We start from the raw sequence: 57,052 nt of genomic DNA, 5'->3' as shown, positions 1-57,052 counted from the left end.
AGCACATTCAACTATGGGCGGTCAACCTTGTTCCTTCAGGAAAAGACTTCCCTGTCGGTGTTCTCGGCTCCGGGCTTCTTGCTCTCCGGCGCCTCACTGGCTGACTTGAAGAAAGTTACGGGAACAAGTCCGTCGGCGTCAAATCGCCTGGTGCGCAGTGGCTTCGAGAAGCATCCGTGCAGGTCAGTCGCCTCTCGACAACCTCGTGACCGTAACCGGACGGCAACTTTCGCCCGAAGTTGCCCTTGTGATGACCACCACCGAGGACCTTCAGGCGCGTTGCGTTGACAACCTACCGGTCAGTACCTGGCGTCGAATCCGGCGTCACACGCACGATCTCGCCGCCAAGGCTGCGCATGATCTCGACGAAATTGGGATAGCCCCGGTCGATATGCGAGACGTCGTGTACTTCGGTCACACCGTCGGCGACCAGACCGGCAAGAACCAATCCGGCGCCGGCGCGGATGTCCGAACTCCACACAGGTGCGCTCGACAGCTGTTCGATGCCACGGATCACCGCGTGATGGCCGTCGGTCCGGGCGTCTGCACCCAACCGCACCATCTCCTCGACAAATCGGAAGCGGGCCTCGAAGACGTTTTCAGTGATCACGGACATGCCGTCGCTGATCGCGGCCAGTCCGATGGCCATCGGCTGTAGGTCGGTGGGGAAACCGGGGAATGGCAGCGTCGAGTAGTTCACGGCCGCGGGCCTGCCCACCTGGACGACACGGAAGCCGTTCTCGAACTGGGATACCGACGCCCCGGCGCCGACGAGCTTGGACAGCACCAACTGCAGATGGCGCGGGTCGACCCCGCGAACCGTGATATCGCCTCGCGTCATGACGGCGGCGATAGCCCAGGTCGAGGCGACAATCCGATCACCGATCACCCGATGGGTCACCGGCTGCAGCCGCTCGACACCCTCGACCGTCAAGGTCGAGGTACCTTCACCGCTGATCTTCGCGCCCATCTGCTGCAACATCACGCAAAGGTCGACGATCTCGGGCTCGCGAGCGGCATTGTCGATGGTTGTCACACCCTCGGCCAGCACCGACGCCATCAGGATGTTCTCGGTGGCACCCACGGACGGGAATTCCAGGCTGATAGGTGCGCCGATCAGTTTGTCCGCCTCGGCGACCACACACCCGTGTTCGATCACGCTATGCGCGCCGAGCAGCCGCAGACCGGCCTGATGCATGTCCAGCGGGCGCGACCCGATCGCATCGCCACCCGGCAGAGCAACCACGGCCCGCCTGCAACGCGCCACCAACGGACCGAGCACACAGACCGACGCCCGGAACTGCTTCACCGCGTCAAAATCCGCGTGAAACTTCAGTTCGGCAGGCGTATCGATCACCACGGTGTCACCGTCATGGCTGACAACAGCACCCAGGCCCCGCAGGACATCGGCCATCAACGGCACATCCAAGATCTGCGGACAATTGGTGATGGTCGTCCTGCCCTCGGCGAGCAACGCCGCAGCCATCAACTTGAGAACACTGTTCTTGGCGCCCACGACTTCGACCTCGCCAGTCAGTCGTGCGCCCCCGGTCACCAAAAAACGATCATCAACCACGGACGTAGCCTAGGCGACCGGAACACAGCGGCGACCGACGGCCCGCAATAGTGTTCACCGGTTCTCGACTACGAGCTTCAGCGAGGCGAGTCCCTTCTCGAAATCGCCGCCAATCAGCTTGTCGGTGGGCACGATCTTCGCGAATAGCTTTGCCACCCCGGCATTTTCACCAGTCATCGTCCACTTCACGACGGTGCCTGCGGCCGCGGGATCCTCACTGAGAGTGAACACCGCCAGATTGGACGCCTTGAACGGCTTGAGAAAGTCCAATTGCACCGACACAGACTCCGGGGCAACACGATTGGTCACGGTCATCGATCCCCGACCCGCTTTGCGATTGCCCTTCCAGGCGTAGCTCGCGCCTACCGCGCCTGCCGGTCCGTCATAGGTCCGCTCCAGCGATGGATCCAAATCCTCCCAAGGTGACCAGAGCCTCCACTGATGGAAATCCACGACCAATGGGTAGATCGCCTCGGCCGGCGCCGCGATCGTGATGGATCGTTCGATGGTGTAGGGCTGTGGCGCCAACGGTGTCTCCCGATTGAAGTGGTCGCGGCCCTGACCGGCCATTACCACTGCGAGGATACCGGGTAGCTTTGCTCTCATGGCTGTTCATCTGACCCGTATCTACACCCGTACCGGCGATGCGGGAACCACTGGACTCAGCGACTTTTCGCGCGTATCCAAAAACGATCCCCGCGTGCTCGCCTATGCCGACTGCGACGAGGCCAACGCTGCGATCGGTGTTGCACTGGCAATGGGTAACCCGACGCCCGACGTCGCCGAGATCCTGCTGCGGGTACAGAACGACCTGTTCGATGCAGGCGCCGACCTCTCGACTCCGGTGGTCGAGGATCCGAAGTACCCGCCGCTGCGCATCCTGCAGAGCTACATCGACGACCTCGAGGTCTGGTGCGATCACTACACCGACAAGCTCGATCCGCTCAATTCGTTCATCCTGCCCGGCGGTAGCCCGCTCAGTGCGTACCTGCACGTCGCACGGACGGTCACCCGACGCGCCGAGCGGACGGCGTGGGCGGCCATCGAGGCCTTCCCGGACAACACCAGTCCCCTGCCCGCGCAGTATCTCAACCGGCTGTCCGATCTCCTGTTCATCCTCTCCAGAATCGCGAACCCGGGCGGCGACATCCTGTGGCAGCCAGGAGAGCAGCGTAAGCGCGCCCAACGCGACACGAGCAAGCCCGACAAGACCTGACCTGCCGACACCCTTGCGGGTCGAAGGAAGACTGATCAGAGACACGAGAAAGGCCCAGACCGAATTCGGTCTGGGCCTTTTTTGTCGATTGTGAGGACACTCGTCGACGCTGTTGAGCGGTTGGCGCTAGTGGTCGCGGCGTCTGCGTTCTGCGCGTTGGGACGGCCGGGACTCGAGCCACGACTGGAATGCGGTGACACCACCGCTGTCCAGGGCGAGCTCGAACTCCCCATCGCGATCTTCGAGTTCGAGGATCACCATGTTGTCGTCGATGACATCGGCCTCCGAGGCGGTGGGTGACCGTCGACCGCTCACGGTCACGGCTTGCCGCAACACCAGCCGTTGTGGACCGGGCAGCACCCTGCGAAGGCGGAAGTACTCGAGCGCATTATCGTCATAGCGGACCACTCCGTGCCGCCAGGCCCGGCCGTCGTCTGCGGGTAGTTCACGCAGCAAAGCCGAAGTGCCCGAACCGCGCAGCTCGTTGATCCGATAAAGCATGTAGAGCACAAACACAAGAACAAGCACGATCACCGCAAGGGCAGCCAGATTCCAGTTCACAGACGACACCTCCTTCAGCCCCCGCCACAAATACAACGATCCCCGCAAACTTGTCTGAAGTTTGCGGGGACCGTAGAACAATTAGCCATTCGAACGGCCCCTGCTCTACAGGATGCCATTCGCGCAGCACTTTATTTGACTTGCTGCAGTACTTCCACCGCGCGGAGACGAGATTCGGCACGCAGGTACTCGGTACTGCCCTTCTCGGCAGAGGAGAGAACCGAACGTTCGGCAGCTTCGTCTACGTCGCGGGCCCACTCGGCGGACTCGGCGAGAATCGTGACGACCTCACCGGTCACCGAGATGAAACCACCCTGAACAGCTGCCACACGGCGCTTGCCATCGACCTCGTCGATCGCGACATACCCGCCCGGTGCCAACTGACCCAGCATCGGCTCGTGTTTGGCCAACAGACCAACAGCGCCCTCGGTGGTCTGAGCCACTACAAACGTTGCTTCGCCGGAGTACATACGCGATTCAACCGCGACCAACTCGACGTGAAATGGCGTGTCAGGCATCGGGTGATATCACTTTCCGGTGATCTTCTTGGCAGCGGCCTCGACGTCGTCGAGTCCACCACAGCTGTTGAACGCCTGCTCGGGAAGATGATCGTATTCGCCCTTGGCGACCTTGTCGAAAGCCTCGATCGTGTCGGCAAGCGGCACAACGGAGCCCGTCTGGCCGGTGAACTTCTCGGCAACGATGAAGTTCTGTCCGAGGAACTTCTGGATGCGCCGCGCACGCTGCACGGTGATCTTGTCTTCCTCGGAGAGCTCGTCCATACCAAGAATCGCGATGATGTCCTGGAGTTCCTTGTACTTCTGCAGGATGCGCTTGACCTCGTTGGCGACGCGGAAGTGCTCGTCACCGACGATCGAGGCCTCGAGGATCCGCGAAGTCGACGTCAGCGGGTCCACAGCCGGGTAGATACCGAGCTGCGAAATCGGACGCGAGAGCTCCGTGGTGGCATCCAGGTGGGCGAACGTGGTCGCCGGCGCCGGGTCGGTGTAGTCGTCGGCGGGCACATAGATGGCCTGCAGCGAGGTGATCGAGTTACCACGCGTCGAGGTGATGCGCTCCTGCAGTTCGCCCATCTCGTCGGCCAGCGTCGGCTGGTAACCGACGGCAGACGGCATACGGCCGAGAAGCGTGGAGACCTCGGAACCGGCCTGCGTGAAACGGAAGATGTTGTCGATGAACAGCAGCACGTCCTGACGCTTGACGTCACGGAAGTACTCCGCCATCGTCAGCGCGGACAGAGCGACGCGCATACGCGTGCCCGGCGGCTCATCCATCTGGCCGAACACCAACGCGGTGTCCTGCAGAACGCCCATCTCCTCCATCTCGAGGTGGAGGTCGGTGCCCTCACGGGTACGCTCACCGACGCCTGCGAACACCGAGGTGCCGGAGAACTCGCGAGCGATACGGGTGATCATCTCCTGGATCAGAACGGTCTTGCCGACACCGGCACCACCGAACAGACCGATCTTGCCGCCCTTGACGTACGGGGTCAGCAGGTCGATGACCTTGATGCCGGTCTCGAGGATCTCGGTCTTGCCCTCGAGCTGATCGAAGGCGGGGGGCTTCCGGTGGATGCCCCACTGCTCGCCGTCGCGACCGGTGCCCGGAGCATCGAGGCAATCGCCGAGTGCGTTGAACACGTGGCCCTTGACGACGTCACCGACGGGAACCGAAATCGGCTTGTCGGTGTCGGTCACCTCCGTGCCGCGGGTCAGACCGTCGGTCGGCTGCATCGAGATGGTGCGGACCAAGTTGTCGCCGAGGTGCTGGGCAACCTCGAGCGTCAGCTTCTTGGCAACCGACTTCAGGGTGATCTCGGCGTGAAGTGCGTTGAACAGTGGCGGAATGGCGCCGCGCGGGAACTCCACGTCGACGACCGGACCGATGACACGCACGACGCGGCCGGTCAGCCCAGCGGAACCCTTCCGGGAAGTTTGGGTTTCAGTTGTGGTCATGATGTCTCTTCCTCTGTGACGATGGCATTGGCATGTTTCGCGAACGGCGACCCCACCGGCCGGTTGCCTGAAAAGTGTCGAGTCCGGTTACGAAAGGGCATCCACACCGCCGACGATCTCGCTGATCTCTTGTGTGATCTGGGCCTGTCGCAGCTGGTTCGCCTCGCGGGACAAGTTCGTGACCAACTCTTCGGCGTTGTCCGTGGCCGCCTTCATGGCGGTACGGCGGGCCGCCGACTCCGAAGCAGCCGAGTCGAGCAGCGCCGAGTACACCCGAGTCGCCACGTACTTCGGCAGCAACGCCGACAACAACGCTTCTGCACCAGGCTCGAACTCGTAGTTCCGAGAAGCTCCGGTGCTCTCCCCGCTCTCGTCCACGGTCACCACCAGGGGTGCGACGCGACGAACAACCGGTGTCTGCGTCAGCATGCTGACGAAGCGCGTGTACACGATGTGGAACTCGTCGACGCCCTCGGTCTGACTGCCGTCGGGCGACTCGACCGAGGTGCCCGATCCCGCCATGAACAGGTCGATCAGATGCTCGGAGGCGTTCCAGGCATCGGTGTAGGCCGGCTGCTGGGAGAACCCGGTCCAACTCCCCTGGATCGGCAGCTTCCGGAAGTTGAAGTACGTCGTGCCTTTCTGTCCTGTGACAAAAAGAACGACGTCCTTGCCCTCCTCGGTCAGCAACTCGATGAGCCGGCGAGCCTCGCGCAGGACATTCGAGTTGTAACCGCCGGCCATGCCACGGTCGCTCGTAACGATCAGCACCGCAGCACGTTTCGGCTCGGGACGCTCCGTCAGCAACGGATGGGTCAGCGAGGTGGCGCTCGAAGCCAACTCGGAGAGGACCGCAGTGATCTCCTCCGAGTAAGGCTTCGAGGCCGCCACACGAGCCTGAGCCTTGGTGATGCGCGAAGTCGCGATCAGCTCCTGTGCCTTCGTGATCTTCTTGGTCGATTGCACAGACCGGATGCGCGAACGTAGCTCGCGAATGCTAGCCATCTACTGTCACAGCCCTTCCCGGCCCGTCAAACCTTTACCAGTCATCAAACGATTCCCTATTACTTGCGAACTTTGACGGTTTCGTCCTCGACCTTGTCTGCGGCGAGAGCCGAAGCAGCTGCTTCGTTCACGGTGTCAGACTTCTCGCTGGCCCAGAAGCTTTCTTTGTACTTGTCAGCAGCGGCCACCAGAGCATGAGCGGCTTCGTCTGTCAGTGCCTTGCCGCCGGCGATGGTCTCGTAGACACCGGATGCCGAGCGATGTAGGTCACTGATCAGCTCCGCTTCGTAGCGGCGGACATCTTCGATGTTCACCGTGTCGAAGTGGCCCTCACCGGCGAGGTAGATCGAGACGATCTGATCCTCCACCGACACGGGCGAATACTGATCCTGCTTGAGCAACTCCACCCAGCGGGCGCCACGATCGAGCTGAGCCTTCGAGGCATCGTCGAGGTCCGAGGCGAAGGCCGAGAAGGCTTCCAGCTCACGGAACTGAGCGAGCTCCAGACGCAACGAACCCGAAACCTTCTTCAGGCCCTTGGTCTGAGCGGCGCCACCAACACGGGAGACGGACGTACCGACGTTGATCGCCGGACGCACACCCTTGTTGAAGAGGTCGGACTCGAGGAAGACCTGACCGTCGGTGATCGAGATGACGTTGGTCGGGATGAACGCCGAGACGTCGTTGGCCTTGGTCTCGATGATCGGCAGACCGGTCATCGAACCGCCACCCATTGCCTCGGACAGCTTTGCGCAACGCTCCAGCAGACGCGAGTGCAAGTAGAAGACGTCACCGGGGTATGCCTCGCGGCCCGGCGGACGACGCAGCAGCAGCGAGATCGCGCGGTAGGCCTCAGCCTGCTTCGACAGATCGTCGAACACGATGAGGACATGCTTGCCCTCGTACATCCAGTGCTGACCGATGGCCGAACCGGTGTACGGCGCGAGCCACTTGAAGCCGGCGGAATCCGAAGCCGGAGCAGCAACGATGGTGGTGTACTCCATCGCGCCCGACTCTTCGAGGGCAGTCTTGACGCCCGCGATGGTCGAACCCTTCTGGCCGATTGCCACATAGATGCAGCGAACCTGCTTGTTGGGGTCGCCGGTCGCCCAGTTGGCCTTCTGGTTCATGATCGCGTCGATGCAGACCGCGGTCTTGCCGGTCTTACGGTCGCCGATGATCAGCTGACGCTGTCCACGACCGATTGCGGTCATCGCATCGATGGCCTTGATACCGGTGGCCAGCGACTCCTCGACGGGCTGGCGCTCGAGCACCGAGGCCGCCTGGAGTTCGAGGACGCGGTTCTCCGACGACACGATGTCGCCGCGGCCGTCGATCGGCTTGCCGAGCGGGTCCACGACGCGGCCGAGGAAGTTGTCGCCGACAGGAACCGACAACACGTCGCCGGTCCGGCGGACTTCCTGACCTTCTGCGAGAGTCTCGTAGTCACCGAGGATGACTGCTCCGATCTCGGATTCGTCGAGGTTCAGCGCCACGCCGAGGACGCCGCCGGGGAACTCGAGGAGTTCGTTCGACATTGCGGACGGCAGTCCGCTGATGTGTGCGATTCCGTCGCTGGTATCAGTGACATACCCGACCTCGTCACGTGCAACTTCCGTTGAGAAATTCGAGGTGTAGGTTTCAATCGCACTTCGGATCTCATCGGAGGTGATCGTCAACTCCGCCATATTCTTGCCCTGCTCTTCCTGCGTGGTCGTGAGTTTTGTGGAATCGGTGTCGTGCGTCGTCTGCGGCGAAGCTCAGCCCAGCGACTTGCGGATCGTGGCCAATCGGCCGGCGCCTGAACCGTCGATCACTTCGTCACCGATCTTGACGACCAAGCCTGAGAGCAGGTCCTGATCGACGACAACATGGGTGATGATCGGCTGGTTATAGATACGCGTCAGTGTGGACGTCAAGGCTTCCACCTGCGAGCTCGTCAACTCGACGGATGCCCGCACCTTCGCAACCAGACGATCCCGCTGTCCGGCGGCCAGGTTCGACAATGCGTCCAGTGCGTCAGCCGGTTTTTGATCGAACAACCGGGCGATCGACTGCACCGCGAGTGCTTCGGTGACCGCTGACACCTTGCCGGTGGTCAGCGACGCCAGCAGTTCCTGGCGCGCCTTGGCCGAACGGGACTTGTCTTTGAGGATGATCTCGAGCTCGGGATGAGCGGCGACCGTCCGGCCGAGCAAGAACAGTTCTTCCTCGACCGCGTCAAGTGTTCCGGCTTCGGCCGCCGACTTGAGATACGCCTCGCGACCGAGGAGTTCAAGCCCGTCCAGCAGGTCGGAGATGTTCGACCAGTCACGGCCGACTGCCTCGACCACCACCGCCAGAGAGCCGGTACCGATCTGGCTGCCGAACAACTGGCGTGCCAGATCCTGCCGGACATCCACAGGTGCGGAGATGTCGCCGAACGCGGTACGCAACGATCGCTCGCTGTCGAGGAACCCGACAACTGCGAACAGATCGGATCCGATCTGCTGCGCGGCCGTGGCGGCGTCGCCGCCTGCCGCTGAAATCGTCTCGGCCAGGATTGCCCGGGTACCGCTCAAAGCGTCGCGGCTGGCTGCGTACATCGCCTTCACTTCCTCTGCGCAGAAGTTGCGTCGAGCTCAGCCAGGAACCGATCAACGGTCTGTCCGCGCTTGGCGCTTTCTTCCAGGTGCTCGCCGACGATCTTCTCCGCCAGGTCAACAGCGGTCCGACCGAGGTCCGACCGGAGTTCGGTGACGATCTGATCGCGTTCGGCCTTCAGCTGCGAGCGTCCGGCGGCAACGATGCGCGCACTCTCCGCTTCGCCTTGAGCGCGGAGTTCGGCGACGATCTCTTGTCCGCGCAGTCGTGCGTCCTCGCGAATCTGAGCGGCGACTGCACGGGTTTCGAGCAGCTGCTCTTCACGCTGCTTGAGCAGGGCGTCGGCTTCGAGTTGTGCATCAGAGGCCCGCTTGAGTCCACCGACGATGCCGTCGGTGCGCTCTTCGAGAACCTTTTGTGCACGTGGAAGCACTAGCTTCCAGAAGACGAGTCCCACAACCACGAGGGCCACGATGGACCAGGTGATGTCGTAGGTCGCAGGCAGAAGAGGATTATGAGATTCCTCTTCGGCGGCGAGAATCAAGGAGTTGGCACTCATCGGATCAGAAGATGAAGCCGGCAACCAAGCCGATCAAGGCCAGCGCTTCGGTGAATGCGATACCAAGGAACATGGTGGTACGCAGCTGTCCGGCGAGCTCCGGCTGACGCGCGGTGCCCTCGATGGTCTTACCGACGACGATACCGATACCGATACCGGGGCCGATGGCAGCCAGACCGTATCCGATGGCGCCAAAGTTCAGTTCGCTGATCTCACCGGATACTTGCGCGAGGTTGCTCATGGTGTTGGATCCCTTTCTTCTTGATCCGCTGGGCGAGGTTAGCCGCAGCGGCCAGTTTGTTGGTCTAGATGAATCTGGGGGTGGTGCTTCGGTCAGTGGTCGGCGGCGTGTTCAGCCAGGTCGATATAGACGGCTGTCAGCAGGGCGAAGATGTACGCCTGCAACACGATCACCAAGAGTTCGAAGAAAGTGAATGCGATGCCGCCGAGCAATGCCGGCAAGCCGAAGATCCAGGTCCAGGCCTCCGTGGTGAAGAAGAAGTACTGGGTGGCGCTGAAGAACAGTACCAACAGGATATGACCGGCAAGCATGTTGGCCATTAGACGGACCGTCAGCGTGAACGGCCGCAGAATGAAGGTCGAAAGGAACTCGATCGGGATCAGGAGGATGTGCAGCGCGGGCGGCACATCCGGCACCACGATGCTCGACTTCACATAACCGAAGAACCCGTACTTCTTGATGCCGACGTAGTTGAAGACGATGTACGCCAGCGCAGCCAACACGATCGGCATACCGATCAAACCGTTGGACGAGATGTTCAAGAGCGGGATTACACCGGAGAAGTTCAGGAACAACACCGTGAAGAATATCGTCACCAAGATCGGGAGAAAACGCTTCCCGTTCTCTTTCCCGAGGACACTCTCTGCGATCTGGATACGGACGAAGTCCAACGCCATCTCGCCTGCGTTCTGCAGGCCGCGAGGAACCAGCTTCGGGCTCCGGAACGCCAGCAAGAAGAAGACGACACAGACACCGGCCATCAACAGCCGGATCAGCATCAGACGATCGAGTTCGAAGATCGTTCCTTCAAAAAGGACTGCATCAGGGTAAAAGTCGGACAGCGAAGGCGGGTGGTAACCCCCATCGCCTGCCGCGAGGTTCAAGACGCTCAGCACTCTCTCCCGTGCTCTGGCCGCAGGCAGCCTGCCTGCAGTTCGACCGGACATAAGTTCAGATCAAGCAAAAAGTTCTTTCAGATTTCGTGCCGTACACGGCCCGGGTCTCACCCGGGCTGAAGTCGCATTACTGCGCCTTCTCGCGTGGCACGACAGTCTGAGCACCGGGCTGGTCAAGTCCGGTTCTCTTCTGCGGGGCAACTTTAGCAACACCGTAGGTGACCCTCATAGTGCGGGTATCTACCGGACGTTATTACTACCCTGTGTAGTATGTCCGGATTCAATCTTCGTCATCAACGTTGCCTTCCGGCCCGACGTCGACGTACGGCACTTTGGTGGTCATGATCGCGTACGTTTCGCAGGCCAGCACGATGACCATCGCGATGATGGCGGTCACACCGAGGGCGACATGGTTGAGCGAATCGACGTTGCTGAGTGCTGCCAGGGCGAGCATGGCCAGCAACAGTTTGAGCAGCCAGGTGCCCATCAGGATGGCACCGCCGGTATTCGGCGACACATTGGCGGTCAGCACCACCACGATCACCGTGAAGAGGATGAATCCGCCGCCGAACGCCGCACCCACCAGCGCACCCCACAAGCCCTCGGTGCCATCGATCAACGCCCACGCACCCGCGCTGATCACGGTGAGTGCGACAAGTCCGAGCGCGCCGTAGCGGATCGCCTTCTGCAATGGGGTGATCTGTTTTGCGTCGTTCGGGGTGGTCAGTGCTGGTTCAGAAGCTTCGTTCACGCTTCCAGGGTAAGGGTCGTTCACGAGCCGCTGATACTCACACCCGTTCGGTGACGGTTCCGCAGTCGGGGAACGATTGTCGCGAGCATCGCGATGATCAGTCCCCCACCGAGGACCGGAAGCACCACTGAGGCCGAGAACAGCGTGCTCGCAGCGGCACTGAATGCCAGGACACCCACCCAGAGGTAGATCACCAGAACCACACGACGATGGGAGTGGCCGAGTTCGAGCAGCCGGTGATGCAGGTGCATCTTGTCCGGTGTGTAGAAACCGACGCCGGCACGGGTACGCCGGATGACCGCGAGCAACATGTCGAGCATCGGGATGAACATGACCGCTGCCACCAGGATGATCGGCGAAAGCAGCGTGAAGACATCGGCCGGACCGTATGCGTTGATGGCGATACGGCCGGAGGCGCTGGTCGACGCCGCGGCGAGCATCAGGCCGATGAGCATGGAACCGGAGTCGCCCATGAAGATGCGGGCCGGCTGGAAGTTGTGTGGGAGGAAGCCGAGACAGGCGCCTGCGAGAATCGCCGCGATGAGGGCAGGCGGGTAATAGCTGACGTCGCCACCCTGATCGTGCAGAAGGCCCAGCGAAAACACGCAGATTGCCAGCGCCGCGATCAATGCCAGGCCGGCAGCGAGCCCGTCGAGCCCGTCGACGAAGTTCATCGCATTCACCGTCGCGACAGTGACCGCGACCGTGAGAAGCCCCGATTGCAGCGGATCGAGGACGACGGTCCCGATGCCCCCGAACGGCACCGCCACGACCGTCCAGCTCAGACCCATGATCACCAGCACCCCGGCGGCCGTGAGCTGACCGACGAACTTGGTCAGCGCGTCGATCCCCCACCGGTCATCGATGATGCCCACCAGGACGATCACCCCGCCCGCCACCACGACGGCGTTCATGTCGTCGGTGTAGTCGAAGCCTCGGGTCAACGCAGGTAGCTCACCGGCCAGGACCATTCCGGCAAGCACACCCACGTACATGCCGACGCCGCCGAGACGGGGCGTCGGAACCGCATGGACGTCCCTACTACGCGGCACCGCGACCGCACCGGTTCGGGTCGCGACAACTCGCACCAGGCCGGTGATCAGGTACGTGATCAGCGCTGCACACAGTCCGACCAGCATCAATTCGCGCAGCGGCACACCCGCACCACTGCTGGTGAGGCCGGACTGGGCGGCAATCAACACACCACTGCCCTCATTCAACGTTGTCGAATAGGCCACGAGTACGGACGCTACAGAGGTCGGGCATGCGGGTCAGACCCGAAGACTCTCGACGTCGGCGCCGATGACCTCGGCGATTTCTTCCGCGCTGATCGCACCTTCCCGCAAGATCTTGGGTGTGACGTCGGTGAGGTCGACAATCGTCGACGGCACCGCCTTCGCCGCAGGTCCGCCGTCGAGATAGACCGCCACGGACTCCCCCAATTGCTCCCGCGCCTGCTCGACGGTGGTTGCCGGCGGGCGACCGGAGATGTTCGCGCTCGACACCGCCATCGGGCCCACCTCACGCAGCACCTCGATCGCCACCGGATGCAATGGCATCCGCAGCATCACGGTGCCGCGGGTGTCACCCAGATCCCAGGCGAGCGACGGAGCCTGATGCACAACCAGACTCAGGCCACCGGGCCAGAACGCGCGGGTCAGCTCACGGGCTGTCGGTGACACCGACAGCACCAGGCCGTCGATCGTCGTCCACGAACCGACCAGGACCGGCACGGGCATGTCACGGCCGCGGCCCTTGGCGGCCAGCAGGCTATTCACAGACTCGGAATCGAAAGCGTCACAACCGATTCCGTAGAGGGTGTCGGTGGGCATGACGATCAGGCGCCCACCTTTGACGGCGCCGACCGCGGCGCGCAGGCCTGCGGACCGAGATCCGGGATTGCTGCAATCGAACGTAGTGCTCACGGCGTCCATCCTTGCACGTTGCCTGCGTGCGATCAGCGACGCGTGGCGGTGACAAACCGCGCGCGTCCGGCGAGATCGGGTTTCTGGGTGATCGAGTCGAAGTTGCCGTCCGTATCGAGCGCATCCATCACCAGGTCACCGGTGCTGTCGTCGTGCTCGATCCCGACTGCGCAACCTGGCCGCAGGATCCGCGCGATCACCGAGATCATCGGCGTGATCACCGACATCCCGTCGGCACCACCGAACAACGCCAGTGCCGGATCGTAATCGGCCACCTCGACCGGCAGGTCCGCGCCCACCGGGATGTAGGGCGGATTCGACACCACCAGGTCAGCCCTGATGTCCGACAAGATGTTCGGGTCGGCCGCATCGCCCAGGTGGACGGTGACCCGTTCCCGGACGTCGGCGGGCATACGAGACAAGTTGTGGCACAACCATTTATGCGCGCTGCCATCGATTTCGACCGCATGGACCCGTGCGCCGGGGTGGGACGCGGCCAAAGCCAGGGCCAGCGCGCCGCTACCGCTGCACAGATCGACGACCAAGGGATGTGTCATCGTCTCGATCCGAGCCGCCGCCCACGCGTAGAGCAGTTCGGTTTCCATTCGCGGGATGAAGACCCCCCTGCCGACCTCGATGTCGATCGGCCCGAATGCGACACGTCCGATGATGTGTTGCAGTGGTTCGCGCTGCGCGCGGCGGTCGACGAGTTCGCGATAACGGGCGGCGTCGGCATCTGAGAGTTCATCGACGGCGATCAGTTCACCGACCGACCGATCGAGCACGAATGCCAGCAGCAACCCGGCATCTACCTGCGCATTCGGAACACCGGCCGCGATCAGCTGTGCGACGGCGGCGCGGCGGATATCTCTGGCGTTCACTCCGCCTCGAGGCGGGCCTGACGATCCGCAGCACGCAGCGCGTCGAGGAGCGCATCCATGTCACCGGCGAGCACCGCGTCGAGATTCTGGGCTTTGTAGCCGATGCGATGGTCGGTGACGCGGTTTTCCGGGTAGTTATAGGTGCGGATTCGCTCCGAGCGGTCGACGGTGCGAATCTGTGCGGCCCGCCCCTGCGACGCTTCGGCATTGGCGGCCTCTTCTGCGGCGGCCTGCAACCGGGCAGCCAAGACCTGCATCGCCCGCGCCTTGTTCTGCAGCTGGGAACGCTCGTTCTGGCAGGTCACCACGATCCCGGTGGGCAGATGGGTGAGCCGGACCGCGGAGTCGGTGGTGTTGACGCCCTGTCCCCCCTTGCCAGAGCTGCGATAGACGTCGACCCGGAGATCGGATTCGTCGATCTGGACCCGTTCGACCTCATCGGGTTCCGGATATATCAGGACACCGGCCGCCGAGGTGTGGATTCGGCCCTGCGACTCGGTGACCGGAACGCGTTGAACGCGGTGCACGCCGCCTTCGAACTTCAACCGGGACCACACGCCGTCCGGACCGTCGCCCTTCGACTTGATCGAGATGGTGGCGTCCTTGTACCCGCCCAGGTCGGATTCGGTCACACCCAGGATCTGCGCCTTCCAGCCCTGACGCTCACAGTATTTGAGATACATCCGCGCCAGATCGGCGGCGAACAGCGCCGATTCCTCACCGCCGGCCCCGGACTTGACCTCCAGCACCACATCATCGCCGTCGTGCGGATCGCGTGGGGAGAGCAGGTCGGTGAGCGTTTGATCGAGGGCAGCGACCGTCTGCTCGAGCTCCGGGATCTCTGCGGCAAAAGCACTGTCGTCGGCCGCGAGTTCGCGCGCAGCTTCCAGATCGCCCTGTGCTGCCTGAAGTTTCGTGTACGTCGCCATGATCGGAGCGAGTTCGGCGAATCGTTTGCCAACTCGCCGGGCGGCCGTCGGATCGTCGTGCAAGGACGGATCGGACATCTGGTTCTGCAAGCCGGCATGCTCGGCAAGGATGTCGTCGATCGCGGACGGATCGGAAATGCTCATGACCTGATTCCTTGACGGTGTGGCTGTGACACCCGAGTGAAGGTGGACACCCGAGTGCAGGGCGGACGGCGCGGATTGGGGCTGCGAAAGAAAAAAGAAACCGGCGCCTGACCTGCCGCAGGGCAGAGTCAGACGCCGGTCATACAAGCTAGTTGTCTGCTGCGTCTTTCTTTGCAGCGGCCCGCTTGCCGTAGCGCTTCTCGAAGCGCGCAACACGGCCACCGGTGTCGAGAATCTTCTGCTTGCCCGTGTAGAACGGGTGGCACTGCGAGCAGACCTCGACGTTGATCCGACCCGACACCTGGGTGGAGTGGGTCTGGAAAGTGTTCCCGCAGCCGCAGACCACAGTGGTCTCGACGTATTCGGGGTGGATTCCCTGCTTCATTCTGGTGTCCCTTTCATGGTCGCCGGGTCACCTGCGCGGATCGAAGGTGTGAACCGGAACCGGACTCGACCGCTCAGTATGCCAGAACAGCCTCCCGACCTGCCAATCGCTGGTACCAGTTGAGGAGCTGCCCTGTTCTTGCGGCACGATAATCCCAACAACAACGCGCCCAGATTCATTCCGGCCAGGCAGGTTTGACGTTGACACACGCAGCACGTTTCGGAACGACCGTATTTGCACTGCTCATCGGGTTGACCGCATGCAGTTCAACACAGTCTGACGATGCCTCGGGACGCCAGGAGGTCTCGCAACCGTCGGCAACGGATAGCCTCACTCTCCTGGATTTCGTACCGAGCGGACTCAATCCTGATCCCACTGATCAGATCGAGGGTGTGCTGAAGGTCTATTACCCGTCCCCGGCTCACGTCGAACGTGACGAAAAGGTGCGCTACACGTATTCGCCACCGTTCGGCGGAACCCACGACTGGGCCTGGGCCGGATGTACCGGCGTGGTGTACTCCGTCGCGATCCGCAACGAAACAGCCGTCCATTCGCTCGAACACGGGGCGGTCTGGATCACGTACAGCCCCGATCTCGACGTCGACGCGGTCGACGCGCTGGCCGAGCGGGTCGCAAATGTGGATTACACCCTCATGTCGCCGTATCCGGGTCTGGACCAACCGATCTCACTGCAATCCTGGGGACACCAACTCAAGGTCGCGAGCGCCGACGACCCGCGGATCGACCAGTTCATCACCGCCACCAAACAGAACGCACAGTCCAACGTGTATCCCGAGGATCCGGCCGCCACCGCCCACCCGACCCCGGGGACCAGCTGCACCGCGGTGCCGGATGCCTTCGATCCCGCAGATCCCCCACCGTTCGAGCCCGGACCGGGCACGGTGCCCGAGACCTGACATCTGATCGGATGCCGGCCCTGACACGTCGCCACCTCCGACGGGTTGCCGCCCCTCACAGGATGGCGGCTCTGACAGGATGGCGGCTCTGACAGGATGATGGCCCAGCAGGAACCAACGCCCCGATCAAGCCGACCAGACAGGTACGAACGTGAAACCAGTGGTAAAGCTTGCCGCAACCGGATTCCTACTGGTCATCGGCCTGAGCGCGTGCAGTTCGTCGCAGACGGGCGAACCACAAGCCGCGACCACCAGTGGTGGAAACGGTGGCAGTTCAACCCGGGCCTTCGTCCCCAGCAGCTCCAATCCCGATCCGACGGATCAGATCGACGGCGTGCGCAAGGTCTACTACCCGGCGGCCGAGCACGTCCTGGACAACCAGAAGGTGAAATACACGTACTCGCCGCCCATGGGCGGACGACACGACTCGGTCTGGGCCACCTGCACCGGAATGGTGTACCCCACCGCCATCCGGACCGAGAACGCCGTCCACTCCCTCGAACACGGCGCCGTGTGGATCACCTACAACCCCGACGATCTCGACGCAGGTGAGATCGCCGAACTCGAGCAGCGGGTCGACGGCCTCAACTACATGCTGATGTCGCCGTATCCCGGTCTGGACAAGCCGATCTCGTTGCAGTCCTGGGGACACCAACTCAGGGTCGACGACGTCGACGATCTGCGGATCGACCAGTTCATCACCGCCACCCGGCAGAACACGCAACCCGGCGTGTACGACGAAAGCCCCTCGGCAACCGGCTATCCCGAACCCGGCGCCACGTGCGCGATGGTGCCGGGACGATTCGACCCATCCGATCCCCCGCCCTTTGATCCGGGACCGGGCACCGTCCCCGAGAGCTGACGAACAAACCCACCTCTTCCCGGGTGGGAAGAAGTGGGTTGTTGTTGGTGCCGGGGACGATTCAGTCGTCCTTCATGTTCCCCGGTGCGGTCTTCTGCACCTGCATCAGGAACTCCATGTTGTTCTTGGTCTTCTTCAACTGGCTGACCAGCAGGTCGATGGCCTGTTGCGAATCCAATCCGGAAAGCACGCGGCGCAGCTTGTGCACGATGGAGAACTCCTCCGGCGACAGCAGCAACTCGTCCTTACGGGTACTGGACAGGTTGACGTCCACGGCCGGGAACACGCGACGCTCCGAGATCTTGCGGTCCAGTTTGAGCTCGGCGTTGCCGGTGCCCTTGAACTCCTCGAAGATCACGGTGTCACCGGTGGATCCGGTCTCGACCAGCGCCGAGGCGATGATCGTCAACGAGCCGCCGTTCTCGATGTTTCGAGCCGCACCCAGGAAACGCTTCGGCGGGTACAGCGCCGTGGAATCGACACCACCGGACAGGATTCGACCCGATGCCGGAGACGCGTTGTTGTAGGCGCGACCCAGGCGGGTGATCGAATCCAGCAGGACGACAACATCTTTACCGTCTTCGACGAGACGCTTGGCCCGCTCGATGGCAAGCTCGGCGACCGACGTGTGATCTGACGGCGGCCGGTCGAAGGTCGAGGCGATGACCTCACCCTTGACCGAACGCTGCATGTCGGTGACCTCTTCAGGCCGCTCGTCGACAAGTACGACCATCAGGTAGCACTCGGGGTTGTTGATCGAGATCGCGTTGGCGATGTTCTGCAGGATCGTGGTCTTACCCGCCTTGGGAGGCGAGACGATCAGCGCACGCTGGCCCTTGCCGATGGGCATGACCAGGTCGATGACGCGGGTCGAGATCCGATCGCTGGTGGTCTCCAACCGCAGTCGCTGGTTCGGGTACAGCGGGGTCAACTTGTTGAATTCCGGTCGCCGCTTGGCGGTTTCGACGTCGGCACCGTTCACCGAATCGATCCGAACCAACGGGTTGAACTTCTGACGCTGATTCGACTGGTCGCCTTCACGGGCAACCTTGACCGCACCGGTGATCGCGTCACCGCGACGCAGACCGTTCTTGCGGATCAGGTTCATCGACACGTAGACGTCGTTCGAACCGGCCAGGTACCCGGAGGTCCGTACGAACGCGTAGTTGTCGAGGACGTCGAGGATGCCCGCCACCGGCTGCAACACATCGTCGTCCGATACCTGCGGCTCGCCGCCGCCACCGGGACCGTCGGTGCGATCGCGTCCACGGCGACGCTCGCGGAAGCGACGTCCACGACGGCCGCGGCCGTCACCATCGTCGTCGTCGGGACCGTTGTCACGATTGTTGTTGCGCGGACCGCTGTTCTGGTTGCCTGCGTTCCGGTTGTCGCCACCGCGGTTGTCTCGGTCTGCGTTCCGGGTTTCGCCACCGCGGTTGTCGCCACCGCGGTTGTCGCCACCGCGGTTGTCGCCACCGCGGTTGTCGCCACCCCGGTTGTCGCCACCCCGGTTGTCGCGGTCCGCGGTTCGGGTGTCGCCACCCCGGTCGCGGTTCTGTCCGCCGTCGCGGCTCTGTCCACCGGACTGGTTGTCGCGTCCGCCCTGGTTGTCACGAGCAGCGCCCTGGCCGTCACGGCCGGCTCCGGCGCGGTCTTGTCCATCGCGTCCGCGACGACGCTGCCGACGCGCATCAGCACCGTCGGCAGACTCGTTGTCGTCGCCTGATTCAGCGTTGACCTGCGCTGAGGTGTCGGAACCGGTGTCTTTGGCTACCGACTCCGCGTTGTCGGTGGACGCGCCACGGCGCCGATCACGACGAACCGTCTCCGCCGGGGCCGACTCACCCTTGGCCTCGGCAACCGGTGCCTTCTTGGCATCCTGCACGGCTCCGGTCTTCGCGGGCGGCTCGGTCTTCGCTTCGGTCGACTGACCATCCGCCGCGTTCGTCGGCGCGGCCACATCGGCCTTGGCCGAGGTCTTCTCGGCCGGCGCCTTGGTGGCCGTCTTGGTCTTTGCAGGCGCAGCAGCGGCGGTCGAACCGCTCTGGCGCTCCTTGATGGCCGCGATCAGGTCGCTCTTACGCATACCTGACGTGCCTTTGATGCCGAGCTCGCCGGCGAGGCCGCGCAACTCGGTGAGAACCATCCCCGACAGTCCGGTGCCACGACGACGTTCGGCTTTGGGAGTGTCGACTCCGCCGAGGTCAAGCGTGTTTTGCGCACCCTGTGCAGTGATGAGGTCCGTATCCGTCAACGGATATCCTTTCCTTCCCCCGCCGGTAGATTCGCGGGGGCAGTGTTTCTCGCACCCGGAGACCAGGTGAGAGGTGCCGCTATTTGGAGCGGTCTTTTAGGCTTTGTGTCGTATGCCGCGCTTCGATTTCACGGAATTACGCCCGCGGGCTCTGACCGTAGAATTTCACATTTCTTGTGAGAAGCACGCGTGGTGAAACTTTCGCGGCTGGACGGGTACATGCTAACCACGTTCAACAGTATGAGCAACACCCAGCGACGACGGCGTGTTCCCTAACAGTGGATGAGCCAGCTGACCCGGCCGCTTTTCAGTGTACGACTACTCCCGGCGCGATCTCTACCTCGTCGAGCACAAATCCCAGTTCAGCTGCCTTCTCATGCGACCCGTCGGGCAATGGTGACGCCGTGAGTGCAAGGACGGTCGGGCCGGCCCCGGAGACGGTGGCGGGAACCTGCCGGTCCCGTAGCCAACGAACCATTTGCGCGGTGGCAGGCATGACGGGGGCGCGGTAGTCCTGGTGCAGCCGATCCTCGGTCGCGGCGAGCAGAAGACCCGGATCGGTGGTCAGTGCCACCACGGCGAGCGCGGCACGGCTGACGTTGAAGACCGCGTCCACCCGTGCGACCGCGTCCGGCAAGAGCCCGCGGGTGACGGCGGTCGACGACTCGACCTGCGGAATCATCACAAACGCCCGGATGGACGGATTGACGTCGAGTTTCCTGGCGAAATAGCTCACCTCGTGCGACGTATCTGTCTCCAGCGCCGCCGGAACCTCACCGCAGGCGGCCTCCGACCACGACACCACCGCCGAACCGAGAACGCTGGCCGACGCGTTGTCGGGGTGCCCTTCGAATTCCGAGGCCAACTGCACGAGCGCATCGGTCGACAACGGGGTGCCCACGCCCGCCGCGCGAACCAGTCCGGCGGCTGCGGCCAGTCCCCCGACCACCGCAGAAGCCGATGAACCCAAGCCACGGGAGTGCGGAATGCTGTTGCGGCACTCGACATCCAGACCCGGGGCCGTGACACCGGCCGCCTCGAGCCCACGGTTGATCGCACGAACCACCAGATGGCGTTCGTCGAGGGGAACCCCTTGCGCACCTTCCCCGCTCACGCTGATCCGCAGACCGGGACCGGGACCGGAGACGGTCACCGAGATGTCGTCGTAGATCCCCAGCGCGATGCCCAGCGAGTCGAAGCCGGGCCCCAGATTGGCACTGGACGCAGGCACGCGAGCGCGCACCTGCAGGCCCACAGGCAGAACGGGGTTCATACCGCGCCCATCAACTCGCGAAGACGTTCGGCACGGCATGCGCCGGGGTGGTCATCAGCTCAGTCCCAGCGCGGCTGCGACCGCCACGGGGTCGACCGGGATGGCCTCGACCGGCGGGATGCCCGCCAGCGCGGTATCGGGATCCTTCAGACCGTTGCCGGTGACGGTGCAGACCACCAGTTCACCGGCGGAGATCCAGCCGTCGGCGCGGGCGGCCAGCAGGCCGGCCACACTCGCGGCCGACGCCGGCTCCACGAAGACTCCCTCGCGGCCTGCGATCAACCGGTATGCCTCGAGGAGCTTTTCGTCGGTTGCTGCCAGGAACTTCCCGCCCGATTCGTCCTTGGCCGCCACAGCCTGGTTCCAGCTGGCGGGAGAGCCGATGCGGATTGCGGTGGCGATGGTTTCGGGATCCTTCACCGGAACGCCGGTCACCAGCGGCGCGGCGCCGGCAGCCTGGACACCCAACATCCGTGGCGTCGAATCGACAAGACCGTCGCGATGGTATTCGGTGTAGCCCTTCCAGTACGCGGTGATGTTTCCGGCGTTACCGACAGGCAGCGCGTGCACATCCGGAGCCCGGCCGAGCACATCCATGATCTCGAACGCTGCGGTCTTCTGACCCTCGATACGCGCCGGGTTGACCGAGTTGACCAACTCGATCTGCGGGAACTCTGCGGTCGCCTTACGGGCGAGCTCGAGGCAATCGTCGAAGTTGCCTTGCACCTGAATGATTTTCGCGCCGTGCATGACTGCCTGGGCCAGCTTGCCCATGGCGATCTTGCCCTCGGGGATCAACACCGCACAGGTGATCCCGGCGCGGGTCGCATACGCCGCGGCGGAGGCCGAGGTGTTACCGGTCGATGCGCACAGGACCGCGGTCTTGCCGTTGTTGACGGCGTTGCTGACAGCCATGGTCATCCCGCGGTCCTTGAACGAACCGGTCGGGTTGAGGCCCTCGATCTTGAGATAGACGTCGCAACCGGTGATCTCGGACAGGTGCGGGGCACTGATCAGCGGGGTGCCGCCTTCGAAAAGGGTGACAACCTTCCAGTCGTCGCCGACCGGGAGTCGATCCCGGTAGGCCTCGATCAGGCCCGGCCATGCACGATGCACAGCTGCTGACTCACTCATTGGTACCCTCCAGTCGCAGAACACTCGAAACACTCAAGACCGCATCCAACTTCTCCAGCGCCGCAACGGTTTCCGACAGCGCGGCATCCGGCGCACGATGCGTGACCACAACCAGTCGGGCATCCTCACCGGCGCCTTCCTGACGAACCGTGGAGATGCTGATGTTACGGGCGGAGAACTCACCGGCAACCGTTGCCAGAACCCCGGGTTTGTCGGCGACCCGCATCGATACGTAGTAGCGGGTACGCACGTCGCCCATCGGGGCGATCGGCAATGACGCGTAGGTCGATTCCAGCGGACCGCGTCCGCCGTGGACCTTGTTCCGTGCCGCCATCACCAGATCTCCCAACACTGCGGATGCGGTCGGTGCGCCGCCGGCACCCTGGCCGTAGAACATCAGACGACCGGCGTTCTCGGCCTCGACCACCACGGCGTTGAAAGCGCCGTTCACCCCGGCGAGCGGGTGTTCCAACGGGACCAGCGCGGGGTAAACGCGCGCCGAGATCCGTTGGCTGCCATCTTCATCGACGATGCGCTCGCAGATCGACAACAACTTGATCGTGCAATCGAGTGCGTGCGCCGAGGCGAGATCGTCAGCGGTGATGCTCGAAATGCCCTCGCGATAAACGTTCAGCGCGGTCACCCGCGAATGGAACGCGATCGACGCCAGGATCGCTGCCTTCGCTGCGGCGTCATACCCTTCGACGTCGGCTGTGGGGTCGGCTTCGGCATATCCCAGTCGGCCGGCCTCGGCGAGGGTCTCGTTGTAGTCGCTGCCGTCGGCGTCCATCGACGAGAGGATGAAGTTGGTGGTGCCGTTGACGATTCCGGCCACCTTGGTCACCGTGTCACCGGCCAGCGACTGCATCAGTGGGCGGATCACCGGGATCGCCCCGGCCACGGCCGCCTCGAAATAGAGGTCGACCTTTGCCGTTGCCGCGGCCGTCGCCAGCTCGCCGGTGTAGTCGGCCAACAGCGCCTTGTTGGCGGTCACCACCGATTTGCCGCTCTGCAGTGCCTCACGAATGAGCATGCGCGGCGGGTCGATACCGCCCATCAGCTCGACCACGATGTCGACATCGTCGCGAGCCACGAGCTCTTCGGGCTTGTCGGTGAGCAGCGCCGGGTCGATACCGCGCGGCTTGGTCAGGTCGCGAACCGCCACACCACGAATCTCCAGCGGTGCACCGACGCGGGCCGTCAGATCTGCCGCGTTGTCGGTGAGGATCCGCACCACCTCGGTACCGACGTTGCCCATTCCGAGTACCGCAACACCAATGGCGCGCGTGCCGTTCTCCGTCATTCGTTCACCTCCAGGCTCAACAAATCTTCAACGGTCTCGCGCCGCAGCATCACTCGCGATACGCCGCCCTCAACTACGACCACAGCTGGTCGGGTCACCATGTTGTACCGGCTCGACATCGTGTAGCAGTACGCGCCCGTTGCACCAACCATCAGAACATCTCCGGGTCCGACGTCGCCGGGCAGCCAACAGTCCTTGACGACGATGTCGCCGCTCTCGCAGTGCTTTCCGACCACGCGGCTGACCACCGCGTCGGCGGTCGAGATCCGGGAGGCCAGGCGCACATCGTATTCCGCCTGGTACAGCGCGGCCCGGATGTTGTCGCTCATCCCGCCGTCGACCGACACGTAGCGGCGATGCGCCCCACCCGGTGAGATCTGCACGTCTTTGACGGTGCCGACGGTGTAAAGCGTGACACCGGCCGGTCCGGCGATCGCGCGGCCCGGTTCGACCACGATGGTAGGCGTGGGTAGCCCCAGAGCCGCCGACTCGGTTTCGACGATGTGGGCGAGCTTGTCGGCAACTTCCTCGACAGGCGGCGGGTCATCCGACGGCAGGTACGAAATACCCAGTCCGCCACCAAGATCCAGAATCGACAGCTGCGCGGCCTTGTCGAGGCCGAACTCGGCGACGACGTCACGCACCAGCGACAGCACGCGGCGTGCCGCCAGCTCGAATCCGTCGACGTCGAAGATCTGTGAGCCGATGTGACTGTGTAGTCCGACCAGGCGGAGGTGCTCGGTCGCGAAGACCCGGCGGACCGCGTCCATGGCCAGGCCCCCGGCCAACGAAAATCCGAACTTCTGATCCTCGTGCGCGGTGGAGATGAACTCGTGGGTGTGCGCCTCGACGCCGACCGTGAGCCGGATGAGTACGTCCTGCACGACACCGAGGCGGCCGGCGATCTCATCGAGGCGCTCGATCTCGATCATCGAGTCCAGCACCACGTGTTCCACACCGGACGACGCAGCCAGTTCGAGTTCCGGAACCGACTTGTTGTTGCCGTGCAATGCAATTCGATCAGCCGGGAAACCCGCGCGCAGGGCGACGGTCAGCTCCCCCACCGAACAGACGTCCAGTGAGAGCCCCTCGGACTTCACCCACCGCGCAACCTCCGACGACAAAAACGCCTTGGATGCGTAGTGCACGTGCTTGGCGGAACCGAATGCCTTGGCCATCGCGGCGCAGCGGGCCCGGAAGTCGTCCTCATTGATGACAAACAGTGGCGTGCCGTACGTCTGCGCCAACTCGGTGACGGGAATGCCGCCGATCCGGGCGACATCGTTGCTGTCGCGGTCGGTGCCCTGCGGATAGACGTTGGCAGGCAACTGCGCCAGATCGGCTGCGCTGTTGGGACGTTCGGCAAGCCGCGGTTCGGCGAGAACCTCGGCAAGTATCTCCGCGTGAAGCGGGCCGACGGGGTTGGCGCTCACATTCGCTCCGGTGCGCTGACGCCGACCATCGCCAAACCGTTGGCGATGACCTGCTGGGTGGCACCGCACAGTGCCAGCCGTGCGGCATGGATGTCGACCGGCTCTTCGTCGCCCTGCGGCAACACGCGGCAACGATCGTAGAACTTGTGGTAGGTGCTGGCCAGCGCCTCGAGGTAACGGCAAACACGGTGCGGCTCACGCAATTGCGCGGCCGTGTCGACCACTGCCGGGAAGTCGCCGAGTGTGCGGATCAGGTCGCCTTCGGCCGGATCGACCAGCAACTCGAGGTGATCGGAGGAGCCGACCAGACCCAGTGCCGCCGCGTTACGAGCGATCGCGCAGAGCCGGGCGTGTGCGTATTGCACGTAGTAGACCGGGTTCTCGTTCGACTGACTGACGAGCAGGTTCAGGTCGATGTCGATGTTGACGTCCACCGAGGACCGGATCAGAGAATAGCGGGCGGCGTCGACACCAACGGCCTCGACCAGATCGTCGAGGGTGATCACGGTTCCGGCGCGCTTGCTCATCCGTACCGGTTGCCCGTCCTTGACCAGGTTGACCATCTGGCCGATCAGAACCTCCAACCGGTCCGGGTCGTCACCGAGGGCGGCCGCGGCGGCCTTCAGGCGCACCACGTAACCGTGGTGGTCGGCGCCCAGCATGTAGATGCAGAGGTCGAAGCCGCGATCACGCTTGTCCTTGAAGTAGGCGATGTCACCTGCGATGTACGCCGCTTCGCCGTCACTCTTGATGACCACGCGGTCTTTGTCATCGCCGAAGGCGGTGGACCGCAGCCACCACGCACCGTCGTTCTCGTACAGGTTGCCGTTGGCCTTGAGTTCGGCGATCGCCTTGTCGACCTGACCGGACTCGAACATCTTGTTCTCGTGGGTGTAGACGTCGAAGTCGGTGCCGAACTCGTGAAGATTCTTCTTGATCTGCCCGAACATCAGGTCCACACCGTGTGAGCGGAACGTTTCGAGACGCTCCGCTTCCGGCCGACTGAGCACATCGGGCACCTCGGCGACGATCTGTGCCGCGATGTCGTTGATGTACGCGCCGGAGTAGCCGTCTTCGGGGGTCGGTTCACCCAGCGCAGCGGCCTGCAGTGATCGCGCGAACCGATCGATCTGGGCGCCGTGATCGTTGAAGTAGTACTCGCGGGTCACCGCGGCACCGGCGGCCGACAAAACCCGGCCGAGGGCGTCGCCGACGGCGGCCCAGCGGGTACCACCGAGATGGATGGGTCCGGTGGGGTTGGCCGAGACGAACTCGAGGTTCACCTTCAGACCGTCATAGATCTCACTGGTGCCGTATGCACCGCCGCCGGTCAGTACATCGGCGACAACCGCGTTCTGCGCATCGGCGGCCAGTGTGATGTTCACGAATCCGGGTCCGGCGATATCCGCGGTGGCGATACCGTCGCGCGAGATGAGCTCGGTCGCGAGCCATCCGGCCAGCTCACGGGGATTCGCACCGACCTTCTTGCCGAGTTGGAGCGCAATGTTGGTGGCGTAATCGCCATGCTCAGGGTTTCGTGGGCGTTCCACGACAACAGACTCCGGCAACGCGGACACATCGAGTCCGTGGTCGGTGAGCACTGTGGAGGTGGCGGCATGCAGGAGTACCGCGAGGTCGGCGGGGGTCACGATGCACCATCCTATTGGCCGACCGATCATCAAAGACAATCGCATTGACTTGACGCCTGTCACTGCCCGAGCGGTCGGCTCGATCTTGTCAACTCTCGGCGGTGTGGAGGTGCCCACGTAGACTCTCGTATCGCCGGTGAACAAGTCGGCAGTGCGACGTCCGCTCTCCATAGAATTGCACCGAAAGAGATCCATGGCTGACGCCAAGAACCAAGGCAACATCCCGAAGAGGCCTGCGGGCTCCGGGAAGAAGAAAAAGGCTGGTCAGATACCGGTGGTCAAGGCCGGCGGTGGACGCCAGTTCCCGTGGGGCACCATCGGTGGAGTGGCGGTGGTCCTGCTCATCGTCGCCGGACTCGCCGTCTATCTGATCCCGAAGTACGAGGACAAACAGGAGGTCGCGCAGTACACGCCGTCCGCCTCGAATCCCGATCCTTCGGACAAGATCGAGGGCGTCACCAAGATCTATTACCCGGCCGGTCAGCATGTCGAGCCGACCCAGCGGGTCGCCTACGACCAGTCGCCGCCCTTCGGCGGGCCGCATGACGCCGTGTGGGCCACGTGTACCGGCGTCGCCTACCCCAACGAGTTGCGCACCGAGAACGCGGTGCACTCGCTCGAGCACGGTGCAATCTGGATCGCGTACAACCCGGAGACCATCGCCCCCGGCGACCTCGACATCCTGAAGTCGAAGGTCGACAGCGAGCAGTACATGCTGCTCTCGCCGTACCCGACGCTGGACCGGCCCATCTCGCTGCAGTCCTGGGGCCACCAGCTCAAGCTGGACTCCGCAGGCGACCCGCGTATCGACCAGTTCATCGAGGCGCTGCGCCAGAACAGCAACACCGGCGTCTACCCGGACTATCCGGACGCGACCGCCTATCCCGAGGTCGGCGCTCAGTGTGCGGCAATCCCGGGATCCTTCGATCCGAGCAACCCGCCTGCCGCCGACGTGGGACCGCTCCCGGCTGACGCGATCCAGATGGATGGCACCGGTACGACGCAGGCCACCGACGAAAGCGGCATGGTTCCGACCACGCCGAACCCGGCGGGCTGATGACGGCACCGGGCGAGGACCCCCGCGACGAGTCCGATCGGAATACCACCGATCGGCACCCGTCGCGCGGTCACCGGAGCCAGCAGACCGCGGTGCTCGTCCTCGGTGCCATCGCAGTACTTCTCGTCGGCGTTGTGGTCGGACTGTTGCTCCGCACCACGTTCGACGGTGATGACGGCAGCAACCGGCCCGCGGAGGATTCGGCTGCGGTCGGGTTCGCGCAGGATATGAGCGCACATCACCAGCAGGGCGTCGAGATGGCGACCTTGGAGCTGTACGGCGGCAGCGATCCGCAGGTCCGTAGCCTGGCCTACGACATCCTGACGACGCAGGTCAACCAGATCGGTCAGATGCAGTCCTGGCTGACCCGCTGGGACTACCCGCTGGGCAATCCTGGCCAACCCATGGCCTGGATGACCGACGGCGGCTCCGGACACGGGCATTCGACGGACAAGGGATCCACCGATTCCGGTATGGAGATGTCGACGTCCGGCGTGCCGATGCCCGGTATGGCCACCACCGAGGAGATGAACAAGCTGCGATCCCTGCAGGGCAGCGAGCTCGACATCTACTTCCTGCAACTGATGTTGCGCCACCACCAGGGCGGCATCGGAATGATGGAGTACGCGGTGGAGCCCGACCATGTCAGCGAGGAGTTTGTCCGCGAACTGGCCCAGCAGATGATCAACGTTCAGAGTTCCGAGTCGGAGACCATGACGAAGATGCTCGAGAGCCGCGGCGCTGCACCACTTCCGATGAACTGATCAGACCAACAACTGATCAACACACGAAAAGCCCCTGTCCGATGTCGGACAGGGGCTTTTCGTTGTTCGGTGCAGAGGTGATCAGCTCAGGTGGCGCCGTTGTTGCACCGGGACGCTGCGGCCGTGGATCTTCTCGTAGGCGACCCGGTTCGCATCATGCTTGCGCGCCTGTGCGGGGCTCTCGAGGTCGGCGGGCAGCCCATGGAGTTCGAGCCGGTGTTCACGGTTCATCTGCATGTAGGCACTGCAGTAGAACAGCGCCAGGATGAGTCCGAGCAGGATCATCGCCAGCCGCAAGTAGATCGGCCCCGGGAAGAGCAGGAACAGCGCGAACACGGGGAGGAACGGGATCATGCCACGCACGAGGTGCCGCGCAACCCGCCAGCGGCCCGTCAGGTCGTGCCGAACCCAATCCTGCAACTCGTCGGGCAGCTTGCGCCCCCAGCTGTAGGCGATCCACTGCCAGGGGTTCGGCCGTTTGCGCTGCGTCATCTTGTTACTCCTGAAATGCATTGGAACCCTACGGTTCCAGGGTGATCGAGCCGGTGGCGATGGCCGCTTCCGCCGCCTGGTTTACGGTGCCGAGAACCCGGTGCAGTTCTTCGAGAACATCAAGATCCACGCCGAGCGTCCGGACGACCGCGTACGGGATCTTCTCGGCCTGGGTCCGGAGGTCACGTCCGGCCTCGGTGAGTTCGACGACCAATTGCCGCTCGTCGATGACACTGCGTGTGCGAGTGATCAATCCGGCCGCCTCGAGGCGTTTGAGCAGCGGCGAGAGTGTCGGCGAATCGAGCCGAAGGGCTTCGGCGATCTCACGCACCGACATCGGCGCCCGCTCCCACAACGCGAGCATCACCAGGTACTGCGGATGCGTCAGTCCCAACGGCTCCAACAGCGGCCGGTACACACCGAGTACCGTCCGGTTGGCCACGGCCAGCGCAAAGCAGACCTGCCGTTCGAGCGCCAACGGATCGCCCTGGATCAACAGCCCATCAGACATCGCACCTCTTTGATCGTGCCAACATAGTTATCGCACTAACTATATGTCCACGAAGGAGTTGATGCAATGTCCGTGAACGTGGACTGAACCACAGTTCGGTACCGGAGGCCTACTGGCCGGGAACGCCGAATCCTACCGGTTCGCCAACGGGTCGACGACTTCCACTGAACCACAACGCTATTGACGCGGTACCTGGAAGAAGAACGGCAACTCGGCTTGAAAAGCGGAGCGTTGCCAGAAAGAAAATAAGTGCCCCCGGCAGGATTCGAACCTGCGGCCTTCCGCTCCGGAGGCGGACGCTCTATCCCCTGAGCTACGGGGGCTCATCGGGCGAGGATCAGCGTAGCGCATCAGACTCAGCCAACCCAAAACGCCAGGACGCGCGAGTCTTTAGACCATCACCAGCTGCGCACCACCGACACCGGAATAGCGGGCAGGCGTGCAGGTCAAAACGATGACCTGGGTCTGCCGCCCGGCACGCCCGAGTACCGCGGCCATGCCCGCCAAGCGGCCCGGGTCGGTGTATCCGAGCGCGTCGTCGATGATCACCGGTACGCCGTCGACCGGGTCGACCAGCATCGCGCAGGCAAGGCGACTGATGATGCCGAGTTGCTCCTTCGCTCCCCCGGACAACGACTCATGGTCGACGGTCACGCCGTCGAGGGTTCGCGTGGTGATGCGCAGATCCTCGTCGACCCCGATCTGCAACGTCGGGCCGAACACCACTTTTCCGAGCCGCAGGATCTGGTCGGCAAATGGAGCAACGTACCGACGCCGCGTGTTGTCCCGATGCCGTTCCAAAGTCTGCATCAGCAGGGCGACAGCACTTGCCCGCAGCCGAACCCGTTCGTGTTCGGCCTTCGCGCTCTCCAATTCGGTTGCTGCCCGGTGTAACTGGTCGAGCTTGCCGTCGTCACGCCGGATGTCGATGCGGGCCCGCAGCTCGTTGATCTCGTCGCCCTGCGCCTTGAGCTTGGGTTGGCCCTGCTCGACCACCGCAGCCTTGTTCGAGTACTGCATCTCGAGGGTCTCCAGATCTGCTTCCGCGATCTGCGCGTCGATCTGCCCGAGCGCCTGTTTTGCATCGACCAACCGATCGAGGAGGTCGACGCGACGGCGTGACAGGTCTGCATCATCTGCGGCCTCACTCAGCTCGGCGCGCTGCGTCTGCAGTTCGTCACATTGCCTGCGCAGTTCTGATGCGTTGTCCCCCAGCCTGCGCAGTTCGGCGTCGAGACCGCCTCGGCGGCTGCGCAACTCGGAGGCCGTCTCGGACAACCGGGCCACAGCGGCAGCCGCCAGATTCGATGCCTGCTCGGCCTCTGCCACGTCGAGAACATCATCGGATCCACTCGACGCACCCACGCGCTCACCGAGTTCGGCGCATTCGGCGCGCAGGACCACTTCGTCACGTTCGCCGAGAATCCCGGCGAGCTGCGCCTGCTGAGCCTCGACGGCACTCTCTGCCCGCTCACGTCGCCGCACAAGCGCCCGTAGCTCCGCCACGTCTTCGACACCACGCTCGGACAAAAACCCGGCCAGCGCTCGCTCAGCCTGGGTCACGCGATGCGAGAGCGTCGCGGACCCGGCGGCGGGTGTGACCACTACCCGCACCACACCCGCCACTTCGACCACGGTCTCGCCGGTGACCGCGAACTCTGTGTCGACGGCGCCATGGCCGTTGGCATCTGCATGCCCGACGACCTCGACGACGGTCTCGCCCAGCCGGGTCACCGACATCGTCGCGGCAGCGAGCTCTGCGTTCGCTCGAGCAACGGCGACGTCGCTCGAGAGCGCCTCGGCAACCGGTATCTCGTTGCTGCCGTACGCCACCGCGGCCATGTCACGGCGACAGCGCGCCAATTCGGCGTGCACCTGGTCCACGCGTTCCAGGATTCCGATGAGTTCACAGTGGCGCGCCCGGGTGCTGTCGAGGCGGGCGCTCACACGCGCAGCGGCCACGCGCTCGGTCGCCTCCACATCACGCCGGCGGGCGGCATCCAGGCGCTCATCTGTCACCTCGACCTCGCGGACGCAGTCATCAAGTTTCTCGCGTAGATCTCCGAGCGCCCGGTCGGACTCCTCGATGCCGCTGTTGCGGTTGGCGATCTGCCGATCGATCTCGGCGCGGGCCGCCAGGTCACGGTCGAGCAGCGCAAGTTCTTGGCCGACCAGACGCACCGTCTGTTGCGCGTCATGTTGACGGCCTTGTAGTCCGGCAGCCTGTTCGCGTTCGGCACTGAGCGCCGCCAAGTCGACCGTTGCCAATTCGACGGCGTTGGCGACCTCCCGACGAGAGTCGGTGAGCGAGTCGAGCCGGGCCGAATCCTTGGCGATCTCGGCCATGACCGCGACCATTTCGGTGTGCCGAAGCTCTGCGGCCTCCAGATCCGCAGTCGCTGCGGCCAATTCGCGGGACGGACGCCCTTGCGCGGCGGTGAAGTATCGTTCGTATTCGGTTCGCACCCGCTCGATCAAAATCGAGTTGTCGTCACTGCCGTCCACGGCGGAACCGGGCGAACCACCGGCGGCATCGAGTGCGCGCGACAATGCCGAGCTTCCGCTGAGATCGCCGACACTCGGATCGGCGGCCTGCATCAGCCGCAGCGCCTTGAACAATCCCATATCGACAGCGCCGTCAAGGATTTCGGACACCTTGTCGTGTGCGGTCCGTCCGCTGAGTTGCTCCGGTGCCGGTTCGTGGATGACCAGCTCGGTACGGGCCGCCCGGTTGTACTGTTTGGTGTAAGTGAACCGGTAAGGGCCACAACTGATATCGGCCTCCACGAGGCTACCGGCATCGACACCGGCCGGAGCGACCGCACGCACCCGGGTGCTCTTGCTGTCCGAACGAATCTCCAACAGCAGGTCCAACGCCTCGATCATCGACGACTTGCCGGCTTCGTTGGCACCCTCGACCACCGTCACACCCACTGCGGCAAAGTGAATTTCGCGCTCGGTGATGCCGCGAAAATTGCTGAGCCGCAGCCGATGCAGCTTCACCGACGGTCCCCTGCCAACCGGAACAGCAAAGCCAGGGCCTCCTGCGCCGTGACCGCTTCCGGATCAGTGCCGCCTGCAGCGCCCGACAATTCGGCCACGGCGTCGCCGATGAAACCGCTCAGCGCCAGCTGGTCGAAGTCGTCCGGCCCGGGCCGGATCACGAGATCGTGTTTCAACGCCCAGAATGTCTGGGCGGCAAACCGGTCGGCGAACTGCTCGAGCATCTCGTCGAGTTCTGCGCGCTGCGTGATGGTGACCGCACCACGCAGTGCCAGCTGGACCACGGTGCGAGTCTTGTTGTCGATCTCGTCCAGCCGGCGACGCAGGTCGGCGATGTCGTCGGCACCGTTCACGTCGTGCTCGATGGTGCGAAAAGACCATTGCCCCACCGGGTGTGGCGTCACCGTCACCGATTGGGGGCCGGCATCAGGGTCGTGGCCGGGCAGACCGGCTCCACGGGTGAGCGTCACCACGAGCGCCTGCCCGGGGTCGGTCTCCCGGTGGTCGTAGTTGGTGACCTCTTGGGCACCGGAGTACCAGATGCGCCCGGTCCGGCCGACATCGGTGGCCGAGTGCCGATCTCCCAGTGCCACATAGTCGATCAGTCCGTCGTCGATCGCCCTCTCGAGGTCACCGACACCGATCAGGGTGGGGTCGTCCGAGTCGGGTGCGAGGTAGTCGACGCGGCCGTGCCCGGCGACAATTCGGATGTCGTCGCCCGGCGCCAATCCGTCGACCTGCCTGGCCAGCAGATCCGACAACGGAACCTTGGTGGTCCAGGGCGCCGCGATGATCCGGATCCCGGGCCGGACCTGCACCGGGCCGGGCGTGCCCAGGACGTGCACATTGGGCGGCAGGTGTTCGGTGAAGACCCTGGAGCCGTAGATACTCGACGCATCCATCGGATCGTGGTTGCCGGGCAGCAGATACACCGGGACAGGCACCTGCGACAGTTCGTCGAGACTCTGCCGGATCACGCGGGACGAGACCTGCCGATCCTCGAACACATCGCCACACACCAGGACGAACTCGGCATTGTGTTGCGATGCCAACTGACCGATACGGCCGATCGCCTCTTGGCGCGCAGCGGTGTACCGCGCCTGTGCATCGCCCTTCAGGAAATGCCGGGTCATGCCCAACTGCCAGTCGGCGGTATGGATGAACGTCACCTCGGTGGCGGGCTCGAACAGTGGAAGCGCGACACTCACAGGTGACTCCTCTCGGTTTCGTCGGTACTGCGACGATCCTACGAGGGCACTACGACAGAGCGTTGGACCTGCCGCGGTGGGTCACCGACCGATCACGAGCACTCGCTCTCCACCGTCACCTGCCCTGCCACCGACAACACGGGTGCCGCCGGTCACCTCGTACCCGTACTGTGACCCGCTCTGAACCGCGTTCGAACCCGTCAGACGCTTTCCCACGTATTCGCATGCATATTCGCCGATGTCTTCGCCGACGTTGCCCCCGGGGCCGCCATCGCAGGCGCGAGCGCTTCTCGCCAGACGATGAATACCGGTACCACAAGTGCGTTGAGCCACAACGCCATCGGCGCGGGCTGGTTCCAGTCGACCCGAAGGCTCATCAGCAGCAGAACCGCCAGCCCACACCCGAACAGGGTGGCCGCCAGCGCCAGCAGCGTGTTGCGCCGATCGGCGTCGTTGCTCGCCAGTCGATCTCGGGTGAGAACCGCCCCGGCGAGTGCAATCGTGAAGAACAACAGTGCGCCGAGCGTCGCGGCCGACGCGGAATACAGTGTCAGCCGAACCACCGACAGAGCGATCCACAACGCCGAGATCGCGGCCACCAACCCCAGCGGCGGCAAATAGTACTGGGCCTGGGTCAGCGCCGGGCGGGTGGGCAGAGCCGGCGACAGGGCTGCGGCCCCGATCCCGCCGAGTAGGCCCACCCCGAGATAGCTCAACTGCACGGTGTCCACCGACAGATATGGCATACCCGGCAGTGAGACCATCACCGCCCATCCGGCAACCGCCCAGGCCGGTAGCGAAAGTGCCAGTCCGGCAGCCGGTTTACCGACCGCAGCCGACCAGACCAACCGGCCGATGATGACCAGCCAGACAAGGGCCGCAATCGCATCGACGAGCGGGTTGAGCGCGCCGACGCGGAGTCCGGCGACCGCATCGATACCGTCGACGAAACGGAAGACCGACGTCGCCGCTCCGGCGACGGATGAGATGGCGAACAGAACTCCGAGACAGATCAGCACCAGCCGGGCGTGCAGATCCACCCGCGAGGGCATACCCGGAGTCAGATCGAACAGATCCGACTCTCGCGGTTGAGCCGCCAGTACGGCTCCGGCCAAACCGACCCACACCGCAGGCCCCAATCCGGTACTGCCGTAGGACACTTCGATCCACCGACTGGAGATGTCCCAGAACAGGTACACCGCAACCAGCGCCAGATACGGCACACCGGCGATCATTTTCGCCGCCCGCAACCGCGCCGGCGACCAGGTGGGACCGAACAGACCCCGCCGGCTCGCCGCCGGCAACAGCAACGACAACAGCGAGATCCCGGTGATGAGCGTCGCATCCACCCGAAGCAACGCGATCGAGTCCGCGTTCCAGTCCAGGCCCATCGACACCAGGAGCGCAACCACCGCGATGACGTCACGCATTCGATCGGCCCGCGTGGGAACCACCCCTGGCAACATATGCGTTCCTCCCCTTACAACCCCCCGAAGCAAGGGTCATATCGTACGACAGTCGCCGGCCATTCCATGTCTTCGTCGACGCTGTTCGAACCCAAAGGTTCAATTCGTCGGCGACGAACGGGGATCGGCGCGAGGATACTGGTCTGCATGCCCTTCTCACCGCCTGAACGGACGCTCGCAGCGATGGTCGGCGGAGTCCTGTGTGCCGCCCTCGGTGTCGGCATCGGTTACCTGTGCGCACTCGCGGTCGACCGCGGCGCCGCGCCGCTTCACGCGGTCGGTTCCGCTGTCATCGACGGCGCGCCCGCGTCGATGCGCGAATGGGCCATCGACGCATTCGGTACCAACGACAAACCTGTGCTCCTCGCGTCGATCGGCGCGATCATGGCGCTCATCGCGGCCGTCGCCGGGTTCGCAGAGTCGAGGCGGCCTCCTGTCGGACTGGTGATTTTCGGTGTGGTCGGCGCGATCGGGATCGCCGCCGCGCTGGACCGGCCGACCGCGGTGTGGACCTGGGCGCTGCCCACGCTGCTCGGCGTTGCTGTCGGTATGGTCGCGCTGCATATCCTCATAGGCCGCATTCAACCCGGCATCAACAGCGCTGCAACAGCGCCGGCGCCCCAGTTCGATCAGTCGACCGACGCCCGCTCACATCTGGACCCGGAAGCGGTGCGGACGCGGGAAGTCGAACCACGGGACGTCGAACCACGGGAAGTCGAACGCCGCCAGTTCCTCGTCGGTGCTTCCGTGGTGGGTGGCGCCGTCGCGGTCACCGGCCTCGGCGCCACGGCGTTGTGGCGCAACACGGGCTCGGTCGGCGCCGATCGTGCTGCATTCGATGTGCCGTCGGCCACCAATACCGTGACCACCGTCGCCCCGGAACTCAAAGATGTCACCCCGTTCATCACCCCCAACAAGGACTTTTATCGCATCGACACGGCGCTCACGGTGCCGCAGGTGAAGAGCGATTCGTGGTCGCTGCGGATCCACGGGATGGTCGACCGCGAGGTCCGCATCGATCTCGATCAACTGCGCCGCGACCACACCCCGTTCGACGCCGTGGTGACGCTGACGTGTGTGTCGAACAGCGTCGGCGGAGATCTGGTCGGCAATGCCACCTGGACCGGCTACCGCATCCGCGATCTGCTGGCCCTGGCCGGCCCGGCGGACGACGCCGACATGGTCCTGTCCACCAGTGCGGACGGATGGACGGCCGGAACACCGCTGACCGCACTGACCGACAACCGAGACGCGATGCTCGCGGTCGGAATGAACGGACAACCCCTGCCGGTGGAGCACGGTTACCCGGTGCGCATGGTCGTCCCGGGACTCTATGGATACGTCTCGGCGACCAAATGGGTGGTCTCGCTCGAGGTGACACGATTCGACCGGGCCCGGGCCTACTGGACAACCCTCGGCTGGGCCGAAAAGGGTCCGATCAAAAGCAGTTCGCGCATCGACGTTCCTCGACCGAATTCCTCGGTGGCGGCAGGACCGGTGACGGTTGGCGGCGTCGCCTGGGCCCAGGGCCGGGGAATCAACGCCATCCAGGTCCGGGTAGACGACGGCCCATGGAACGATGCCGAGGTCCTGCCACCGGACCTGATCGATGCCTGGCGGTTGTGGAAGTGGGACTGGAACGCCGAACCCGGCAAACATCAACTGACCGTCCGCGCCGTCGACGGCGACGGGCAACAGCAGATCGAAGCCGAAGCGCCCTCGGTTCCGGACGGCGCAACCGGACTCCACACCATCGCGGTGTCGGTGGTCGGCTGACCGCCGATGTCGTACGTCTTGTTGCCGTATGTCCTAGTTGGGTGATGCGGAATCGGCTATCAGGCCCGCCACGAGCGAGAGTGACCTGCGCGCAGCGGCATCGTCGCGATCGACGAGCCACCATTGGACTGTTCCGAAGAGCATCTGCAACGCAGACCGCACCAGTGTTCGCTCATCAATGTCCCACTTCATCTGACAGCGTTCGCCGATCTCCGATAGATAAGCGCGGCCGTACTTCTCGGCGGTCTGATGTTGTACCAACGCCTGACCCGCGGATGCCGAACCGCTCGGCTGACGCAGCGAGAACAGCATCGATTCGATCATCAGCAGCCACCGACCGGGAAATTCCGCGGCGCGGCGCCACACCCCGGTGAGCGCCTCCTCTACCCAGGTGCGCAACGCATCTCGGCCGGTCTCGAGGGTGCCGGTCGGAATCGAACCGATCAGCGCTTGGAGTTGTTCGGTGATCACCTTCTCGATCATCGCCGCGACCAGTTGCTCTTTGTCGTCGAAGCAGTAATGCACAACGCCCAGTGAGACTTTGGCCTCTTCGGCGACTCCGCGCACGGTCACCGCGCTCATCCCACCGCGATCGGCCAGTGCCAGTGCGCTCTCCACCAACTGTGCGCGGCGATCCTCGACGGACAGGCGGCGCGGACCCGGGACGTCACTGTGCATGTCGCCCAGTACATCCCGCCCGCGCAGCTCCGTCAAACACCGCCGCTCGCGCGGATGTCGGCCACCTTCGCCTCATCCTGCGTCGGCGGCGTCGGATCCGGAACGCCCGATGCGCTCATATGCCGAGGTCGGGCAAAGAACAGTGCCGCGACCACACCCAGAAGCAATGCGGCCGCAGGCAGCAACAAGGTCTGCCCCATGGCGGTCGCGAAACCGTCGCGCACCTGTTCGGGCAGACGCCCGGTCACATCATCCATCGAGTTGTCACCGAATTGCGGCAACTCTGCTGCCAGACGCGTCTGGATCAGGGCTCCCACAGCCGCACTGCCGAGCACCGAACCGATCAGGCGCGTGGTGTTGTAGACGCCAGAACCTGCTCCGGCACTGCTCATCGGCAGATTCCGCGTGGCGGTGGCCGCCAGCGGCGCCCAGATACCGGAGCTCGCGATACCCATGAGGCTCACCGGCAGCAGCAACTGCCAGATCGGTGTGGTCGGGGTCGCGAGCACGGCGATCCAGCCGATCGCGATCGCGTTGAGAAGGAAGGCCGTGGTGATGATGTACCGCGGGTGGATCCGGTCGACCTGCTGCCCGACGATCGGGGCCAGAACACCGGTCAGGACCGCCATCGGAATCGTCAACACCGCTGATTCGGTCGGGGACAGACCACCGACGAGCTGTAAGTAGTACATCAGCGGGACCATCATGCCTGCGGTCGCGAAACCCATCGTCGCGATGCCCAGACTCGCCAGCGAGAAATTGCGATCACGGAAGAGATTCAACGGGACCAGCGGTTGGGATCCGGGTCGCAGCGTCACCATCTTGTGCTGCCAGTAGACAAACAAGGCGATCAACACCAGACCGACGCCGATCAGGGCACAGATCCACCCGGCCCAGTCATACTTCTCGCCGTCCTGGATCGCGAACACCAGAGCGGCCAGACCCACACCACTGAGTCCGACACCGATGAGATCGAAGTTGCGTTTGCTGGTCGGCACCGTGGGCACCAGCTTCCAGGCCAGCACCAAACCGATCACGCCGACCGGCACATTGACGAAGAAGATCCACTCCCAGCCCAGGCCATCGACCAGGATTCCGCCGGCGAGTGGGCCGACCAGCGTCGCCACGCCGGCCACGGTGCCCCACACGCCCATCGCCGCACCGCGTTTGTCGGCCGGGAACATCCGGGTGATCAGCGCCATGGTCTGCGGGGTGATCAGGGCCGCTCCCACGCCTTGGAGCCCGCGGGCGATGATCAGGATCTCGATCGACTGCGCCAGACCACACAGCACGCTCGCCACGGTGAAGACAATCAGCCCGAGCTGGTAGATGTTCTTCGGCCCGAAGCGATCGCCGAGTCGGCCGGCGAGGAGCATGGGCACCGCGTAGGTGAGCAGATAGGCGCTCGAGACCCAGATGACGCCGTTGACGTCGGTGTCCAGGGCCCGCTGAATGGCCGGCTGGGCAACGGCAACGATGGTCATGTCGACCAAGATCATGAAGAACCCGATGCACAACGCGCCCAACGCCAGCCATGGTCTGGTGGTGATCGGCGCGTTGGTCTCCGCGGTGGGACTACTCACGTGCGTACCTCGTTCCCTGAGCGGGCGATCGGCCCGGTGATATCGGTGTGACCCTGCTGCGGGTCGGCGTCACGCAATTCCTTGTACTCCGGCAGCCACATCATTTCGCCGGTCGCGAGCCGCGTGCGTAGCTGCTCCAGCCAGCTGATCTGGGCATCGAGTACAGCTTGGCGGCACCCGACGTCGAGCAGGAACATCTCTGGATGTCCCTGTCCGAGGGCTTCGGACATCGCTGACCGCACATCCGACAACTCGGTACGCATGGTTGCCAGACGTTCATCGAGCAACGCCACAACCTCGTCCCGGCCCAGGGTGTGGGCTTCTGCCAACGCGAGATAGAGCACGGGATACTCCACGACCGGTGTGCGCAGCGTGGATACGAGCGCACTCTCCAACGCCTCTCGCCCCTCCCCGGTTATCGCATAGACCGTTCGTTCCGGCCGGTTCCCGTCGCGATGTACATCCCTGATCTGCAACAGGTTTCGGCAGCAGAGCCGATCAACGGTGTGGTAGAGCGAACCCGGCCGCAGTTTTGCGAACCGGTCTTCCTTGCGCGCCCGAAGCGTCTGCAACATCTCATAGGGGTGCATCGGCTGTTCGACGAGGAGCCCGAGGACCATCACACCCATCGGCGTCAACGCGGCTGCTGCCACCCCGGGTCGCGCGTCCATCAGATACCCCAGACGATTATTCGGCGTCGAATACTCCTTGCGGAATATACCGCGAGAAAGAGCTGGTGCCCAGACTTTTTCGGACGGCTAGTCTGGAAAACGATGAGCACTCAGGCGAGGACTTCCGATCAGAGTTCGGCGGATGGAAATGTGCCCGAAGGAAATGTGCCCGATGGCTACGTGACCGTCGGCCAGGAGTTCGTGCGCGACACCAACTACATCGACGACCGGATCACCCGTGATGGGATCGGCCCGGCGGGCAAGACGTTCCCGGTCGAGGCAGGCCGCTATCGCCTGGTCGTCGCCCGCGCCTGCCCATGGGCGAATCGCGCGATCATCGTGCGCCGCCTACTCGGGCTGGAGCAGGCGTTGTCGATGGGCATGTGCGGGCCCACCCATGACTCGGACAGTTGGACGTTCGATCTCGACCCCGGCGGCATCGATCCGGTCCTGAAGATCCATCGCCTCAAGCAGGCTTATCTCACCCGCTATCCCGATTACCCGCGCGGCATCACCGTGCCCGCAATCGTGGACATCCCGACCGGGGCCGTGGTCACCAACGAGTTCCGGCAGATGACCCTCGACTTCTCCACCGAATGGGTCGATTTCCATCGCGAAGGTGCACCCGACCTCTACCCGGTGAACCTGCGCACCGAGATCGACGAGGTGATCGACGTGATCTTCACCGATGTCAACAACGGGGTGTACAAGGCCGGATTCGCAGGCAGCCAGGACAGCTACGACGCGGCCTACGACCGGTTGTTCGCACGCCTCGACGACTTGTCGGAGCGACTGCGCGGGCAGCGCTATCTGGTGGGCGAGACCATCACCGAGGCCGACATCCGGCTGTTCACCACACTCGTCCGTTTCGACTCCGTCTACCACGGCCATTTCAAGTGCAACCGCTCCAAACTCAGCGAGATGCCGGTGCTCTGGGCCTACGCCCGCGACCTGTTCCAGACGCCCGGTTTCGGAGACACCGTCGACTTCACCCAGATAAAGCAGCACTACTACATCGTCCACAGCGACATCAATCCCAGCCGGATCGTGCCCCGCGGGCCCGACCTGTCCGGCTGGCGCAGCACACATCACCGCGAACAACTCGGTGGCCGCCCCTTCGGCGATGGGACCCCGCCACCGCCGCCCCTGCCCACCGAACGCGTACCCGCCGGACAAGGAGCCTGAAAAGACGTGGCAAAGAAACAACTTTCGTCGATCGGCAACGGCAACGCGATCGGCGCGACCCGCAAGACCGAGGGCATGATCGATTCCCTGGTCGATCATGCCCAGCATCTGCAGGCACCGGCAGTCACGAAATATATCCACCGCCTTCGACGCGAGCATCCGCAGGAGTCACCCGCGCAGATCATCGAACGACTCGAAAATCGGTTCCTGCTCGCGGTGACCGGATCCGGCGGCGCGGTGGGTGCGGCCGCCGCATTCCCCGGTATCGGGACGATGGTGTCTCTTGCCTCGCTCGGCGCCGAAACCGCCTTCTTCATCGAGGCTTCAGCGCTGTTGTCGCTGGCGATCGCCGAGGTTCACGGAGTCCCGATCGATGATCGGGAACGCCGCAAAGCCCTGGTGCTGACCGTGGCCCTCGGTGAATCCGGACTTGCGGTGGTCCGGGATTCACTGGGCGCCAAGTCGGGAACCATGGCCAGGGTGTTCGGCGGATTCATCCCAGCGCCGGTCCTGCGCACGCTCAATCAGAAGCTGATCCGCACCTACTTCAAGAAGTACGCGCTCCAGAAGCTGCCGCTGGCGGCAGGCAAACTGCTCCCCGCCGGACTCGGTGCGCTCGTCGGCGGCGTTGGCAACCGGGCGCTGGGCAGGATCATCGTGAACAACTCACGGCAGGTCTTCGGACCACCGCCGCCCTACTGGCCGGTTCGCGATCCGAATGTCCCCCTGTACGCAGTGGGCAATCCCCAAAACGCCGTCGGCACCCCACAGATCCCGGCCTCCGGCGACGGGCCGAGCGCTAGTTGACTCGACCACACACTGCATCCACCGGGTCCGGTTGGATCCGACGTCTGATCGGCGAGTGCGGCCGCCACCGACGGCTCGTTGCGATCACGCTGGCCGTCACCGCACTGGCTGTCGTGATCGATCTCGCCCTCCCCCTGTTGACGCGGGCCGCGATCGACGAAGCAACCGGGGTCGCCCGTCACGGCTACACGATCGGCGCCATCGCGCTGGTGATGGTGGTCCTGGCATTTGTGCGGTACGGATGCCAGTACGGCCGCAGGCTGACCGCAGGCAAGCTGTCGTTGAAGGTGCAGAACTCGTTGCGGCTGTTGGTCCTGGATTCAGTGCTGCGGACCGATGGCGCCGCACAGGACCAGATCCGCACCGGCCAGGTCGTGTCGCGGTCCATCACCGACCTCCAACTGGTGCAGGGTCTGCTCGCGATGGTGCCGCTGTCGCTTGGCGCCGCACTCCAGGTGGTCCTTGCCATTGGCGTGATGTTCTACCTGTCACCGTTGCTGACCGTCGTTGCGCTCCTGGTCATCCCTTGCGTCGCCGTCATCGCCTTCAACAGCCGCAAGCGGATGTTCGCGGCCACGTGGTCGGCGCAGCAGGCCGCCGCGGATCTGGCGCAGCATGTCGAAGAGACCGTCACCGGTGTCCGGGTGGTGAAGGGTTTCGGTCAAGAGGATCGCGCAGTAGACGAACTCGTCGGGTACGGGCGTCGCCTCTACTCGCTGCGCCTGCGGGCCGCGAAGATCAACGCGCGTTTCGCGCCGGCACTGGCCGCGGTGCCCCAGCTGGGCATGGTCGCGATCATCGCGCTCGGCGGTTACCTGACGATGACCGGGTCCATCTCGATCGGCACCTTCCTGGCGTTTGCCACCTACGTGACGACCATGACCGGACTGGCCCGTGTCCTGACGTCGCTCATCGTCTCCGCACAGCTGGCCCGGGCTGCCGTAGAGCGGGTGTACGGCGTGATCGATCAGCCGGCAGATCCCGGGCTGGCGGCAACCGGCCTGCTGCCCGACGGCACACTCGGACTCGAGCTCCGCGACGTCACGTTCACCTATCCCGGTGCCGCCGAACCGGTCCTGCGTGATCTCGATCTGACCATCGCGCCCGGCGAGGTCGTCGCGGTGGTCGGGGCCCCGGGCTCCGGCAAATCCACCCTGGCCATGCTCGCAGACCGGTTCTACCGACCCGACTCGGGTTCGGTGGAACTGACGACGCACGCCGGGACCGCCTGGTCCCAGATCCCCCGGCTGCCCTCCACCTACGACATCAACACCATCGCGACCGAGGAGCTTCGTGGTGCGGTCGGCGTGGTGTTCGACGAACCCTTCCTCTACTCCGACACCGTCGCCGCGAACATCGCGCCGAACGCGCACGTCGGCAAGTTCGACGAGGACGGTCCCATACCTGCGGGCATCGCCGACGCCGCATCGCAGGCACAGGCCACCGGTTTCGTGACTGCACTCGAAGACGGTTTCCGGAGCATCGTCGGCGAACGCGGACTCACCTTGTCCGGTGGCCAGCGACAGCGGATCGCGTTGGCCCGAGCGCTGTATGCCGACCCTCGCGTTCTGATCCTCGACGACGCCACCTCCGCGGTCGATGCCCAGACCGAGGCGAAGATCTTTGCCCACCTGCGCACCTCAACCCGGACCATGCTGTTGCTGGCCCATCGCCGATCGACCCTGTCCCTGGCCGACCGCGTCGCGGTGCTCGAAGGTGGCCGGATCATCGACATCGGCACCGATGCCGAACTGACGCAGCGGTGCCCCGAGTTCCGGGCCTTGATGACCACCGACCTCGACGCCCTGGACGGCGAACTCGCGAATCCCGACAACGCATTTCGCGATGACCCCGCGATCGACGATCCCTCGGTCGACACCGCGGCGCTGTGGCCGGCCGACGCGCCGGACGCGGTCGAACCGACCCGCGCCGTCACCAACGCGATCGGCGGCAGGGGTCGCGGCGGCGGCGGCGGAATCGCGGGCGCGCTCGGAGCCATGCCCGCCACACCCGAACTCCTCGAATCCGTGGCCGCATTGCCGCCTGCGGACGAATCGCCTCCCACCGACGACGCCGACATCCGCCGGGACCGTCCCGACTTCTCGCTGCGCCAGTTGTTACAGCCGGTTCGATGGCTGCTGGCCGCGGTGGTCGTCTGCATCAGTGTCGACACCCTGATCGGCCTGGCGTTCCCGACGATCGCCCGGTTCGGGATCGACGGCGCGAGCGATGATCAGTCAAGTCGCATCTGGATTGCCACCGGCCTGGGACTCGGTGCGGTGGCCGTCGGTTTTGTCGCCGCCGCGGTGATGACCGTGATCACCGCGCGCAGTGGCGAGCGCGTCCTCTACGCGCTGCGCGTCCGCAGTTACGCACACCTGCAGCGCCTCGGGCTGGACTACTACGAGCGGGAATTGTCCGGGCGCATCATGACGCGGATGACCACCGACGTCGACGCGCTCTCGACGTTCCTGCAGACCGGACTGTCGTCGGCGATCGTGAGCACCCTGACGATCGTCGGGGTCGGGGTGGCGGTCGTGCTCACCGATCTGTCGCTTGGTCTACTGATGCTGGTGGTTTTCCCGCCGATCATCATCGCGACGATCGTCTTCCGCCGGATCTCATCGCGCGCGTACACCCGATCGCGCGAACTGATCAGCGAGGTGAATGCCGACTTCCAGGAGAACGTGGGCGGCGTCCGCACCACGCAGGCCTACCGCCACGAGGGCTTCGCGATGGCCCGGTTCACCACCCGTGCGGCGACCTATGTCCGGGCCCGGATGGTCTCCCAGCAAGCGATCTCGATCTACTTCCCGTTCATCACCCTGATGGCGGATCTGGCCACCGCAGGCATCATCGCGGTCGGAGCCCACCAGGTGGCCCGCGGCGAGACCAGCCCCGGCACCCTTGTCGCGTTTGTCCTCTATCTCGGCATGTTGTTCGGTCCCGTTCAGCAGTTGTCCCAGGTGTTCGACGGCTATCAGCAGGCACTGGTCGGACTCCGGCGCATCTCTGATCTGCTGGCGACCCGCAGCAGTGTGCAGTGCCCGGACAGCTTCGGGTCACGTGACGGCGGACCGGCCGAGACCGTCCCACCACCGCCCGGCGGCTTCGATGGCCACGCCGAACTGCGAGGGGTGACATTCCGCTATTCCGGTGCGTCGCGCGATGCCCTGTCGACCGTCGACCTCGATCTACCGGCCGGGACGTCATTGGCGTTGGTCGGTGAGACCGGCGCGGGCAAATCGACCATCGTCAAACTGCTCGCGCGCTTCTACGACCCAACCACCGGTTCGGTCCGGATGGACGGCACCGACATCCGCGACTTCCGGCTGAGCTACTACCGGTCCCGGCTCGGCGTGGTACCGCAGGAGCCGCACCTGTTCACCGGGACCGTGGCCGACAACATCGCCTACGGCAAGCCCGATGCGACCCGTGAGGAGATCGCCGCAGCCGCCGCGGCCGTCGGCGCCCTGTCGATGATCGCGGGTCTGTCGGGGGCGATGAACCATCCGATCGGGGAACGCGGAAAGGGGTTGTCGTCAGGTCAGCGACAACTGATCGCGCTGGCCCGCGCCGAGCTGGTCGACCCCGACCTGCTGCTGCTCGACGAGGCCACCGCCACCCTGGATCAGTCGACCGAGCGCCGAGTGCTGGCTGCGGGACGGCACCTGACCGGATCTCGGACGTCGGTGATCGTCGCCCATCGGCTGGCCACCGCGGCTCGCGCGGATCGCATTGCGGTGGTGTCCGGCGGTCGTATCGTTGAACTCGGAACACATCGGGATCTGCTGGCGTTGAATGGTCGGTACCGGGCTCTGTGGACAGCGGGTATCACACCGGATGAGATCGAACAAAGTGACCCACGCCACGAAGGCAGCCAACCGGCATAGCCTCGCAGTCCAGTGGGGTCTAACCTTGTTATCTGGGACTTCGCAACGCACGTAGGTCGGAAACGCACGCCGACCAATTAATGAATTGAGGCGAGATACTGCCGTGAGCAGCAGTTCGATTTCAGACTTCGGACAGAACGAGTGGCTGGTTGAGGAAATGTACCAGCGCTTCCAAAAAGACCCGACCTCGGTTGATCCGAGCTGGCATGAGTTCTTGACGAACTATGCAGCCGAGGCCAACGGAACGAAAACAACCACCGGTGACACGGCGAAGGCCACGCCTGCCACCACATCCGACACCTCCGCTTCCGACACCTCCGCATCCAACGGATCGGGTTCGAGTAAGCCGGCAGTCGATTCGACGCCCGCCAGCAAGGCCGCAGCAGGTCAGTCAGAAACCAGTCGCGACGGATCCAATGCCACCACCGCGTCCTCGGCAAAGGCCACCACCGCGCCTGCGGCAAAGGCAGATGCGCCCAAGGCTCCGGCCAAGGCGAAGTCGCCTGCGCCGACCAAGGACGCAACCGTCTCGAAGAAGACCACCGCAAAGAAGCCGACCGCCCCGGCTGCCACCGAGGTTTCCTCTCAGGTGTTGCGCGGCGCAGCGGCCACCGTTGCCAAGAACATGTCGGCATCGTTGCAGATCCCGACCGCCACCAGTGTGCGTGCGATTCCGGCGAAGCTGATGATCGACAACCGGACGGTCATCAACAACCATCTCGCCCGTACCCGCGGCGGCAAGATCTCGTTCACCCACATCCTGGGTTACGCGATCGTGCAGGCCATCAAGTCGTTCCCCAACCTGAACCGGCACTTCGCCGAGGTCGACGGCAAGCCGAATATCGTCTCACCTGCGAATACCAATCTCGGCCTTGCCATTGATCTTCCCGGCAAGGGTGGATCGCGCATGCTGGTGGTTGCTGCCATCAAGCGCTGCGAGAACATGAACTTCGCCGAGTTCCATGCCGCTTACGAGGACGTCGTCCGCCGGGCCCGCGAAGGCAAGCTCGCCGGCGACGACTTCGCCGGAGTGACCATCTCGCTCACCAACCCCGGCACCATCGGCACCGTGCATTCGGTCCCCCGTTTGATGAAGGGCCAGGGCGCCATCATCGGCGCAGGCGCGATGGAGTACCCCGCCGAGTTCCAGGGCGCCAGCGACGAGCGCATCGCCGAGATGGGCGTCGGCAAGCTGATGACGCTGACCTCGACCTACGATCACCGCATCATCCAGGGCGCCGAGTCCGGCGACTTCTTGCGGACGATCCACCAGTTGCTGCTGTCGGATGATTTCTTCGACGAGATGTTCACGACGCTGCACATCCCGTACGAGCCGATCCGGTGGCGTCGCGACATCTCCGAAGGTGAAGTCGACAAGAACGCACGGGTTCTGGAACTGATTGCGGCATACCGCAATCGGGGCCACCTAATGGCCGACATCGATCCGCTGATGCTCGATTCGGATGCACGCGCCTCCCACCCCGACCTCAACGTCCTGACCTACGGCCTGACGCTGTGGGATCTCGATCGCAGCTTCAAGGTCGGCGGATTCCACGGCGAGAACAAGATGAAGCTGCGCGACATCTTGTCGATCCTGCGCGATTCGTACTGCCGCCACGTCGGTGTCGAGTACACGCACATCCTCGAACCCGAACAGCAGCAGTGGCTGCAGGACCGGGTCGAGATCAAGCACGTCAAGCCGCCGGTGGCCGAGCAGAAGTACATCCTGTCGAAGCTCAATGCCGCCGAGGCCTTCGAGACGTTCCTGCAGACCAAGTACGTCGGGCAGAAGCGTTTCTCGCTGGAAGGTGCCGAAGCCGTCATTCCGATGATGGACGGTGTCATCGACCAGAGCGCCGAATACGCACTCGACGAGGTTGTTGTCGGTATGCCGCACCGCGGTCGGCTGAACGTGCTGGCCAATATCGTCGGTAAGCCGTACTCGCAGATCTTCACCGAGTTCGAGGGCAACCTGAATCCGTCGCAGGCACACGGGTCGGGCGATGTGAAGTACCACCTCGGCGCCGAGGGCAAGTACTACCAGATGTTCGGCGACAACGAGATCCTCGTCTCGCTGACCGCCAACCCGTCGCATCTCGAGGCCGTCGACCCGGTGCTCGAGGGACTGGTCCGCGCCAAGCAGGATCTACACAACAAGGGTGGCGAAGAAGAGTTCACCGTTTTGCCGTTGATGCTGCACGGCGACGCCGCATTCGCAGGCCAGGGTGTGGTCGCCGAGACCCTCAACCTGGCGATGCTCCCCGGGTACCGCACCGGCGGCACGATCCACATCGTGGTCAACAACCAGGTCGGCTTCACCACCGCTCCGGAATCGTCGCGTTCGTCGGAGTACTGCACCGACGTCGCGAAGATGATCGGTGCGCCGATCTTCCACGTCAACGGCGACGACCCCGAAGCCTGCGTGTGGGTGGCCAAGCTGGCCGTCGACTACCGGCAGAAGTTCAACAAGGACGTCATCATCGACCTCGTGTGCTACCGCCGTCGCGGTCACAACGAGGGTGACGATCCCTCGATGACCCAGCCGGCCATGTACGACGTGATCGACACCAAGCGCAGCGTCCGCAAGAGCTACACCGAAGCCCTCATCGGCCGCGGTGACATCTCGCTCAAAGAGGCCGAAGACGCCCTGCGCGACTACCAGGGTCAGCTCGAACGGGTCTTCAACGAGGTCCGCGAACTCGAGAAGTACCAGGCCACTCCGAGCCCGTCGGTCGAATCTGATCAGGCTCTCCCGGTGAAACTGGAGACCAAGGTCAGCAAAGAGACCGTGGAACGGATCGGCGACGCCTTCGCGAACGTGCCCGAGGGCTTCACCGTCCATCAGCGGGTCCAGCCGGTGCTCAAGAAGCGCCAGGACATGTCGCGCAACGGCAACGTCGACTGGGCGTTCGGCGAATTGCTCGCCTTCGGCTCACTCGTCGAAGAGGGCCGCACGGTCCGCCTGTCGGGCCAGGACTCACGTCGTGGCACGTTCACCCAGCGACACTCGGTGCTAATCGACCGGGAGACCGGCGACGAGTACACGCCGCTGCGCACGGTTGCCGAGACCAACCCGGACAGCCCCGGCCAGTTCCTCGTCTACGACTCCTCGCTGAGCGAGTACGCGGTCGTCGGATTCGAATACGGCTACTCCGTTGGCGATCCCGACGCACTTGTGCTGTGGGAAGCCCAGTTCGGTGACTTCGTGAACGGCGCACAGTCGATCATCGACGAGTTCATCTCGTCGGGTGAGGCCAAGTGGGGCCAGACCTCCGACGTGGTGCTGCTGCTCCCGCACGGCCACGAGGGTCAGGGTCCCGACCACACGTCGGGCCGCATCGAGCGGTTCCTGCAGTTGTGCGCCGAGGGTTCGATGACCGTCGCACTGCCGTCGACACCGGCGAGCTACTTCCACCTGTTGCGGCGCCATGTCCTCGACGGGATCAGCCGACCACTGGTTGTCTTCACCCCGAAGTCGATGCTGCGCAACAAGGCAGCGGTCTCCCCGATCTCCGAGTTCACCGATGGCAAGTTCCGCTCGGTCATCGACGATCCGGCTTTCGATGGTGGCGGCGATCGCAGCAAGGTCGAGCGGGTGCTGCTGGTGTCGGGCAAGCTCTACTACGAGCTGGCCGCACGCAAGGCGAAGGACAACCGCGATGACATCGCGATCGTCCGGATCGAGCAGCTCTACCCGGTTCCGCACAAGCGCCTCAAGAACGCGCTCGACCAGTACCCGAACATGAAAGAAGTGTTCTGGGTCCAGGAAGAGCCGAAGAACCAGGGTGCATGGCCGTACTTCGGCCTGACGCTGCCGGAGATGCTGCCCGAGTACTTCAGCGGATTGCGGCGCGTGTCGCGTCGCGCGATGTCCGCACCGTCATCGGGCTCGTCGAAGGTCCATGCCGTCGAGCAGCAGGAGATCGTGGATACCGCGTTCGCCTGATCCAACCCCCCGATAATGTGCCCTTTTGGCGGCGCCCACCAGGGCTTTCAGTCGCCAGAAGGGCACATTATTGGTATCCGGGGGCTAGTCGCCGACAGTGTCCAAGGTTCCGGCGGTGGTCGCGAGCAGCGGCAGGGCTCGGGTGATCAGTTCGATGAGGGTCTCGCGCGTGACGCCGGTGTCATCGAGTAGCCAGCGGACGGTGACCTGTTCGCTGAACGTGACCCAGCCGTGCACCGCCAGTTCGAGAATCGGTGTGCGCTGCAGATTCAGTAGGTCGGCCAAACCGAGAACCCGCTCGGCCATGACCGCGCGGGTGTCGTCGGCGACCTTGCGCATCGCCGGATCCGAGGCGCCGACACCCTGCAGGATCGCCAGATAGGCCGACCTGTTGGCCGAGACGTAGTCGATGAATTCGGCGAGGGATGCGCGAGCGATCGCGAGAGGATCTCCCAGGCTCAGATCCGGTTCGGTACGTTCGAGCATCCGCTGACTCTGCGTGGTCGTCAGCGCCACCAGAAAGTCCTGCTTGGACTCGAAATAGTGGAACAGCAGGGCGCGTGAGACGCCGGCGGCCTCGGCCACCTCCTCGACCGACACCTGGTCCAGCGCCCGGTCGGAGAGCATCTGCAGTCCGTGTTCGATCAGTTGATCGCGACGGGCCTGCGGACTCATTCGGGTACGACGGGCAGTGGTCATGAATGTTCACCCTACTGACTTGTCGTCAATAAGTGGACACGAAGCGCAGCGGAGCTGGACCCAAGAGTGGACACGAAGCGCAGCGGAGCTGGACCCGTGAGTGGACACGAAGTGCAGCCAGCTGGACCCATCCCTATTGACACTCGGTCAGTAGTGGGTATGTTCGTACCCATGAACGTTGTAAAGATCGCCATCATCGGCGCGGGCTTCTCCGGACTCGGCGCCGCGATCAAGCTGCGGCAACAGGGTATCGACGACTTCGTGATCCTTGATCGCGGAAGTGACTTCGGCGGCACCTGGCGCGACAACACCTACCCCGGTGCCGCCTGCGATGTGCCCTCTCACCTCTACTCGTATTCGTTCGCACTCAATCCCTCGTGGAGCCGCTCGTTCTCCCGGCAGCCAGAAATCCACCGTTACATCAACGCGGTCGCAGATCAGCACAACCTTGCGCCCAACACGCAGTGGAACACCGAGGTCAACAGCATCACCTGGGATGAGCCTGCCGGCCAGTGGGCCATCAAGACCTCTACCGGTGACTACCGCGCGACGTTTGTGATCGCCGGCGTCGGACCGCTCTGCGAACCCAAACTCCCCGACATCAAGGGCATCGGCGACTTCACGGGCGAGGTCTTCCACTCGGCGCAGTGGAACCACGACTACGACCTCGAGGGCAAACGGGTCGCGGTCATCGGTACCGGCGCCTCGGCCATCCAGATCATTCCGGAACTGGCCGAGAAGGTCGGCCGACTCGACGTCTACCAGCGGACCGCGCCATGGGTGCTGCCGCGCGCGGATCGCCCGTACTCGGCCGCCGAGAACTGGGCGTTCAAGAACATTCCCGGGTTCCAGAAGGCCGCCAGGGGCGGTATCTACGCCTCGCACGAGCTGGTCTCCTTCGGCCTGACACACGCCCCGAATGTGCTCGCGCCCGCCAAGATCATCGGCAAGCGGAACATCGCGCGCGGCATCTCCGACCGCACATTGCGCGCCGCGGTCACCCCGAACTGGAAGGTCGGATGCAAGCGCATCCTGCTGTCGAACACCTACTACCCGGCGCTGGGCCAGAAGAATGTCGACCTGGTCACCGACCCCATCAAAGAGGTCACCGCCACCGGGATCATCACCGCCGACGGGGTCGTCCGCGACGTCGACGCGATTGTTGTCGCGACCGGCTTCCATGTCACCGACTCCCCCGCCTTCGAGCACATGATCGGCAAGGACGGCGCCAGCCTCACCGAGGTCTGGGACGCGACCGGGATGAATGCGTACAAGGGCACCACCGTGCACGGGTTCCCCAACCTCTTCCTGATGGTCGGTCCCTCGACCGGCCTCGGCCACACCTCGATGGTCTACATGATCGAGTCGCAGCTGAACTATCTCGTCGACTACCTCAAACTGCAACGCAAGTACGACATCGCCCGCGTCGAGGTCCGATCCGATGTACAGCACGACTACAACGTCGGCATCCAGAAGAACCTGAAATCCAGCGTCTGGGAGACCGGCGGCTGCGCCAGTTGGTACAAGGACGCCTTCGGCAACATCACCACACTGTGGCCCGGATTCACGTTCAACTACCGCCGTATCACGCGTAAGTTCGATCTGGCCGCATACGACACCGCCAGTGCGCACACCGGTGCGACGGCCGAACACACCCGACCCGCAACAGAAACGGTGACATCGTGAAGGACTTCAAGGGCAAGGTTGCCGTGGTGACCGGGGCCGGATCAGGCATGGGCCGAGACCTGGCACTGCAGCTGGCGGCCAAGGGCGCGCTCGTCGCGATCAGCGACGTCAACCCTTCCGGACTCGATGAGACCGAACGGCTACTGAAAGCTCGCGGTGCACAGGTTCATTCGCAGCTGCTCAATGTCGCCGAACGCGAAGCCGTACTCGAATACGCCGATACCGTCGCGGCACATTTCGGCAAGGTCAACCTGGTCATCAACAACGCAGGCATCGCCCATCACGGCGAAGTCGAGATCACCGAGTTCAAGCAATACGAGCGCGTGATGGACGTCGACTTCTGGGGTGTGGTCAACGGCACCAAGGCCTTCCTCCCCCACCTCATCGCATCGGGCGACGGCCACATCGTGAACACCTCGTCATTGTTCGGGATCCTGGCGATGCCCGGCCAAAGCGCTTACAACGCAGCCAAGTTCGCGGTGCGCGGATTCACCGAGTCGCTTTACCAGGAGATGCGGATCGCCGGGCATCCGGTGCAGGTCACCTGCGTGCATCCCGGCGGCATCAAGACCGCCATCGCGCGCAATTCGACGGTGTCAGAGGGTCACGATCAGCGCACCGCCGCCGAACTCTTCGACAAGAAGCTGGCCCGGACGACCTCACCGCGCGCCGCCGAGATCATCATCGCCGCGATCGAGAAGAACCGTCCCCGCGTGCTGGTCGGTGCCGATGCAAAGATCATCGACGTCCTGGTCCGCGCCGGCGGTTCACTGTACGAAGTGGTGATCTCCAAGTTCGCCGGCCGGGTTGCACCGAAGCCGGAAAAGGTCCCACACAGCCCGTCGTCGGTGCTGTGATCGAGCGATGAGTCCTTCTCTGGCCCTGTCGATTCCACTCAGCGAACGTCTGTTCAAACCCGTCTTCCGGCTGGCGTTGAATGCTCGGTTGACGCCCACCGTTTCGCGACGGCTGCTCGATGCCAGCGCATTACTGATACCTCCGGTCGCCGATCAGGTGATCCGCAAGATCGTTCTGGGCGGCCTGCCTGCCGAACGGATCACCGTCGGACCGACCCAGCACGCCCAAGCGATCCTCTACCTCCACGGCGGCGCCTATGTCACCGGGTCGCCGAGGTCCCATCGCGGCCTGACAACCAGTTTGGCGGCGGCCGCCCGGGCCGAGGTCTATGTCCTCGATTACCGCCTGGCGCCGGAACATCCGTGCCCGGCAGCAGTCGACGACGCGGTGGCTGCATTTCGCGATCTGGTGACGCGCGGGTACGAACCCGAGTCCATCGCCATCGCCGGTGACTCGGCAGGCGGCGGATTGAGCGTGGCGACCGCACGGGTCCTGATCGACGAGCACGGCCTGCGCCCGGCCGCGCTGGGACTGATCTCGCCGTGGGTTGATCCCACGGCACGGCAGGACGACAACGGCACCGACATCGTTGTCAATGCTGCCTGGGCCAACCGAAGCGCCGAAATGTACCTCGGCGACGGCGATCCCGACGATCCGAGGTATGCACCCGTGCGCGGCGACCTCACCGGGCTACCGCCGACCCTGGTCCAGGTCGGCAGGCCGGAGATGTTGCTGCAGCAGGTCACCGACTTCGCCGGCCGCCTCGAGGCGGCCGGGGTCGACACGACCTTCAGCGACCTGGGTCGGCTCTGGCACGTCGGGCACGTGGCCGCACCCCTGATGCCGGCGGCCGCAGCGGCGGTCGACGAACTCGGCGGCTTCCTGACCGGGCACCTGACCAGAACCAGCGCGGACGTCGAGACTTAGCGGTCGTCCAGACGTAGGGGGCGGTCAGCTGCTGTGTTCGGCCAGCCAGCGACCGGCCACAGCCGACACCTCGGCACCGCCGTCGACCTGCTCCGCCATCGTGGTGAGGTCGGCGGTGGTCAGCTCTCCGGCAACCTTGTTCATCGCGCGGAACAGGTCGCGGTCCAGGGCCGCGGTCCGGAAGACCGGCACCAGATCCTGGGCACGCAATGTGTCGGTGGTATCGGCCAAGGCCTGCAGCCCGGAATCGTCGCCGACGACGCCCAGCGCCGAGAACAGTCCCGCGGCCCGGCCTGCCGCGACCTCCGCGATGGCCTCGTCGACACCGAGCACCACCGGTGATGCGAAAGCACAACCGGCACTGCCCAACTCGGTCAGCGTGACCGGGTCGGGCTCGGTGACGGTCACCAGCGGCAGACCGGCCGGGAGTCGACCACAATCGGAGAGTTCGTCGACGTCGGCCGTGGTGGCCAGTTCCGACGAGATGTACACGAGCGTCTTGTCCTGCACCGACGTCGCATCACCCACCGAAACACCCTGCGGTAGTGCCTGATTCAACTCGTTGTAGACGTCTTCGGCACTGCGGCCGGTGGCACCGGGATTGAGCTGGCTGAGCAACTCCCCCGACCAGGCCGGCATCAGATCGACCGAACGCTCGTCCATCCCGGCCAGCAGCTCGGAGTAGTCGCCCACCGGATGATCGTCGGAGACGTCGGCGCCCGCGTGCTGCAGAGCGCCGGCGTAAATCGCCGTCACCACGCGGCTCGGGGTGTCCGGGGTCGACCCGGTGACCAACGGCTGCGCCGTCGGGCCGGGTTCTGAGCATCCCCCGAGGATCAGTGCGCCTGCCAGCACCAACGCCGGCAGCATCCGCCGAGACCCGCGGTTCATGAAACTGCTCACTCAGCGGCGACCCGGGCAACTGCGGCGGCGACCGCAGGCGCGACCCGTGGATCGAGCGGGCTGGGCACGATCATCTGCGCCGACAGATCGTCGCCGAGCACCTCGACGATTGCGTCGGCGGCAGCGAGTTTCATCGCCTCGGTGATGCGCCGGGCGCCTGCGTCGAGCGCACCCCGGAACACGCCGGGGAAAGCCAGCACGTTGTTGATCTGGTTGGGGAAGTCGCTACGCCCGGTGGCCACCACTGCCGCGTACTTCGCCGCGATCTCGGGGTGGACCTCCGGATCGGGGTTCGACAGCGCAAAGATGATGGCGTCGGAGTTCATGGTCGCGAGCGCCGCCTCGGGCACCTTGCCCGCACTGACGCCCACGAAGACATCGGCGCCGACCAACGCGTCCGACAACGATCCGACCCGGCCATCGGGATTGGTACGCGAGGCCAGCTCGGCCTTCACGTCGTTGAGGTCGGTGCGTCCGGTGTGCACGATGCCCTTGCTGTCGATCACGGTGACATCGGCGATACCGTCGGCCAGCAGCATGTTGGTACACGCCACACCGGCGGCACCGGCACCGGAGATCACGATCTTCAGCGAGCCACGGGGCTTGCCGAGCAGTTTGGTGGCGGCCTTCAGCGCGGCCAGGACCACAATCGCGGTGCCGTGCTGATCGTCGTGCATCACCGGGCAGTCGAGAGCCTCGATGACCCGCCTCTCGATCTCGAAACAGCGGGGCGCAGAGATGTCCTCGAGGTTGACCGCACCGAACGAATGCCGCAACCGAACCAGGGTTTCGACGATCTCGTCGGGATCCTTCGTGCTCAACACCAGCGGGATCGAATCGAGGCCTGCGAAGTTCTTGAACAGGGCAGACTTGCCCTCCATCACCGGCAACGAGGCCAGCGGCCCGATGTCGCCGAGTCCGAGCACCGCACTGCCGTCACTGACAACTGCCACCAGGCGGTTGGTCCAGGTGTAGCGGCGCGCGAGTTCGGGGTCGGCCGCAATCGCCCGGGACACCTCGGCAACGCCGGGTGTGTAAGCAATGGACAACGCCCGCTTGGTATCGAGTGGCGCGGTGATGTTCACCGACAATTTGCCGCCTTCATGGCCGGCAAAGATCTCCTCGCGGGTGATCGTTGTTGCTGCACTGTCATCGTTTACGGGCGATTCGACGCCCCGGGGCTCGGTCACGGCGACAACGCTACTTCAGATGACCGGGCTCACACTCCAAGACCTCCGGATCGTGAGCATCAGGCAACATATCGATCGGTTCGCGTCACTAGCCTGCGACGATGAAGCCCCGCACGGAATCGGCGATCAACTGGACCGCGATCGCCGCGAGCAACAGGCCCGCGATCTTGGCCATCAGGGTGATCCCGCCGATACCGAGCACCTTGATCAGGACCGTCGAGAAGCGCAGCACCGCGATCAGCACGATGTGGACGGTGATGATCGCGGCACCGATCGCGAGGTAGGCGGCGGTGTCACCGTCGGCCTGACTGACGTTGACGATGACCGCCGCGATGGCGCCCGGACCGGCGAGCAGCGGGGTCCCGAGCGGCACCAGCGCGACATTCACATCGTCGGAGACCGACTGCGGATTCCCGGCGTTACCGAGGCCGGTCAGTAGCTGCAGCGCCACCAGCAGCAGCAACAGTCCCCCGGCGCCCTGCAACGCGGGTATGCCGATGTGCAGGTAGCTCAATATCGCGTTGCCCGCGATCGCGAACACCGTGATCACCAAGAAACTCACGGCCGGTGCCTGCCAGGCGGCACGGTTTCGCACCGCAGGCGGACGATGACCGACCAGCGACAGGAACAGCGGCACCTGTCCGGGCGGGTCCATGATCACCACGAGCGTGATCAACATGGTCAGGTAGAGCGTGGTGTCGAAGCCCATGGCGCACAGTCTCTCACCTGATTCGCAACCCATGGCCGATGGCGACGCCGGGTGGTATGGAGGGCGTACGATCTTCGAGGGGTCGAGTCTGAGTTCGACACCCGCAACGAAGGAGGCTGTCATGCCCTCGCGGCCACATCTTCGCCCCGGCGCCGTCGAACCGAAAGTCGCGGCACCGGTGCCGATTCCACCATCACGAGCGGTTGTCGACTGCGCGGTGTACGTGGAGGGTCACCGCCTGCCCGGCATGCGCACCTTCTCCGGCGCCCTCAAAGAGGTCCAGACGACCGGTCGAGGCTATGTCTGGGTCGGTCTGCACGCCCCTGACAACCGCCAGATGGAAAGTGTCGCAGAGGCTTTTGGGCTTCACGAACTGGTTGTGGAAGATGCGGTCCTGGCACACCAGCGCCCCAAACTGGAGCAGTACGACAACATTCTGTTCCTGGTGCTCAAAACCGTGAAATATCTTGAACACGAAACACTTCAGGTCGCCAACGAAGTCGTCGAAACGGGCGAGATCATGGTGATATCGGGCCCCGACTTCGTCATCACGGTCCGCCACGGCGATCACACCGGATTGGCGGGAG

General features: G+C 64.2%; 49 protein-coding genes and 1 tRNA gene (1 of these 50 only partly in view). 14 read left to right on the top strand and 36 right to left on the bottom strand.

Annotated features, from left to right (window positions below; translation table 11 throughout):
- Nucleotides 1–292: 292 nt before the first annotated feature.
- Both murA and AC1TQG_RS16790 read right to left on the bottom strand, forming a co-directional pair.
- Nucleotides 293–1,576 (bottom strand): UDP-N-acetylglucosamine 1-carboxyvinyltransferase, encoded by a 1,284-nt coding sequence (gene murA, locus AC1TQG_RS16795; protein ID WP_482138715.1) that lies wholly within the window; start codon nucleotides 1,574–1,576, stop codon nucleotides 293–295.
- Between the two features lie 54 nt (nucleotides 1,577–1,630).
- A complete protein-coding gene (locus AC1TQG_RS16790; protein WP_482138713.1) occupies nucleotides 1,631–2,182 on the bottom strand; it encodes an SRPBCC family protein in 552 nt (183 codons plus the stop codon).
- Between AC1TQG_RS16790 and AC1TQG_RS16785 the strand changes: the two genes are divergently transcribed.
- Nucleotides 2,181–2,792, top strand: coding sequence for a cob(I)yrinic acid a,c-diamide adenosyltransferase (locus AC1TQG_RS16785; protein ID WP_482138711.1), 612 nt, complete (start codon nucleotides 2,181–2,183; stop codon nucleotides 2,790–2,792). The two genes, AC1TQG_RS16790 and AC1TQG_RS16785, sit on opposite strands and share 2 nt — an antisense overlap.
- A 126-nt stretch (nucleotides 2,793–2,918) precedes the next feature.
- On the opposite strand, the gene AC1TQG_RS16780 is transcribed toward AC1TQG_RS16785, so the two are convergent.
- The 15 genes from AC1TQG_RS16780 to rpmE form a co-directional block, all read right to left on the bottom strand.
- Nucleotides 2,919–3,353, bottom strand: coding sequence for a DUF2550 domain-containing protein (locus tag AC1TQG_RS16780; protein WP_482138710.1), 435 nt, complete (start codon nucleotides 3,351–3,353; stop codon nucleotides 2,919–2,921).
- A 131-nt stretch (nucleotides 3,354–3,484) separates the two neighbouring features.
- The gene (locus AC1TQG_RS16775; RefSeq protein WP_482138708.1) at nucleotides 3,485–3,871 is read right to left on the bottom strand and encodes a F0F1 ATP synthase subunit epsilon; all 387 of its coding nucleotides are present in this window, start codon (nucleotides 3,869–3,871) and stop codon (nucleotides 3,485–3,487) included.
- 9 nt (nucleotides 3,872–3,880) lie between these two features.
- A complete protein-coding gene (gene atpD / locus AC1TQG_RS16770) occupies nucleotides 3,881–5,329 on the bottom strand; it encodes a F0F1 ATP synthase subunit beta (RefSeq protein ID WP_482138707.1) in 1,449 nt (482 codons plus the stop codon).
- Nucleotides 5,330–5,416: 87 nt separating this feature from the next.
- Nucleotides 5,417–6,334, bottom strand: a complete 918-nt coding sequence (locus tag AC1TQG_RS16765) for a F0F1 ATP synthase subunit gamma (protein WP_482138705.1) — start codon at nucleotides 6,332–6,334, stop codon at nucleotides 5,417–5,419.
- A gap of 59 nt (nucleotides 6,335–6,393) precedes the next feature.
- On the bottom strand, nucleotides 6,394–8,022 hold the full coding sequence (gene atpA / locus AC1TQG_RS16760; RefSeq protein WP_482138703.1) for a F0F1 ATP synthase subunit alpha: 1,629 nt from the start codon (nucleotides 8,020–8,022) through the stop codon (nucleotides 6,394–6,396).
- Between the two features lie 72 nt (nucleotides 8,023–8,094).
- Nucleotides 8,095–8,919: a F0F1 ATP synthase subunit delta gene (locus tag AC1TQG_RS16755; RefSeq protein ID WP_482138701.1), complete on the bottom strand. Its 825-nt coding sequence runs from the start codon at nucleotides 8,917–8,919 to the stop codon at nucleotides 8,095–8,097.
- Between the two features lie 5 nt (nucleotides 8,920–8,924).
- Nucleotides 8,925–9,476 carry a F0F1 ATP synthase subunit B gene (locus AC1TQG_RS16750; protein ID WP_482138699.1) on the bottom strand — a complete coding sequence of 184 codons (552 nt, stop codon included), beginning with the start codon at nucleotides 9,474–9,476 and terminating at the stop codon, nucleotides 8,925–8,927.
- Nucleotides 9,477–9,480: 4 nt separating this feature from the next.
- Complete coding sequence (locus tag AC1TQG_RS16745) at nucleotides 9,481–9,717, bottom strand: ATP synthase F0 subunit C (protein WP_482138697.1); 237 nt, start codon at nucleotides 9,715–9,717, stop codon at nucleotides 9,481–9,483.
- 92 nt (nucleotides 9,718–9,809) lie between these two features.
- Complete coding sequence (gene atpB / locus AC1TQG_RS16740; RefSeq protein ID WP_482138695.1) at nucleotides 9,810–10,664, bottom strand: F0F1 ATP synthase subunit A; 855 nt, start codon at nucleotides 10,662–10,664, stop codon at nucleotides 9,810–9,812.
- Between the two features lie 229 nt (nucleotides 10,665–10,893).
- On the bottom strand, nucleotides 10,894–11,364 hold the full coding sequence (locus AC1TQG_RS16735) for a Cg1360 family ATP-synthase-associated protein (protein WP_482138693.1): 471 nt from the start codon (nucleotides 11,362–11,364) through the stop codon (nucleotides 10,894–10,896).
- Nucleotides 11,365–11,384: 20 nt separating this feature from the next.
- A complete protein-coding gene (locus AC1TQG_RS16730) occupies nucleotides 11,385–12,602 on the bottom strand; it encodes a glycosyltransferase family 4 protein (RefSeq protein ID WP_482138691.1) in 1,218 nt (405 codons plus the stop codon).
- Between the two features lie 33 nt (nucleotides 12,603–12,635).
- A complete protein-coding gene (locus AC1TQG_RS16725) occupies nucleotides 12,636–13,289 on the bottom strand; it encodes an L-threonylcarbamoyladenylate synthase (RefSeq protein ID WP_482138689.1) in 654 nt (217 codons plus the stop codon).
- Nucleotides 13,290–13,321: 32 nt separating this feature from the next.
- Entirely contained in the window at nucleotides 13,322–14,170 is an 849-nt protein-coding gene (gene prmC / locus AC1TQG_RS16720; RefSeq protein ID WP_482138687.1) for a peptide chain release factor N(5)-glutamine methyltransferase, read from the bottom strand.
- Nucleotides 14,167–15,243 carry a peptide chain release factor 1 gene (gene prfA / locus AC1TQG_RS16715; protein WP_482138685.1) on the bottom strand — a complete coding sequence of 359 codons (1,077 nt, stop codon included), beginning with the start codon at nucleotides 15,241–15,243 and terminating at the stop codon, nucleotides 14,167–14,169. Before prfA ends, prmC begins: the two co-directional genes overlap by 4 nt.
- Nucleotides 15,244–15,391: 148 nt before the next feature.
- Entirely contained in the window at nucleotides 15,392–15,628 is a 237-nt protein-coding gene (rpmE, locus tag AC1TQG_RS16710; protein WP_482138683.1) for a 50S ribosomal protein L31, read from the bottom strand.
- Nucleotides 15,629–15,828: 200 nt separating this feature from the next.
- On the opposite strand from rpmE, the gene AC1TQG_RS16705 reads away from it, so the two are divergent.
- Nucleotides 15,829–16,545, top strand: coding sequence for a DUF3105 domain-containing protein (locus AC1TQG_RS16705; RefSeq protein WP_482138682.1), 717 nt, complete (start codon nucleotides 15,829–15,831; stop codon nucleotides 16,543–16,545).
- A gap of 151 nt (nucleotides 16,546–16,696) precedes the next feature.
- Entirely contained in the window at nucleotides 16,697–17,407 is a 711-nt protein-coding gene (locus tag AC1TQG_RS16700; protein ID WP_482138680.1) for a DUF3105 domain-containing protein, read from the top strand.
- 61 nt (nucleotides 17,408–17,468) lie between these two features.
- On the opposite strand, the gene rho is transcribed toward AC1TQG_RS16700, so the two are convergent.
- From rho to argS, 6 genes are all read right to left on the bottom strand, one after another.
- Nucleotides 17,469–19,661: a transcription termination factor Rho gene (gene rho / locus AC1TQG_RS16695; RefSeq protein WP_482138678.1), complete on the bottom strand. Its 2,193-nt coding sequence runs from the start codon at nucleotides 19,659–19,661 to the stop codon at nucleotides 17,469–17,471.
- A 307-nt stretch (nucleotides 19,662–19,968) separates the two neighbouring features.
- Nucleotides 19,969–20,934, bottom strand: a complete 966-nt coding sequence (gene thrB / locus AC1TQG_RS16690; protein WP_482138677.1) for a homoserine kinase — start codon at nucleotides 20,932–20,934, stop codon at nucleotides 19,969–19,971.
- Nucleotides 20,935–20,988: 54 nt separating this feature from the next.
- Nucleotides 20,989–22,068, bottom strand: coding sequence for a threonine synthase (thrC, locus tag AC1TQG_RS16685; RefSeq protein WP_482138675.1), 1,080 nt, complete (start codon nucleotides 22,066–22,068; stop codon nucleotides 20,989–20,991).
- Entirely contained in the window at nucleotides 22,061–23,371 is a 1,311-nt protein-coding gene (locus tag AC1TQG_RS16680) for a homoserine dehydrogenase (RefSeq protein ID WP_482138674.1), read from the bottom strand. The genes thrC and AC1TQG_RS16680 overlap by 8 nt, the downstream gene beginning before the upstream one ends.
- The gene (gene lysA / locus AC1TQG_RS16675) at nucleotides 23,368–24,804 is read right to left on the bottom strand and encodes a diaminopimelate decarboxylase (protein WP_482138672.1); all 1,437 of its coding nucleotides are present in this window, start codon (nucleotides 24,802–24,804) and stop codon (nucleotides 23,368–23,370) included. Before lysA ends, AC1TQG_RS16680 begins: the two co-directional genes overlap by 4 nt.
- Nucleotides 24,801–26,453, bottom strand: coding sequence for an arginine--tRNA ligase (gene argS / locus AC1TQG_RS16670; protein ID WP_482138670.1), 1,653 nt, complete (start codon nucleotides 26,451–26,453; stop codon nucleotides 24,801–24,803). Before argS ends, lysA begins: the two co-directional genes overlap by 4 nt.
- A gap of 193 nt (nucleotides 26,454–26,646) precedes the next feature.
- On the opposite strand from argS, the gene AC1TQG_RS16665 reads away from it, so the two are divergent.
- Both AC1TQG_RS16665 and AC1TQG_RS16660 read left to right on the top strand, forming a co-directional pair.
- A complete protein-coding gene (locus tag AC1TQG_RS16665; RefSeq protein ID WP_482138668.1) occupies nucleotides 26,647–27,510 on the top strand; it encodes a DUF3105 domain-containing protein in 864 nt (287 codons plus the stop codon).
- Nucleotides 27,510–28,274, top strand: a complete 765-nt coding sequence (locus AC1TQG_RS16660) for a DUF305 domain-containing protein (RefSeq protein ID WP_482138666.1) — start codon at nucleotides 27,510–27,512, stop codon at nucleotides 28,272–28,274. Before AC1TQG_RS16665 ends, AC1TQG_RS16660 begins: the two co-directional genes overlap by 1 nt.
- Before the next feature lie 81 nt (nucleotides 28,275–28,355).
- On the opposite strand, the gene AC1TQG_RS16655 is transcribed toward AC1TQG_RS16660, so the two are convergent.
- The 6 genes from AC1TQG_RS16655 to AC1TQG_RS16630 all read right to left on the bottom strand — a co-directional run bounded on the left by AC1TQG_RS16655 (nucleotide 28,356) and on the right by AC1TQG_RS16630 (nucleotide 34,954).
- Nucleotides 28,356–28,766: a DUF5313 family protein gene (locus tag AC1TQG_RS16655; protein ID WP_482138664.1), complete on the bottom strand. Its 411-nt coding sequence runs from the start codon at nucleotides 28,764–28,766 to the stop codon at nucleotides 28,356–28,358.
- A 28-nt stretch (nucleotides 28,767–28,794) separates the two neighbouring features.
- Nucleotides 28,795–29,277 carry a MarR family winged helix-turn-helix transcriptional regulator gene (locus tag AC1TQG_RS16650; RefSeq protein ID WP_482138662.1) on the bottom strand — a complete coding sequence of 161 codons (483 nt, stop codon included), beginning with the start codon at nucleotides 29,275–29,277 and terminating at the stop codon, nucleotides 28,795–28,797.
- Between the two features lie 250 nt (nucleotides 29,278–29,527).
- Nucleotides 29,528–29,600, bottom strand: a tRNA-Arg gene (locus AC1TQG_RS16645).
- A gap of 67 nt (nucleotides 29,601–29,667) precedes the next feature.
- On the bottom strand, nucleotides 29,668–32,280 hold the full coding sequence (locus tag AC1TQG_RS16640; protein ID WP_482138660.1) for an AAA family ATPase: 2,613 nt from the start codon (nucleotides 32,278–32,280) through the stop codon (nucleotides 29,668–29,670).
- Nucleotides 32,277–33,488, bottom strand: a complete 1,212-nt coding sequence (locus tag AC1TQG_RS16635; RefSeq protein ID WP_482138658.1) for a metallophosphoesterase family protein — start codon at nucleotides 33,486–33,488, stop codon at nucleotides 32,277–32,279. The genes AC1TQG_RS16640 and AC1TQG_RS16635 overlap by 4 nt, the downstream gene beginning before the upstream one ends.
- A gap of 200 nt (nucleotides 33,489–33,688) precedes the next feature.
- Nucleotides 33,689–34,954: a DUF7937 domain-containing protein gene (locus tag AC1TQG_RS16630; RefSeq protein WP_482138656.1), complete on the bottom strand. Its 1,266-nt coding sequence runs from the start codon at nucleotides 34,952–34,954 to the stop codon at nucleotides 33,689–33,691.
- A gap of 147 nt (nucleotides 34,955–35,101) precedes the next feature.
- Between AC1TQG_RS16630 and AC1TQG_RS16625 the strand changes: the two genes are divergently transcribed.
- Nucleotides 35,102–36,730 carry a molybdopterin-dependent oxidoreductase gene (locus AC1TQG_RS16625; RefSeq protein ID WP_482138655.1) on the top strand — a complete coding sequence of 543 codons (1,629 nt, stop codon included), beginning with the start codon at nucleotides 35,102–35,104 and terminating at the stop codon, nucleotides 36,728–36,730.
- Nucleotides 36,731–36,763: 33 nt separating this feature from the next.
- Here the strand turns inward: AC1TQG_RS16625 and AC1TQG_RS16620 are convergent, their stop codons facing one another.
- Genes AC1TQG_RS16620 through AC1TQG_RS16610 form a run of 3 tightly spaced genes read right to left on the bottom strand, consistent with a single transcriptional unit; the run spans nucleotide 36,764 to nucleotide 39,662 of the window.
- The gene (locus tag AC1TQG_RS16620) at nucleotides 36,764–37,408 is read right to left on the bottom strand and encodes a TetR/AcrR family transcriptional regulator (RefSeq protein WP_482138653.1); all 645 of its coding nucleotides are present in this window, start codon (nucleotides 37,406–37,408) and stop codon (nucleotides 36,764–36,766) included.
- Nucleotides 37,409–37,440: 32 nt separating this feature from the next.
- Nucleotides 37,441–38,991: a DHA2 family efflux MFS transporter permease subunit gene (locus AC1TQG_RS16615; RefSeq protein ID WP_482138652.1), complete on the bottom strand. Its 1,551-nt coding sequence runs from the start codon at nucleotides 38,989–38,991 to the stop codon at nucleotides 37,441–37,443.
- On the bottom strand, nucleotides 38,988–39,662 hold the full coding sequence (locus AC1TQG_RS16610) for a PadR family transcriptional regulator (protein ID WP_482138650.1): 675 nt from the start codon (nucleotides 39,660–39,662) through the stop codon (nucleotides 38,988–38,990). Before AC1TQG_RS16610 ends, AC1TQG_RS16615 begins: the two co-directional genes overlap by 4 nt.
- Before the next feature lie 102 nt (nucleotides 39,663–39,764).
- Here AC1TQG_RS16610 and AC1TQG_RS16605 point away from each other — a divergent pair, with 102 nt between their 5' ends.
- From AC1TQG_RS16605 to AC1TQG_RS16590, 4 genes are all read left to right on the top strand, one after another.
- Nucleotides 39,765–40,847 carry a glutathione S-transferase family protein gene (locus AC1TQG_RS16605; RefSeq protein ID WP_482138649.1) on the top strand — a complete coding sequence of 361 codons (1,083 nt, stop codon included), beginning with the start codon at nucleotides 39,765–39,767 and terminating at the stop codon, nucleotides 40,845–40,847.
- Nucleotides 40,848–40,853: 6 nt separating this feature from the next.
- The gene (locus AC1TQG_RS16600; RefSeq protein WP_482138647.1) at nucleotides 40,854–41,654 is read left to right on the top strand and encodes a hypothetical protein; all 801 of its coding nucleotides are present in this window, start codon (nucleotides 40,854–40,856) and stop codon (nucleotides 41,652–41,654) included.
- A complete protein-coding gene (locus AC1TQG_RS16595) occupies nucleotides 41,651–45,547 on the top strand; it encodes an ABC transporter ATP-binding protein (RefSeq protein ID WP_482138646.1) in 3,897 nt (1,298 codons plus the stop codon). The genes AC1TQG_RS16600 and AC1TQG_RS16595 overlap by 4 nt, the downstream gene beginning before the upstream one ends.
- 103 nt (nucleotides 45,548–45,650) lie before the next feature.
- Nucleotides 45,651–49,493 carry a multifunctional oxoglutarate decarboxylase/oxoglutarate dehydrogenase thiamine pyrophosphate-binding subunit/dihydrolipoyllysine-residue succinyltransferase subunit gene (locus AC1TQG_RS16590; RefSeq protein ID WP_482138644.1) on the top strand — a complete coding sequence of 1,281 codons (3,843 nt, stop codon included), beginning with the start codon at nucleotides 45,651–45,653 and terminating at the stop codon, nucleotides 49,491–49,493.
- 84 nt (nucleotides 49,494–49,577) lie between these two features.
- On the opposite strand, the gene AC1TQG_RS16585 is transcribed toward AC1TQG_RS16590, so the two are convergent.
- Nucleotides 49,578–50,192 (bottom strand): TetR/AcrR family transcriptional regulator, encoded by a 615-nt coding sequence (locus tag AC1TQG_RS16585; protein ID WP_482138642.1) that lies wholly within the window; start codon nucleotides 50,190–50,192, stop codon nucleotides 49,578–49,580.
- Nucleotides 50,193–50,363: 171 nt separating this feature from the next.
- On the opposite strand from AC1TQG_RS16585, the gene AC1TQG_RS16580 reads away from it, so the two are divergent.
- The 3 genes from AC1TQG_RS16580 to AC1TQG_RS16570 are packed head-to-tail and all read left to right on the top strand — an operon-like array spanning nucleotide 50,364 to nucleotide 53,663.
- Nucleotides 50,364–51,878, top strand: coding sequence for a flavin-containing monooxygenase (locus tag AC1TQG_RS16580; protein ID WP_482138640.1), 1,515 nt, complete (start codon nucleotides 50,364–50,366; stop codon nucleotides 51,876–51,878).
- Nucleotides 51,875–52,735: an SDR family NAD(P)-dependent oxidoreductase gene (locus tag AC1TQG_RS16575; protein WP_482138639.1), complete on the top strand. Its 861-nt coding sequence runs from the start codon at nucleotides 51,875–51,877 to the stop codon at nucleotides 52,733–52,735. Before AC1TQG_RS16580 ends, AC1TQG_RS16575 begins: the two co-directional genes overlap by 4 nt.
- Before the next feature lie 7 nt (nucleotides 52,736–52,742).
- Nucleotides 52,743–53,663 (top strand): alpha/beta hydrolase, encoded by a 921-nt coding sequence (locus AC1TQG_RS16570; RefSeq protein ID WP_482138637.1) that lies wholly within the window; start codon nucleotides 52,743–52,745, stop codon nucleotides 53,661–53,663.
- A 24-nt stretch (nucleotides 53,664–53,687) separates the two neighbouring features.
- On the opposite strand, the gene AC1TQG_RS16565 is transcribed toward AC1TQG_RS16570, so the two are convergent.
- The 3 genes from AC1TQG_RS16565 to AC1TQG_RS16555 all read right to left on the bottom strand — a co-directional run bounded on the left by AC1TQG_RS16565 (nucleotide 53,688) and on the right by AC1TQG_RS16555 (nucleotide 56,465).
- Complete coding sequence (locus AC1TQG_RS16565) at nucleotides 53,688–54,554, bottom strand: glycine betaine ABC transporter substrate-binding protein (RefSeq protein ID WP_482138636.1); 867 nt, start codon at nucleotides 54,552–54,554, stop codon at nucleotides 53,688–53,690.
- Between the two features lie 8 nt (nucleotides 54,555–54,562).
- Nucleotides 54,563–55,756: an NAD(P)-dependent malic enzyme gene (locus AC1TQG_RS16560; protein ID WP_482138634.1), complete on the bottom strand. Its 1,194-nt coding sequence runs from the start codon at nucleotides 55,754–55,756 to the stop codon at nucleotides 54,563–54,565.
- 88 nt (nucleotides 55,757–55,844) lie between these two features.
- On the bottom strand, nucleotides 55,845–56,465 hold the full coding sequence (locus AC1TQG_RS16555; protein WP_482138632.1) for a MarC family protein: 621 nt from the start codon (nucleotides 56,463–56,465) through the stop codon (nucleotides 55,845–55,847).
- A gap of 121 nt (nucleotides 56,466–56,586) precedes the next feature.
- Between AC1TQG_RS16555 and AC1TQG_RS16550 the strand changes: the two genes are divergently transcribed.
- Nucleotides 56,587–57,052: the start of a magnesium and cobalt transport protein CorA gene (locus AC1TQG_RS16550; RefSeq protein ID WP_482138631.1), read on the top strand. 605 nt of this gene lie beyond the right edge of the window; 466 of the gene's 1,071 nt are visible here — the first part of the coding sequence; it begins with the start codon at nucleotides 56,587–56,589; the stop codon falls past the right edge of the window.

Source organism: Williamsia sp. Y844 (assembly GCF_056786475.1).
Note: the sequence above shows the minus strand (reverse complement) of the source record. Positions and strands in the feature narration are given on the sequence as shown.

Bases quoted from the DNA above. Each gene is read 5' to 3' on its own strand.
- AC1TQG_RS16785 (WP_482138711.1), top strand. From the start codon at position 2,181: ATGGCTGTTCATCTGACCCGTATCTACACCCGTACCGGCGATGCGGGA.
- AC1TQG_RS16790 (WP_482138713.1), bottom strand. From the start codon at position 2,182: ATGAGAGCAAAGCTACCCGGTATCCTCGCAGTGGTAATGGCCGGTCAG.
- AC1TQG_RS16775 (WP_482138708.1), bottom strand. From the start codon at position 3,871: ATGCCTGACACGCCATTTCACGTCGAGTTGGTCGCGGTTGAATCGCGT.
- atpD (WP_482138707.1), bottom strand. From the start codon at position 5,329: ATGACCACAACTGAAACCCAAACTTCCCGGAAGGGTTCCGCTGGGCTG.
- AC1TQG_RS16765 (WP_482138705.1), bottom strand. From the start codon at position 6,334: ATGGCTAGCATTCGCGAGCTACGTTCGCGCATCCGGTCTGTGCAATCG.
- atpA (WP_482138703.1), bottom strand. From the start codon at position 8,022: ATGGCGGAGTTGACGATCACCTCCGATGAGATCCGAAGTGCGATTGAA.
- AC1TQG_RS16755 (WP_482138701.1), bottom strand. From the start codon at position 8,919: ATGTACGCAGCCAGCCGCGACGCTTTGAGCGGTACCCGGGCAATCCTG.
- AC1TQG_RS16750 (WP_482138699.1), bottom strand. From the start codon at position 9,476: ATGAGTGCCAACTCCTTGATTCTCGCCGCCGAAGAGGAATCTCATAAT.
- AC1TQG_RS16745 (WP_482138697.1), bottom strand. From the start codon at position 9,717: ATGAGCAACCTCGCGCAAGTATCCGGTGAGATCAGCGAACTGAACTTT.
- atpB (WP_482138695.1), bottom strand. From the start codon at position 10,664: ATGTCCGGTCGAACTGCAGGCAGGCTGCCTGCGGCCAGAGCACGGGAG.
- prfA (WP_482138685.1), bottom strand. From the start codon at position 15,243: ATGAGCATTTCCGATCCGTCCGCGATCGACGACATCCTTGCCGAGCAT.
- rpmE (WP_482138683.1), bottom strand. From the start codon at position 15,628: ATGAAGCAGGGAATCCACCCCGAATACGTCGAGACCACTGTGGTCTGC.
- thrB (WP_482138677.1), bottom strand. From the start codon at position 20,934: ATGAACCCCGTTCTGCCTGTGGGCCTGCAGGTGCGCGCTCGCGTGCCT.
- thrC (WP_482138675.1), bottom strand. From the start codon at position 22,068: ATGAGTGAGTCAGCAGCTGTGCATCGTGCATGGCCGGGCCTGATCGAG.
- AC1TQG_RS16680 (WP_482138674.1), bottom strand. From the start codon at position 23,371: ATGACGGAGAACGGCACGCGCGCCATTGGTGTTGCGGTACTCGGAATG.
- AC1TQG_RS16665 (WP_482138668.1), top strand. From the start codon at position 26,647: ATGGCTGACGCCAAGAACCAAGGCAACATCCCGAAGAGGCCTGCGGGC.
- AC1TQG_RS16660 (WP_482138666.1), top strand. From the start codon at position 27,510: ATGACGGCACCGGGCGAGGACCCCCGCGACGAGTCCGATCGGAATACC.
- AC1TQG_RS16655 (WP_482138664.1), bottom strand. From the start codon at position 28,766: ATGACGCAGCGCAAACGGCCGAACCCCTGGCAGTGGATCGCCTACAGC.
- AC1TQG_RS16650 (WP_482138662.1), bottom strand. From the start codon at position 29,277: ATGTCTGATGGGCTGTTGATCCAGGGCGATCCGTTGGCGCTCGAACGG.
- AC1TQG_RS16630 (WP_482138656.1), bottom strand. From the start codon at position 34,954: ATGTTGCCAGGGGTGGTTCCCACGCGGGCCGATCGAATGCGTGACGTC.
- AC1TQG_RS16625 (WP_482138655.1), top strand. From the start codon at position 35,102: ATGCCCTTCTCACCGCCTGAACGGACGCTCGCAGCGATGGTCGGCGGA.
- AC1TQG_RS16620 (WP_482138653.1), bottom strand. From the start codon at position 37,408: ATGCACAGTGACGTCCCGGGTCCGCGCCGCCTGTCCGTCGAGGATCGC.
- AC1TQG_RS16610 (WP_482138650.1), bottom strand. From the start codon at position 39,662: ATGGACGCGCGACCCGGGGTGGCAGCAGCCGCGTTGACGCCGATGGGT.
- AC1TQG_RS16605 (WP_482138649.1), top strand. From the start codon at position 39,765: ATGAGCACTCAGGCGAGGACTTCCGATCAGAGTTCGGCGGATGGAAAT.
- AC1TQG_RS16585 (WP_482138642.1), bottom strand. From the start codon at position 50,192: ATGACCACTGCCCGTCGTACCCGAATGAGTCCGCAGGCCCGTCGCGAT.
- AC1TQG_RS16580 (WP_482138640.1), top strand. From the start codon at position 50,364: ATGAACGTTGTAAAGATCGCCATCATCGGCGCGGGCTTCTCCGGACTC.
- AC1TQG_RS16570 (WP_482138637.1), top strand. From the start codon at position 52,743: ATGAGTCCTTCTCTGGCCCTGTCGATTCCACTCAGCGAACGTCTGTTC.
- AC1TQG_RS16565 (WP_482138636.1), bottom strand. From the start codon at position 54,554: ATGAACCGCGGGTCTCGGCGGATGCTGCCGGCGTTGGTGCTGGCAGGC.
- AC1TQG_RS16555 (WP_482138632.1), bottom strand. From the start codon at position 56,465: ATGGGCTTCGACACCACGCTCTACCTGACCATGTTGATCACGCTCGTG.